Below are 57,671 nucleotides of genomic sequence, written 5' to 3'. Positions count from 1 at the left end.
GCGGAACGGGCATCCTTGCCTCGATCGGTTCGGTTGGCCCGTTCGTCGGCCTGTTCGGAACCGTCTGGGGGATCATGAACTCCTTCATCGGTATCAGTAAGGCGCAGACGACCAATCTTGCCATCGTCGCTCCTGGTATTGCCGAAGCGCTGCTGGCGACCGCAATCGGTCTCGTTGCCGCTATTCCGGCAGTTATCATCTATAACTATTTTGCCCGCTCGGTGGGCGGCTACAAGGTGATCCTCGCCGACGCGGCAGCTGCGGTCGAACGGCTTGTCAGCCGCGACCTCGATCACCGCCTGGTCCGCAAGGCGCAACCTCGTCGCCAGGATGGCTTTGCCCATCCGGCGGAAGCGTCCATCGCAAGGATCGGGTGAGGCATGGCCGGCAAGGTTGGCGACAGCGGCGGCGATCTCGACGAAAACAGCGAGATCAACGTCACCCCTTTCATCGATGTCATGCTCGTATTGCTGATCATCTTCATGGTCGCTGCTCCGCTTGCGACGGTGGACATGAAGGTCGACCTGCCGCAATCGGTGTCCAAGCCGACGCCACGGGACGACAAGCCGGTCTTCGTGACGCTCAACGCCGATCTCGGTCTTGCGATTGGTAACGAGGAAACGGCCCGCGAAGAATTCGCGGCCGAGCTGCAGCGCCTGACAGAGGGCAACACCGAGACGCGCGTTCTGCTGCGTGCGGACAAGGCCGTCGACTACGGCGAGCTTATGACGGTCATGAACCTCATCCAGAGCGCCGGTTACACCAAGATCGCCCTCGTCGGGTTGGAAGGGGCGCCTGGCCGCTGACGCCAGCCGTTCTTTGTTCTTGCGGCAGGCGCCAGCGTTTGCCGCCCCTGTCGGGGCGCACAATCGCCGGTTCCGCCGTTTCTCGTTTCCTTTTTCCGCTGCAAGATGTTGCTGTCGCTTGAAACCGGCGGAGCGGCGATTTATGAGCTTATGCAAAGGCTCCGCATTGGCAGCCATAAGACGACTGCGCGGATCGCCGGGATATCGGTACCGCGCCCATCCGGACACGAGGGCAGTATGATGAATTTCGAAGCGGCGCGCACCAAGATGGTGGACAACCAGATCCGGACGACGGATGTCACGTCCCACGCCATCCTGTCCGCTTTCCTCTCCGTGCCGCGCGAAGAGTTCGTGCCTTCGCGCATGAAGGAACTTGCCTATATCGATACGGATATCGAGCTCGACGGTGCCAAGGACGCGGGCCCGCGGTACCTGATGGAGCCGTCGCCGCTCGCCAAGCTGCTGCAGCTCGCCGAAATCTCGAAGTCGGACGTCGTGCTGGAGATCGGCTGCGGCACCGGCTACGCCTCGGCGCTGCTTTCGCTGATTGCCGGTTCGGTCGTCGCGCTCGAATGCGATGCGGCGCTTGCCGCAACGGCGACGGAAACCTTGGCGCGGCTGGGGTATGACAACGCCGCTGTGGTCACGGGCGATCTTGGCAAGGGATATGCCGCCGAAGCGCCCTATGACGTCATCTTCGTTCATGGTTCCGTGGAGGTGCTTCCTGCCGCCTTGTTCGAGCAGTTGCGCGATGGCGGCAGGCTGATTGCCGTCGAAGGTTTCGGTAATGCTTCGCGTGCTAAGCTATATGTCCATGAGCATGGGAAGACGTCCGAAAGGGCGGACTTCAACACTGCGGTCAAGCCGCTTCCCGGCTTCCGCCGCGAGCGGACTTTTGTTTTTTGAGGTGCCACTTATTGAGGTATCTCAACATTTAATTGTGCTGCTAAAATAACAATGTTGCCAATTGGCAACGAACCACCTGTTTCTTTTTGAAATGACCGTGCGCAGTATCGGTGTACAGTTGTGATCATGCCGAATCCGGGTTTCAAAGGGTACTGAGGTAGTGATTTGCTCACCGGTGGGCGGTGTGAGCGCTTCATCGCCGTGTTTAGGGCGGCCCGGTTTCGACTTCGGAATGGTGCCGCAGGAAATAGTGGGCTGGCTTTGCCGCCCTGATCGGAGAGGGAAGTATGGTGTCGATTGTCCGCAAAGCAGCCTTTTGGGCTGCCGTCTCGACGAGTGTACTGCTTGCACCGCAGGCTGTGCTGGCGGAGACGATCTTCGGCGCAATGGCCAAAGCCTATGAGAATAACCCGGATCTGAACGCGGCGCGGGCTGGCCTTCGGGCAACCGACGAAGGGGTGCCGATCGCAAAGTCCGGGTTTCGCCCACAGGTTTCGGCGTTTGCAAACGGAACGCTTTCTAACGTCGACAACGAGGTTACCGGCAGTCGGGATTTTCATCAGGGGCAGATCGGAATCACCGTAACCCAGATGATTTTTGACGGCTTTCAGACGTTGAACAACGTTCGTGCCGCCGAATCGAATGTCTTTGCCAACCGCGAAGGGCTACGGGCAAACGAGATCCAGATTCTGCTGGCGGCAGCGACATCCTACGCCAACATCGCACGCGACCAGCAGATCGTTGCCATCCGCCGACAGAACATCGCCTTCTTGCAGGAGCAGCTGAACGCGTCGCAGGCCCGTCTTGACGTGGGTGAAGGCACCCGCACGGACGTAAGCCTTGCCGAGGCATCGCTTGCCAACGCGCAGTCGCTGCTGATCAGCGCCATCGCGCAGCTGAAGCAGAGCGAAGCGGTATATGTTCAGATCGTCGGCGTGGCGCCGAAGGGCATCAAGCAGCCGGGGCCGGCCACCAAGGGGCTTCCGCGTTCGCTCGATCAGGCCGTTGCCTTGGGATTGCGTCAGCACCCGACCATTCTTGCCGCCCAGTACAACGTCGATACCGCCGGCTACCAGGTGAAGTCCGCTGAAGGCACGATGCTGCCCGGCGTGACTATTCAGGGGCAGGTCGGGCGCACGACCGGCAACTCCGGTGACGGTATCGATAGCAACGCGTCGAGCCTCACGGCCCGCCTGACGGTGCCGATCTACCAGGGTGGTGCCGAATACGGCCAGATTCGTCGGGCCAAGGAGACCCTGGGACAGCAGCGCATCCTCGTCGATTCGCAGCGCGCCGCCGTTCAGCAGAACGTCGTGACCGCACACGCCCAACTTGAGGCGGCAGTTGCCCGAATCGGCGCCAACAAGACGCAGATCTCGGCCGCCAACATGGCTCTCGCCGGCGTCATCGAAGAGCGAAAGGTCGGCCAGCGCACCACGCTCGACGTGCTCGATTCGCAGCAGACCGTCCTGAATGCGCAGGAACAGTTGGCGATTGCCCAGCGTGATGCCGTCGTCGCAAGCTACGGCCTGCTCGCTGCCACCGCGACGCTGAGCGTCAAGAGCCAGGGCCTGCAGGTCGCCGAATACCGGGCCGAAGAGCACTACGAGGCGGTCAAAGACAAGTGGTTCGGTCTTCGAACCGTAGACGGCCGCTGATCAAGCAAAACGCCTCGGGAAACCGGGGCGTTTCTGCTTCTGCCGATCAAAACAAATCTGTGCAACAATCCAAGTGTCTGATTCGCGGCGTATGTTTCGTCCGTGAACTCACTTAAGGTTTGTTTGCAATCGGCACATGCGTCGTTTCGGGACACATGTTCGGCCGCGTCAAACGGGGATAGAAATGGCACAGCTCAATGTCGCGCGTGAACCTTCGATGGATGAGATTCTCGCATCCATTCGCAAGATCATCGAGAGCAATGAGCCGGGGCAGACCGATTTCTCCTCACAGGATCACTACGAGGACGACGGATCGGATGAGATCGAACTGACGATCGACAGCGAAATCGAAGCAGCCGCCTTCGGCAGGCGGGAAGAGCAGGCCGAGGCGCGCAAGCCCGCCACGCCTTCGCCGGAGATCGCGGTGGCCGTCATCCCTTCGGAGCCGCATTCAAGTATCGCGCAGCCTCCGCTTTCGCTGGCGGACGTTGCTGCCCGAGTAAGGGCAGCCTCCGAGCGTCACACCATGAGCTATGCTGCCAAAGAGCCGGTCAACGATGTGCCTTTGCGCAGCGTTCAGGATAGCCCGGTGATCACGTCGCGCATGGCGGCCGTTTCCGCACCACAGGCGCCGGCTGACCGTCTATCGATGGGTGCAGTACAGGAGCGCGCCAATCAGAGTTTGGCAGTCAAAGCCGCCGCAGCAGCGCCTGAGGTAGCAGAGCCGGCGCCCACGATCGTTTCTGCCGGACCCGTGGCTGTCATTGCCGACGAGCCTGCAGCCGAAAGACCCGCACCTGCGATTGTTTCGCCGGAGGTCAGCCGGCAAGTTGCGCAGTCCTTTGACAATCTTGCCCAGGCTGTCGACCTGAGCACGCGGCGGTCGTTCGACGAAATTGCCGAAGAGATGCTGCGTCCGATGCTTCAGGAATGGCTGGACGACAACCTGCCGACCTTGGTTGAGCGGCTCGTTCGCGAAGAGATAGAGCGCGTCGCGCGCGGTCCCCGGCGCTAGATCTGAACCTTTCCGATACAGGGGCCGCGGAACAGTCGCGGCCTTTTTGCGTTCGTGTTGACTTGCATCGGCCGTTCCGGTTTACAAGACACAGATATCAATCTCCAAAATTGGCTTCAAAATGCTTGATAAGACCTACGATTCCGCATCCGTCGACCCACGTATCGCCAAGAAGTGGGACGAAGAAAACGCGTTTCGTGCAGGTGCGGGAGCAAAGCCCGGCGCCGACAGCTTCTGCATCGTGATCCCGCCGCCGAACGTGACGGGCTCGCTGCACATGGGCCATGCGCTGAACAACACGCTGCAGGACGTGCTGGTGCGGTTCGAGCGCATGCGCGGCAAGGACGTGCTGTGGCAGCCGGGCATGGACCATGCCGGCATCGCCACGCAGATGGTCGTCGAGCGCAAGCTGATGGAGCAACAGCAGCACCGCCGTCAGATGGGCCGTGAGGCCTTCATCGAGAAGGTCTGGGAGTGGAAGGCTGAATCCGGCGGGTTGATCTTCAATCAGCTGAAGCGGCTCGGCGCATCCTGCGACTGGTCGCGCGAGCGCTTCACCATGGACGACGGTCTGTCGGAGGCCGTCCTTGAAGTGTTCGTCTCGCTCTACAAGGAGGGGCTGATCTACAAGGACAAGCGTCTGGTCAACTGGGACCCGAAGCTGCTGACGGCGATTTCCGATCTGGAGGTCGAGCAGCACGAAATCAACGGAAACCTGTGGTACCTGCGCTATCCGCTTGAGCCAGGTGTCACCTATCAGCATCCGGTCGCCTTCGACGAAGACGGCAAGGCAACGGAATGGGTGACGCGCAACTATCTGGTCGTTGCCACCACGCGACCGGAGACGATGCTTGGCGACAGCGGCATTGCCGTCAATCCGGAAGACGAGCGCTACAAGCCACTCATCGGCAAACACGTCATTCTGCCGATCGTCGGCCGACGCATCCCCGTCGTCGGTGACGACTATGCCGATCCGACGGCAGGAACGGGTGCCGTGAAGATCACGCCGGCGCACGACTTCAACGATTTCGACGTCGGCAAACGTGCCGGTCTCGCAGCGATCAACATCCTGACCATAGAAGGTCGGATCAACATCAAGGACAATGAGGAGTTCCTCGAGGGCCTCAGCGAACCAGCGGCTTTGCATGGCGCGTGGGACGAGCTTGAGGGCAAGGACCGCTTCGAGGCGCGCAGGATCATCGTTCGGATCTTCGAGGAAGCCGGCCTGCTCGACAAGATCGAGCCGCACAAGCACATGGTCCCGCACGGCGACCGAGGCGGCGTGCCGATCGAGCCGCGCCTGACCGAGCAATGGTATGTCGATGCCAAGACACTGGCGAAGCCGGCGATCGCATCGGTTAAGGAAGGCCGCACCAACTTCGTCCCGAAGAATTGGGAAAAGACCTATTACGAATGGATGGAGAACATCCAGCCCTGGTGCGTCTCGCGTCAGCTCTGGTGGGGACACCAGATTCCGGCCTGGTATGGCCCGGACGGACAGGTCTTTGTCGAGAAGACCGAGGAAGAGGCGCTGCACGCCGCGATCCAGCACTATCTGGCGCATGAGGGCCCGATGAAGGCCTATGTCGAGGACCTGCTTGAAAATTTCAAGCCGGGTGAAATCCTGACCCGCGACGAGGACGTGCTCGACACCTGGTTCTCGTCGGCACTCTGGCCGTTCTCGACGCTCGGCTGGCCGAACGAGACACCGGAACTCGAAAAGTACTATCAGACCGATGTCCTGGTCACCGGTTTCGACATCATCTTCTTCTGGGTTGCCAGGATGATGATGATGGGCCTGCATTTCATGAAGGATGCCGACGGCACCCCGGTCGAACCGTTCCACACCGTTTATGTCCATGCGCTCGTTCGCGACAAGAACGGGCAGAAGATGTCGAAGTCGAAGGGCAACGTCATCGACCCGTTGGAACTGATGGACGAATACGGTGCCGACGCGCTGCGCTTCACGCTGGCGATCATGGCCGCGCAGGGGCGCGACGTGAAGCTCGACACGGCTCGCATCGCCGGCTACCGCAATTTTGGGACGAAGCTCTGGAACGCCACGCGCTTCGCACAGATGAACGGCGTTACCAACAGTGACGGCTTCATTCCTGAGGCGTCGTCGCTGACGATCAATCGCTGGATCCTGACCGAGCTTTCCCGGACCATCCGCGACGTTACCGAAGCGCTCGAGGGTTTTCGCTTCAACGAAGCTGCCGGCAGCCTCTACCGGTTCGTCTGGAACCAGTTCTGCGACTGGTACCTGGAACTGCTGAAGCCGGTGTTCAGCGGCGAGGACGAGGCGGCCAAGCGCGAGTCCCAGGCCTGCGTTGCCTATGTTCTCGACGAAATCTACAAGCTGCTGCATCCGTTCATGCCGTTCATGACCGAAGAACTCTGGGATCAGACGGCGGGTGAGGGACGTGAGCGCTCTGGCCTGCTCTGCCACGCGGAATGGCCGTCCGCTTCCTATGCCGATGATGCTGCCGCCGACGAGATCAACTGGCTGATCGATCTGGTTTCGGGCATCCGTTCGGTCCGTTCGGAGATGAACGTCCCGCCAGCAGCCACCGCACCGCTCATCGTCGTTGCCGCCAACGCGCTCACGCGCGAACGCCTCGAGCGGCATGCCTCGGCCATCGGCCGCCTGGCACGCGTCGAGCATATCGATCATGCGGCGGTGGCGCCGCGCGGCAGCGCCCAGATCGTTATTGGCGAAGCCACGGCTTGCCTGCCGCTTGGCAACCTGATTGATCTCTCGGCCGAAAAGTCGCGTTTGGAAAAGGCGATCTCCAAGGTCGAAGTCGAGCGGGAGCGTATCCTCGGCAAGCTGGCCAACGAGAAGTTCGTCGCCAACGCGAAGCCGGAACTGGTTGACGCCGAACGCGAACGTCTCGTCGAACTGGATCTGCAAAAGGATTCACTCGGCGTCGCGTTGGCCCGGGTTGCAGAAGCCGGCTGAGTGCACCAAAGGCGTGATCTTATGTCATCCGCGGCGGCAGCGCCGCGGATTTCGCATTTTCTGATGAGGCGGCTGCGTTTGTCGCCAAGCCGATTCGGCATGCCAAGGCGGTGGCTTTCTGTCGAACCGACTTGGGAGTTCGAGCCTCGCTTTCAAACCCGAACCCGCCCTTTTTTGTGCAAAAACCGATGTTGTTGTTGTTGAGTAACACTTTCGGATTATATTGGAAAACTATCCTAATATTGGCGTCAAAATAGACGCTTCGCGCGAAATTCGTTCGATTTGGGTGGATTGTGTCCAAATGATGAGAATCTTACGTAAATTTGATGGCGCAGAGGAGCGCCGCACCCCTAGAAAGCGGCATTTGCGATTTCACGCGATCGTGAGATTAGTTTTCGCACAGGCGACGTGAGGTGGATTGTCGCAGATTGAAATGCAGGGGGAGGAGCTTGATGGCTCACAAGAATTTGAAGCGGAGCGTCCTGACGGTGGCGGCCGGAGTTCTGGTTGCATCGGCGGCGCACGCTGGCGGTCTCGAACGCGGCGGTTATAACATCGATCTGCTGTTCGACCCGTCCGACTATGCAGCGGAAGCGACGGCGACTTATGTCAACCCGCAGCGCGAACTGGACAATGTGCGGGATCCAATCGCAGCCGACGGTAACTTAAACAGCCGCCCCAATTCCGGTATTCGGGATACGGAGGGGTATTGGGTGCCTCGCATTGGATTCAAGGCTGGGCTCGGCGATAGCGTTGACTGCATGGCTGACTATTCACAGCCGTGGGGCGCGCACACCAATCCAGGCGCCAACTGGGCAGGCGCCAATGATAACATCGAGACGAAGATTGATAGCGACAACTATGCAGCGACCTGCTCCTACAAATGGGATGTGGGTCAAGGGCAATTTCGCGTCATCGGGGGTGTTTTCTACCAAGAGGTGAGCGGCTTCAAGGAGCGCCTGGTTCAACAGCTGCCGGGGGCGTTGGGCCTTTCGGGGGTCGGTCGACTTGATCTTGCCGGAAACGGATATGGCTGGCGCGCCGGCGTTGGCTATGAAATCCCCGAATATGCTGTTCGTGCGAGCTTGGTATACAATAGCGCCGTGGACCTGGGCGACGTGACCGGCACACTCGATCTGCGGCAGCTTCCGCCAATTGGCAGTCCGTTGGCTGGCCGGGTCACCGACGTTTACGGCACAGCGGATATGCCCGACTCCTTGGAGCTTAAGATTCAGTCTGGTGTTGCTCCGGGATGGGTCGTGTTTGGTTCGGTCAAGTGGGTGGATTGGAGCCAGCTCCAAATTCTGCCGTTCTGCCCGACTTCAACGCGGGGTCTTGCAGCATGCACACCAACCAGTCCCGTTGTCGCAACAACGCTCGACCTTCTGTACCGCGATGGCTGGACTGTCTCAGGCGGCGTCGGCCACAAGTTCAACGACCAATGGAGCGGCGCCGTCAGTCTGACTTGGGATCGCGGAACAAGCACGGGCTTGGGCACGCTGACCGATACATGGACGCTCGGAGCTGGCGTGTCATATGCCGCGAATGAGAACATCGAACTTAGGCTTAGTGGGGCGCTCGGCATCTTGACGAGCGGCTCGTCCGGGGTCGTTCGAAAAGACGGAATCGACTATGGTACGCGCGCTCAGTACGATTTCGGTAACGACTTGGTCAGCGCCATCTCGACATCTATCAAAGTAAAGTTCTGATCTTCGATCGATTGGAATACTCAGGCCCGGTTCATCGCCGGGCCTTTCTTTTTGCCTTATGCGACATCTGTTGGTGACTGTTCCGCGCCGCGCCAATGTGACGATTCAGCAACACATTTAATGCTAGAGTTTGCTAGGGTCGGACTCAAGGTGAGTATGTCCATTTCCCGCCACAAACAGGGAGCAGCGATGTTGGGGACAAACGTGCAACTTGAAGATCGAGCCTGCAATGTTTGTAACGAAATGAAGTCATGTGTCGTCTTGCATGAGCTGCCGCACTTCTGCGGAAATCGTTCGGTAAAGCTGCACACAATGGAGTTTCCTCCTGGACTGGGTGCGTCGATGTTCTCGGCGGTTTCGGTGAACAAGTGAATGGCAAAGGGCTATTCAGGCGTTTGTGTTTGCAGCGGTGATGAGTTCGGCGTGGCCGGCTGGAACGGAAGAATTAGACTGTGATGCTTGCGGGTGAACTGAAGTCTTTGAAGGTTGCGATGCTCGGCGTGTCGCTGATGGTCGGCGGTGCGACGGCTGGTCCGGCACGTGCCTTTGATCCAGGCGCCGGCGTCAGCAAGGAATCCGGTCCGTTTGCCTTGTTCAAGTTCGGCTTTTCCGCCTACAAGAGCGGCCGCAAGGACGAAGCGGTCGAAGCCTACCGCTATGCCGCCGAGAAGGGGCATACCGGCTCCCGTTGGGCACTCGCCAACATGTATGCCTATGGCGACGGTGTCGCCGAAAATGACCTCGAAGCCTTCAAGATCTACAGCGAGATTGCCCAGCAGGGTGTCGAACCCGGTTCCGAGGATACGGGCTACTTCGTCAACGCGCTGATCTCGCTTGCCGGCTACTATCGCCGCGGCATTCCCGACAGCCCGATCAAGTCCGACATGTCTCAGGCGCGCCAGCTCTACTTCCAGGCAGCATCGACCTTCGGCGTATCCGAAGCGCAGTTCCAGTTGGCGCGCATGTTGCTTTCCGGCGAGGGCGGCAACGTCAACGTTCAGCAGGCCAAGAAATGGCTGAACCGTGCACGCAAGAATGGTCATGCCGGCGCCATGGGTGTCTTCGGCAACGTCATTTTCCAGGAGGGCCAGACCATCCGTGGCCTTGCCTATATGACCGCCGCGCTCGATCAATGTTTGCCGAAGGATCGGCCATGGCTGCAGTCGATGCAGGAACAGGCATTTTCTCTGGCGACCGAAGACGATCGCCGCAAGGCGATCACGTTGTCGCAGAATATGCACACTCAGGGCGACGAAGACTAAGCGTCGCCCCCGGCGGTCAACCTTCGCTTCAAAGCGGACGGTCGAACGCGAAGTAACCCGCGACCGGCACGTGGTCGGAAGGTTTCTCCCAAGCCCGCACATGTTTTTCGATCGACGTTGAAACCAGTCTGTCTGCCGCTTCCGGCGACAGCATCAGGTGATCGATCCGTATCCCGAAATTCTTCGGCCAACATCCAGCCTGATAATCCCAGAATGAGTAGAGCGGAACGTCATCCGTGGTCGAGCGAACGGCATCGGTGAGGCCGAGGTTGCGCAGATGGCGGAAAGCCTGACGCGTCTCGGGCAGGAACAGTGCATCGTTTTGCCAGACCTTGATGTCCCAGCAGTCGTGTTCCTCGGGGATGACGTTGTAGTCGCCAGCAAGAATAAACGGCTCTTCAAGCTGCAGGCGCTGCTCGGCATAGGCGGACAGGCGTGCCATCCAGCGCAGCTTGTAGGGATATTTTTCGCTATCGACCGGGTTGCCATTGGGCAGGTAGAGCGAGCAGACGCGGATGACGCCGCCGGAAACGGAAAATACGCCTTCGATAAAGCGGGCTTGCTCATCGGCATCGTCGCCCGGCAGCCCACGATTGACTTCGTCCGGTTTCAGCTTGGAAAGCAACGCAACGCCGTTGAAGCCCTTCTGGCCGTGCGTCTCGACGTGATAGCCGAGCGCTTCTATCTCAAGGCGCGGGAAGTTTTCGTCGACCGACTTGATCTCTTGCAGGCAGACGATGTCCGGATTCGACTCCTTCAGCCATGAAAGCAGGCTGTCGATTCGCGCCTTGACGCCATTGATGTTCCAGGTGGCAATCTTCATGGCTCGAAATGCCCTTCCATGTCAGTGAACCCTCTCGGACTGCTCCTTGTAACGGCTCCGGATTCTTTTGACAAATCCGATACCTGCGGTCTTTCCACCGGGAAAGGCGCCATACATCAATAGCGCGCGGCGCTTTTCATTCACTTGCCGTATGCGGGCATGTCCATGAATTGATTCCCACCCACTGAAAGCTATAGTCCCGCACATGATCGACCTCATCCAGAACTATTGGCCGCATTTTCTCGTCGTCCTGTCTTTCGTTTTGGGCGTGCCGGCGGCGATCCATGCCGCCATGACCAAGGACGATGTTCGGGCCGCGGCCGGCTGGGTCGGCGTCGTGCTGCTGTCACCGATTGTTGGCGCGCTCGTCTACGGTGTCGCCGGCATCAACCGCATCCGACGTTCGTCCATCGGCATGCAGCGTTCGCTGTTGAGCGGACGCGGGCCGGACCAATTCGGGCGCTTCGATGTGTCCGATGCAGAGATCGGCGCACGCTTCGGCCAGCGGTTCGCGGCGATGAAGATCCTCGGTGACCGGGTGTCGCAACATGCGATGTCGACAGGCAACCGCATAACCATACTTGAGGGCGGGGACGCGGCCTATGCCGCCATGCTGCACGAGATCGCCAATGCGCGCCGCAGCATCCTGCTTGAAAGTTATATCTTCGACCGAGACGCACTCGGCTTGCGCTTCGCCGATGCATTGATTGCGGCGCGAGGGCGAGGGGTCGAGGTGCGGGTGCTGATCGATGCGGTGGGCGCACGTTATTCCGTGCCGAGCATCGTCGGCTATCTCAAGGCCGCCAGCGTGCCCACGGCCGTCTTTAATGGCAACATCATCATCGGGCTCAGATTGCCCTATGCCAATTTGCGCACGCACAGAAAGATCCTGGTCGTCGATGGCAAGGTCGCCTTTGCCGGCGGCATGAACATCCGCGCCGGTTTCACCACCGAAATTGCTGGTCCCGAAGCCGCCTATGACACCCATTTCCGCATCACCGGACCCGTCGTTGCCGATATCTTCCAGGTTTCGGCCGAGGATTGGCAGTTTTCAACCGGCGAACTTCTGGCAAGTGACACCTGGACGATCGAGCCGACTTCGCCGCCGGCAAAGGCGCCGGGCATTTTGATGCGTGCGGTGCCATCGGGGCCTGATAAAACGAACGAAACCAATCACAAGATGCTGATGGGTGCGTTCTCCGTGGCACGGAAGAACATCCGGCTGATGTCGCCCTACTTCCTTCCCGACCGGGAGTTGATCAGCGCGCTCGTGACGGCCGCCCGCCGCGGCGTCGAGGTGGATATCGTCGTGCCTGCGGTCAACAATCTGCTGCTGGTCGACCGTGCCATGGCGGCGCAGTTTGATCAGGTGCTGAAGGGGCATTGTCGCGTCTGGCGTGCAAAGGGTGCCTTCAATCACTCCAAGCTGCTCGCCGTTGACGAGCGCTGGGCCTATGTCGGCTCGACGAACCTCGATCCGCGGTCGCTGCGTCTCAACTTCGAATTCGATCTCGAAGTGCTCGATGACGTCTTTGCGCGCAGCGTCAACGGCGGCATCGCTGCGATCATCGAGACGGCGGAAGAGGTGACCCTGAAGGATTTGAATGCCCAGCCTTTGGCTGCGCGCCTGGCGAACCGTCTGCTCTGGCTGGGATCACCATATCTCTAGCAATGAGCGGTTGGAAATGCGCGCGCGCAGTCAGATGGAAAAACTCGTTCCGCATCCGCAGCTTGCGACAGCATTCGGATTCCTTATCTGAAATGACTGGCCGAGCAGGTTGTCGATGAAGTCAATCTCCGAGCCACCCATATAGACGAGCGACAGGCTGTCGATCAGGACTTTGGCGTTGTCCTTTTCGAGCACGAAGTCATCGTCGTTCGTGTCGTCGACCAGATCGAACTTATAGGAGAAGCCCGAACAACCGCCGCCTTCTACGGAAACCCGCATGGCATTCTTATGCCCGTCCGAGCGCAGAATGGTGGCGATCCGCTTGGCCGCCGCGTCGGAAAGTGTCACTGTTTCCTGTGTCATATTTGCCTCCTGCCGGGGTCAAGAACCGGAGAGATTCGTCTTCATTGCGCGATTTACAATCGGCCGGTGCTGGCATGTCTTTCAATGCCGAGCGCCAAGCCATTGCTTTGGCTTAAGGAATCGGTCGATGTTTGGTCGCCGCTTTCCCGTAGCTTTCACTATAGGTATGAAGGCTTGAATGTCCCGTCAATGGGACGACACAGGCAGGTGTGAAATGACATTCGACAAAAAAGCGCTCGGCTTCGGTTACGGCGAACATGCGCCATTCGCGTCGAATCCCTGGGCGACGCGCGGCAGGCTATATCCGGAAGCGACAAGCCCGACGCGGTCCGACTTTCAGCGTGACCGCGACCGCATCGTCCACACGACCGCCTTCCGTCGGCTGAAGCACAAGACGCAGGTCTTCATCGCCGCCGACGGTGACCACTATCGCACCCGCCTGACCCACACGATCGAAGTGGCCCAGATTGCGCGCGCACTGGCGCGGGCGCTGAAGCTTGACGAGGATCTCGCCGAAGGCGTCGCGCTCGTCCATGATTTCGGGCACACGCCATTTGGTCATACGGGCGAGGACGCGCTACATGACATGCTCAAGCCCTATGGCGGCTTCGATCACAACGCGCAGTCGTTGCGTATCGTCACCAAGCTCGAGCGACGCTACGCAGAGTTCGACGGACTGAACCTCACCTGGGAAAGCCTGGAGGGACTGGTCAAGCACAACGGGCCGCTCTTGACAGTTGACGGGCAGGGCGCGCACGGTCCGGTGCCGCAGCCGATCCTGGATTATTGCGCCATTCATGACCTCGAGCTTGCGAGCTTCGCGAGCCTGGAGGCGCAGGTGGCGGCGATCGCCGATGACATCGCCTATAACACCCATGACATCGATGACGGCCTGAGATCCGGCTACCTGACGTTCGAGATGCTTGAAGACGTACCGTTCCTCGCCCGTCTGATGCGAGAGGTCGGCGATCGTTACCCCGGTCTGGAGGCCAGCCGGTTCACCCATGAAATCATGCGGCGCCAGATCACGGCGATGGTCGAGGACGTGATTTCGGTCGCACAAACGCGCCTCAAGAAGGCTCGGCCCGAAAGTGCCATGGATGTCAGGCAGGCGGGGAAGGTCATGGCGACATTCTCGCAAGAGATGGGTGAGACCGACAAGCAGATCAAAAGACTGCTGATGACACGGATCTATCGTCATCCCGAGGTGATGCGCGTGCGTGAGGGCGCTGCATCGATCGTCTGCGATCTCTATCGCGCCTTCATGGCCGACCCCTTGCTGATGCGCGAACACTACTGGATCGACCAGATCCCTGGTATGGCCGAGCCAGCGCGGGCGCGCCATGTCGGGGACTACCTGGCCGGGATGACGGATACCTTCGCCATCAGTGTCCACCGGCGTTTGTTTGACCATACGCCCGATTTGCGGTAGGGACGCCGCGCCCGGAGGCTTTTGGTTCACCCGAACCGAGCCTCCTTTTGAGTTTTGCACCGACCATATTCTGTCGGGAAAAGCGGACGGATCAGATGAATCTCTTCACGGACTTCGAATCAAGAATTAAGGATATTCTCGAAACGCTTGATGTCGTTCGAGAAAAGCGATCCGAGCTTGACTTCGGCCGTATCAATGTCGAGCCGCCGCGCGACGCCAGCCATGGCGATGTCGCAACCAATGCCGCGATGGTGCTTGCCAAACCGTTGGGGATGAATCCGCGCGCGCTTGCCGATCTGATCGTCGAAAAGCTCAGGCAGGACCCTGAGGTCACCGATGTTTCCGTTGCCGGTCCCGGCTTCATCAATGTGCGCCTTTCGGTTTCCTACTGGCAGAAGCTGTTGACCGCGGTGGTTCGCTCCGGAGCCGACTATGGCCGCAGCACGACCGGTGCCGGCCGCAAGGTCAACGTCGAATATGTGTCGGCCAACCCGACCGGGCCGATGCATGTCGGCCATTGCCGCGGTGCTGTCGTCGGTGACGCGCTTGCGAACCTGCTGGCCTTTGCCGGCTATGAGGTGACCAAGGAGTATTACATCAACGACGCCGGTTCGCAGATCGATGTGTTGGCGCGTTCGGCCTTTCTTCGTTATCGGCAGGCGCTCGGCGAAGAGATCGGCGAGATCCCGCCGGGCCTCTATCCCGGCGACTATCTCGTGCCCGTCGGCGAGGCGCTGGCCGACGAATTCGGCACGAGCCTGCGGTTGATGCCCGAGGACAAGTGGATGCCGCTCGTCAAGGAGCGCACCATCGACGCGATGATGGCCATGATCCGCGAGGATCTTGCCGCCCTGAACGTCACCCACGATGTTTTCTTCTCGGAGCGGACGCTGCATGCCAATGGCGCTGCCAAGATCCGCACCGCGATCAACGATCTGACCTTCAAGGGCCATGTCTACAAGGGCACGTTGCCGCCGCCGAAGGGGCAACTGCCGGAGGATTGGGAAGATCGGGAGCAGACGCTGTTCCGCTCGACCGAGGTCGGCGACGACATCGATCGGCCGCTGATCAAGTCGGATGGAAGTTATACCTACTTCGCTGCCGACGTTGCTTACTTCAAGGACAAGTTCGACCGCGGCTTCGACGAGATGATCTATGTGCTTGGCGCCGATCATGGCGGTTATGTCAAGCGGCTCGAGGCGCTGGCGCGCGCGGTGTCCGGCGGCGCGTCGAAGCTGACGGTGCTGCTTTGCCAGCTGGTCAAGCTCTACCGTGAGGGTGAGCCGGTCAAGATGTCCAAGCGTTCCGGTGATTTCGTGACTCTGCGCGACGTCGTCGACGAAGTCGGACGCGACCCGGTGCGGTTCATGATGATCTACCGGAAGAACTCCGAGCCGTTGGATTTCGATTTTGCCAAGGTGACAGAACAGTCCAAGGATAACCCTGTCTTCTACGTCCAGTACGCGCATGCGCGTTGCCGGTCTGTCTTCCGTCAGGCGGCGGACGCTTTCCCCGGCCTCGACCTGGCTTCCGTCGATCTTGCCGGTGCAATCAACGGCGCGATCGTCGATCCGGCGGAGCTGCAGCTGGTCGCCAAGCTCGCAGAATATCCGCGCGTCGTCGAGGCTGCGGCACTGGCGCAGGAGCCCCATCGCATCGCGTTTTACCTGTACGATCTTGCCGCTGCCTTCCATGGACACTGGAACAAAGGTAAAGAGAATCCGGAATTACGTTTTGTTAACGATAAAAATAGAGAATTAAGTACTGCCAGACTCGGGCTGGTGCATGCTGTCGCTTCCGTACTGAAGTCGGGCCTGTCCATTACAGGCACCTCCGCACCGGAAGAAATGCGATAAGTATTGTCACCATTTTCCCACAATGCACTGGCAAGTGAATGCAGGCAATTGTGAGTGGAGAGCATGGCAGACAAACAATTCGCACGAAGCGGGCCGGCTGAATTCGATGTATTGGCAGACGATGATCCGTTGGCCGAACTCGCCCGGATCGTCGGCTACGATGCCCGGCCGGCTGTCCAGCAGTTGCAGGAATTGCAACGCCACCAGGAGGCTGTCCGGCAAGATCCGGCATTCGATCTCGAGGAAGAGATTCTTCGAGAGTTCGATACCTATGACGCGCCGCGCGCAGCAAATGTTCAGCCGGACAACAGCCCGGTTGAGCATGCTGCCGTGCCCGCGGAAGAGGTTCAGCAGGTCGAGCCCGTGCTCGAATTTGCGCCAGCCGAGTTCGCTGTCGCCGAATCGGCGCCGGTCGAGGACGCACCGGTAGTCGAGCCGGCATACGAGCCTGCCGCGTTCGCGGAGCCGTGGGCAGACGCCGCTATTGCCGCAGAACAGGTCGAACGCGGCCCGGTCGAAGTTGTCGCGTTTCCTGAAACGGCTCCGGTTGCCGACCCCGCAGGATATGAGGTGGCTCCCGACGCAGGCGAGCCGGCCTTCGATCTTGAGCGCGAACTCGAGCTGTCGCTTGGCGAGGCCGAGCTTTCTCCGGTAGCCGAATTTGCTGTGGCCGAGCCGCAGGGCGCGGCACCTGAAGAGTGGCACGCACCGGTCGAGGAAATTTCATTCGACGTTTCCGATTTCGCCGATGAGCTGATGGCTGTGCCGGCTGCGCTGTCTGTCGAGCCGGCCTTCGAAGTGGCTCCGGCTGCCGAGGGCAGCAACGCCTACGCGTCGGACAACGCTTACTCGTATGAACCGGCCGTGATCGAACAGGCTGCTCCAGTTGCGGCAGACCCTGCAACCGATAATGCCGTCGATCAGCTTCTTGCCGATATCGAGCGGTTCCCGGTGCCGGCTGCGACGGGATTGGTTGCCGCCGCAGTTCACGCTCATCCCGCCGTCCATGCGCGAGCTGAGCCGATCGCGACTGGAGCCGCTCCGGTCAAGAAGAGCCCGTATCCCTTCACTCCGACGTTCAGCCGCGCCACACCGGTTGCTTCGCCTTCGGGTGTCGGCCAGCAGCGCGCCTTTGCCGGTCCGATCGTCTCGTCGATCCCTGCGGCTGCGGCACCTGCAGTTGCTGCACCAGTGGCCGCAGTGGTTGCTCCGCAGGCTGCCCGCCCGACCGTTGAACCTGAGAACGAGCCGAGCTTCGACATCGAGAACTTCGAAATGGAGCTCTCGGATGTGGCAATGGAGCTGGAGCTTCCGGAGTTCGACGCTTCTGAGGATGTCGTGGCTGCCGTGCAGCAGCCGACGTTGCCAGTTGTTGAACAGGCGCCGATCCAGCGCGAAGAATCCTTCGTAACGCCGTTGGTTGCAGCAGCGCCCATGGAAATCGAAGGGCCGCCGGTTGAAAGCGCTCTGCCCTTCGATCCGTCGATGATCGCCGAAGCCGATTCCGGCGTTGCACCGATCGCCGATATGGATGTGCCGCAACTGCCGGTCATCGAGACAGAAAAGCCGGTCGCTTATCCTGCCGACTACGATCTCGATATCGACGCGGAAATGGCCCAGCTCTTCGGCACGCCTGCACTCTCCGTGAGGGAGACACAGGCTCGGCCCGTCGAGACTCGCGAACCTGCGCGCTCCGCGCCGGCCGCCAAGCCGGCCGCATCGTTTGGCGCAGCCCCGATGGATGATTTCGACGAGTTCGAGAAGGCGATGGAAGAAGACTTCCGCCGCTCGATGGTTGAACGCCAGAACGCGCCGCGCGAATCGGAGCGCGTGCAGCCCATGTCCGGCCAGGCCGACGCGGGTGTTTATAACGAATACGGCTCCGGTCGCCGCTCGCAGCGCATGATGCTGCTGGCCGCAAGCGTCGCGGGCGTCATCATTCTTGGCGGTGCAGGCGTCTATGCATGGATGGGTGGCAGCGATGCCGTCTCGTCTGGAGAGGGTCCGAAGATCATTCTCGCCGACAAGTCCCCGGTCAAGGTCGTGCCAGAGGAAAAGGGCGGCAAGACCGTGCCGAACCAGGACAAGGCCGTCTATGACCGCGTCGCCGGCGCGCAGGGCACCGGCCCTCGCCAGGAGGCTCTGGTCTCCTCGACAGAGGAGCCGATGGACGTCGTGCAGCGGACGCTGACGCCGGAAAACCTGCCTGATGACGGCAGCGATGAAGCCGAAGCGCTGATGACGCCTTCCGCTGAAGCTGACGATCAGTCTGCGCGCCTGATGCCGAATGATGGCACGGCTGCGCCGGCTGATCAGGAAGAGGACAAGACTCCCGCGGTCGCACCGCGGAAGGTACGCACGATGATCGTCAAGCCGGATGGCACGCTCGTCGCTCGCGAAGAGCCGGTTGAGGTCCCGGCGACGGAAGTCGCTGGTAATGCTCAGCCGGTTCCGGCAACGGCTTCGGGTCAGGCGACCGCGTCGGGCATCGAGGGCCAGGCGACAGCCACGGGCGCCGGGTCCGAGCTTCGCGCGGCCGGCCAGGCATCAACCGGTGCCGATCAGGTCGCTCTTGCAGCCGCAAGCAGCGCTACCGTCGATGCCGCTGGCGATCAGGCGCCACTGCCGCAGACACGTCCGGCCGCAAAGCCCGTCAACGTGGCTGCGACCGACACGGCCGAGACCCAGCCTGCGGCTAACGCTGCAGCGGATACCCAGCAGGTTTCGACGGCTTCCGTGCCGGCTGGGACCTACTTCATCCAGGTGGCATCGCTGCCCTCAGAGGCCGAAGCGCAGAAGTCCTACAACAGCCTTTCCAACAAGTTCGGGAGTCTCATCGGCGGTCGCGGCGTGGATATCCGCAAGGCGGAGATCGCGGGTAAGGGCACGTACTATCGTGTCCGCATCCCGGCCGGATCGCGCGAAGAGGCCAATGCACTTTGCTCGCGCTACAAGGGTGCCGGCGGCAGCTGCCTCGTGACCAAGTAGTCACCACGACGAATATTATCCTCGGAAGGGCGCGGCAGAGATGCCGCGCCCTTCCATGTTTCAGTGTTACTGCATAATTCCTTAAATCGGAATCGATTTAAGGAGAAAATTATGCAGCAAATTTAAGGCGTTACAGCGTCCTTTGCGCGTCATATTTGACGCGCGGCGCTGTAGTAGTCTGTGCATGACGCGCACGGACAATTATTCTCGCTTCGCTGCGGGCAAGCCGCGCACTATGCTTTTAGGATGAGCGAATCAAAAGCATTTATCTCCGGCTGCAAGGGTCTTTCTCTTTCGAGCGAAGAGCGCAGCTTCTTTGATGGCGAGCGACCCTGGGGCTTCATCCTCTTTGGCCGCAACATTGGCGAGGAACAGCAGATTTGCGATCTGGTCGCGGCTCTGCGTGACAGCATCGGCAATCCGGCTGCACCTGTGCTGATCGACCAGGAGGGCGGGCGCGTTCAGCGCATCCGACCGCCGCTTGTTCAGCAATATCCGAATGGCGCGGCGATCGGCGAGATCTACCGCCGCGATGCCGAGGGCGGTCTGCGTGCGGCCTGGCTGATGGGGCGGCTGCACGCCTTCGATCTGATGCGCTTCGGCATCACGGTCGATTGCCTGCCGGTGCTCGACGTTCCGGTACCCGGCAGTCACGATGTCATCGGCAATCGCGCCTACGGGCACGACCCGCACAGCGTCACGGCGATCGGCCGCGCGATGGCGGAAGGCCTGAAGTCCGGTGGCATGCTGCCAGTGATGAAACATATGCCCGGTCATGGGCGCACCTTCGTCGATTCTCACCATAGCCTGCCTGTGGTCAGCGAAACGTTCGACGAGCTTGCCAAGAGCGACTTCCTGCCCTTCATCGCGATGAAGGACGAGGCCATGGCCATGTCGGCGCATATGGTCTTTACGGCAATCGATCCGGACAATCCGGCGACGACTTCCGCCAAGGTGGTGCGCGAGATCATCCGCGGCCATATCGGCTTCAACGGATTGCTGATGTCCGACGACGTCTCGATGAATGCGCTGGCCGGCGACATGACGACCCGCGCTCGCAACATCATCGACGCCGGACTTGATCTCGTCTTGCATTGTCATGGCATAATGGACGAGATGAAGGCTGTAGCGAATGTCGTGCCGGTTTTGGCCGGAGAGACATTGCGCAGGGCAAAGGCCGCCGAGGCCGCCTTCCGCAAGCCCGACAATGCGAACGAGCAGGAACTGCGGGCCGAGTTCAACGGCCTGTTCGCGACGGTTTGAGGACGGGTACGGCCGGCGGGAAAGGATCGGGCTGTCGTGAGCAATGCGGGTGAAAAGCAGGGCAGGTCCGGTCCTAAAGCGCCGATGGATCCCTTGTGGCAGGACGAGACCGCGGAGCGGGGGCTGCACGAAGAGGCGTTTGTCATCGACATCGCCGGCTTCGAAGGCCCGCTCGATCTGCTCCTCCATCTTGCTCGCAGCCAGCGGGTCGATCTTGCCCGCATCTCTGTGCTGGCACTGGCGGAGCAATACATCGCCTTCGTCGAGCGCGCGCGCAGCATCCGCATCGAACTGGCTGCCGACTACCTCGTCATGGCGGCTTGGCTTGCCTATCTCAAATCGCGGCTGCTGATCCCGCAACAGGCGAAGGATGACGGCCCCTCGGGTGAGGAGATGGCATCGGCGTTGGCGTTCCGGCTGAAGCGCCTCGAAGCCATGCGCGAGGCCGCGACCCGGCTGATCAATCGAAACCGCCTCGGCCGCGATGTTTTTGTGCGGGGCGCGCCGGAGCACATCGTCACAGAGCGGAAGTCGGACTACGACGCTTCGCTTTATGATCTGCTGACCGCCTATGCGAGCTTGCGCCAACGGACGGCGATTACACAGGTAACGATCGAAAAGCGTCATGTCTGGTCGCTTGCCGATGCGCGATTGATCCTAGCCCGCATGACCGGTCACCTCGACGATTGGACCGCGCTCGACCACTTCCTTCTGCGTTACATGACGACGCCGAAGGAGCGGGCGACGGCCATCGCCAGTTCCTTTGCCGCCTCGCTGGAGATGGTGCGCGAGGGACGCTTGGAAATCCGCCAGGAAGAAGCGTTCGCGCCGATCTATCTGCGGCGCGGGCCAAACCCGATCGATGCGGCGACGCTCGCCGATATGGAGGCAGCCCGTGGCTGAGCCGCAGAAATATTTGCCTGATGTGGCAGATGAAGACAGCGAGAATGACGGCCCGTTGCTCGATCCGCGCGTGGAACAGGAAGCCGAGCGGATTGCCGAAGCTTTGGTGTTTGCCTCTGCTCAGCCGGTCTCCGAGGCCTATATCGCCAGCCGCCTGCAACGTGATGCCGATGTCCCGCGCATCATGGCGCGGTTGAAGGCGCTTTATGCCAGCCGCGGCGTCAACCTGGTGCAGGTGGCGGATCACTGGGCGTTCCGCACCGCTGCCGACCTTTCCTTCGTCGTTCAGACGGACGAGCAGGAGGTGCGCAAGCTGTCGCGCGCCGCGCTCGAAGTCCTGGCGATCATCGCCTACCATCAGCCGGTAACCCGCGCCGAAATCGAAGACATTCGCGGCGTGCAGACATCGAAGGGCACGCTCGATGTTCTGATGGAAGCCGGCTGGGTCAGATTCCGCGGTCGCCGGCGTACGCCCGGGCGTCCGGTCACCTTCGGAACGACACGTGATTTTCTCGACCACTTCGGCCTGGAGGAACTGCGTGATCTGCCGGGGATCGAGGAGTTGAAGGGAGCGGGGCTTCTCTCCGGCCGCGTTCCGTCCAATCTGCATATTCCCGTGCCCGTCGGCGAGGACGACCTGGCGGAAAATGAGGATCCGATCACCCAGCTCGATCTCGAAGAACTGGGGCTCTTGACTCCAAAGGGCGAAGAGGCCGATTAAAAACCTGATTGGAGATATCGGCTTTCTCCATCGAGCCTGCACCCGGTATGGTCGCCGTGGTGCCACCGGTGTCAAGGAATACGCAGCATGGCTTCAGATACGCAGGACAGGCCCGTCATGGCAACGCGACGGACGGCGGGCGTATCTTTCGCGGCGAGCCTGACATTCGAGGATATTCACCACAACTACCATTCCAAGGAGACGATCAAAGGCGTCAGCCTGGCGGCCAAGGCGGGTGAAGTTCTTTGCCTGCTCGGTCCCTCCGGTTCAGGCAAGACGACACTGCTGCGGATCGCCGCTGGCATCGAGATGCAAAGCGCCGGCCGCCTGTTGCTCAACGGCCAAGAGATTTCCGGCCCGTCGACCTTCCTGCCGCCGGAAAAGCGCGGTGTCGGGCTGATGTTCCAGGACTTTGCGCTGTTTCCGCACATGACCATCCGCGACAACGTTCGTTTCGGTTTGACCGCGCTTCCCAAGAAGGAGGCGTTGATCCAGGCTGATGCGGCGCTGGAGCGGGTCGGTCTGTCGCACTATGCCGACCGTTATCCCCATGTGCTTTCAGGTGGGGAGCAGCAGCGCGTGGCGCTCGCCCGTGCGCTCGCCCCAAGGCCGGCGGTGCTGTTGATGGACGAACCTTTCTCCGGGCTCGACTCGCGGCTTAAGGATTCAATCCGCGCCGATACGCTCGCCATCCTGCGGGAGACACGTGCCACCGCGATCGTCGTGACCCATGATGCCGAAGAAGCGATGCGCATGGCTGACCGGATCGCTCTGCTCAAGGACGGACGCCTGGTCCAGGTCGGCACCGCGGACGAGCTTTATCGCAAGCCACGGGACCTATTTGCCGCCGGTTTCTTCTCGGAAATCAATGTGTTCGATGCCCAGGTGCGCAACGGCCGTGTCGACACGCCGCTCGGCGGCGTGGAGGCAGGCAAGTATCGCGATGGGCAGCGCCTGTCCGTGGCCGTCCGGCTTTCGGGCCTGCATGTCGGCAAGGACGAAGGCGATATACAGGCGCGGATCGTCTCGCGGCGTTTCATCGGCGTCGTCGAACTGCTCGAACTGGCTGTGCAGGGCTGCGACGGGACCGTGCGCGCGCGTATCCGGGCGGACCAATTGCCGCAAGGATTGCGCGATGTAATGCTTTCAGTTAACGAGCGGGATATATTGCTGTTTGAAAAAGACGCCGTGAGCCCTTAGGGTCTTTCGCGAAAGGGGCGTGCGGTCCGTACGCCCGAAAATTGACACGTGATAGGGCCTAAATCGGGGAAGGCTCAGAGGAGTAAGCACATGGGTTCCTTAAGTATCTGGCACTGGCTGATCGTTCTGGTCGTGGTGCTGTTGTTGTTCGGTCGCGGCAAAATTCCGGAACTGATGGGCGACGTTGCCAAGGGCATCAAGAGCTTCAAGAAGGGCATGAACGACGACGACGTCGCTTCGGCCGACAAGTCGCTCGACGGCAAGACTGTCGATCACAAGTCTGACGAAGTTCGCTAACGATCGAGCATCGATAGGGCCGGGCTGGGATTATTTCCCGGCCGGCCGCATCACGGGTTTGCAGGACATATCGAATGCTTGATATCGGCTGGACCGAGCTAGTCGTCATTGCCATCGTACTGATCGTTGTTGTCGGACCGAAGGATTTGCCGCCGATGTTGCGGGCCTTTGGCCGGATGACGTCGAAGCTGCGCGGCATGGCATCGGATTTCCGCCAGCAGTTCGACGAAGCGCTGCGCGAGGCCGATCTCGAAGATGTCCGCAAGACGATCAGCGACGCACAAAGCCTCAACCCGGCAAATGCGCTGCGCGATGCGATGAACCCGCTGCGCCAGATCGGCAATGAGATCAAATCCGATCTCCAGAAGGCGGCATCGCCGGACAAGGTCCCCGCAGCTGCGGCAGAACCACCGGCATCCTCCGTAGAGCCGGTTACCGCCGTGCCTGCGGTCGAGGCAAAGCCGGCCGACAGCGTTGCGGCCGCGGCGATCGGTTCCGCGAGCCGGCAGATGCAGCGTGCCGAAGCGGCTGAGCCTGCCGTAAAACCGAAGCGGGCGACGAAGGCCAAGACCGACGCCACGCCCACGGCCAAGAAAGCCACAGCGCCCAGGGCAGCAGCCGGGACCGCCGTGGCTAAGCCTGCAGTGGCCAAGCCCGCCATGAAGAAGGCGGCGGCCGAGCAGCCGAAAGAAAAGACCCAAAAGACACGCGCGGCGACGCGCAAGAAAGGTGACGCATGAGCGGCGATATCGAGGACCGGCCGCAGCCGCTGATCGAGCATCTGATCGAGCTCCGGAAACGGCTGATATGGGCCGTTGGCGCGTTCTTCATCGCCTTTCTCGTTTGCTTCTACTTTGCCAAGGGTCTCTTCAACCTGCTGGTGCTGCCGTTCAAATGGGCGGTTAGCTGGGCCGGGATGGAGCACCGCAATGTCGAACTGATCTATACCGCGCCGCAAGAATTCTTCTTCACCCAGATCAAGGTGGCGATGTTCGGCGCCTTGGTGATCGCCTTTCCGGTGATCGCATCGCAAATCTACAAGTTCGTCGCTCCCGGTCTCTACAAGAATGAGCGTGCGGCGTTCCTGCCGTTCCTGATTGCCTCGCCGCTTCTGTTCCTGCTTGGCGGCGCGCTGGTCTATTTCTTCTTCACGCCAATGGTCATGTGGTTCTTCCTGGCGATGGAGCAGGGCGGTGATGAGGGCCATGTGGCGATCCAGCTTCTGCCCAAGGTCTCGGAATATCTGAGCCTGATCATGTCGCTGGTCTTTGCCTTCGGCCTCGTCTTCCAGCTACCGGTGATCACCACGCTTCTGGCCCGCGTCGGCTTCGTGAGCGCACAGGGCCTTGCCGAGAAGCGCAAATACGCGATCGTGATCGCCTTTGTCGTCGCGGCCGTGCTGACGCCACCGGACCCGGTCTCCCAGATCGGCCTTGCACTGCCAGCCATCCTTCTCTACGAAATTTCGATCTATACGGCGCGACTCGTCGAAAGACAGCGGGCAGCGGATGCGCTCAAGCGTGAGGCCGCCCAGTCGCAGGAAGAATCCTCCGAAGAGGTTGGCCCCGCAAAGGGCTGAGCATTCGACGGTTCCGCGCCGTGACCTGAAAAACGCGTGGAACGACAATGCTTGATATCAAATGGATCCGTGAGAATGCCGATGTGCTGGACGCCGCCCTGGCGAAGCGGGGCGCGGAACCATCGTCCGCGTCGCTGATCGCCATCGACGAACGTCGCCGTGCAATCCTTCAATCGCTGCAGGACATGCAGTCGCGCCGCAATGCGGCGTCGAAGGATATCGGCGCGGCCATGGCCCAGAAGAACAACGAGCTTGCCGAAAAGCTGAAGGCCGAAGTTGCCGAGCTGAAGAACTCGATGCCGGCGCTCGAGGAAGAGAGCCGCCAGGTCGAGGTCGAACTGAACGACGCCCTGTCGCGCCTCCCGAACATCCCGCTCGAAGACGTCCCGGTCGGTTCGGACGAGGCAGGCAACGTCGTCACGCGGGTGATCGGTGCCAAGCCAACCTGGAACCACCAGCCGCGCGAGCATTTCGAAATCGGCGAGGCGCTGGGCCTGATGGACTTCGAAGGAGCGGCGCGCATTGCCGGATCCCGCTTTACGATCCTGAAGGGCCAGCTTGCCCGGCTCGAACGCGCGCTCGGCCAGTTCATGCTCGACCTCCACACCCAGGAGCACGGCTATACCGAAGTCCAGCCGCCGCTGCTGGTGCGTGACGATGCGATGTATGGCACCGGGCAGCTGCCGAAATTTGCCGAAGACCTGTTCCGCACCACCGATGATCGCTGGCTGATTCCGACGGCCGAAGTTCCCCTGACCAATATCGTGCGCGAGCAGATCCTCGATGGCGAAAAACTGCCGCTGCGCTTCACCGCGCTGACGCCGTCCTTCCGTTCGGAGGCCGGTTCGTCGGGGCGCGACACGCGTGGCATGCTGCGCCAGCACCAGTTCAACAAGGTCGAACTCGTTTCGATCACCGACGCCGAGACGTCAGTTGCCGAGCACGAGCGCATGACTGCCTGCGCCGAAGAGGTGCTGAAGCGTCTGGGCCTGCACTACCGCGTGATGACGCTCTGCACCGGCGACATGGGCTTTGGCGCCCGCAAGACCTACGATCTCGAGGTCTGGCTGCCCGGACAGGATACGTACCGCGAAATTTCGTCCTGCTCGGTCTGCGGCGATTTCCAGGCGCGGCGCATGAACGCGCGCTACCGCAACAAGGAAGACAAGGGGACAAGGTTCGTTCATTCGCTGAACGGTTCCGGCGTTGCCGTCGGCCGCGCCCTGATTGCCGTTATCGAAAACTATCTGAACGCCGACGGCTCGGTCTCGGTGCCGGACGTCCTGGTTCCCTATATGGGCGGCCAGAAGCGTATCGAAAAAGCTGCCTGACGGGAAAGAAGTCGCAATGCGGATCCTGCTGACAAACGACGATGGCATCCACGCAGAGGGCCTTGCGGTCCTCGAGCGGATCGCCAGGACGATTTCCGATGATGTCTGGGTGGTGGCGCCCGAGGCGGATCAGAGTGGTCTCGCCCATTCGCTGACGTTGTCAGAACCGCTGCGCCTGCGCCAGATCTCGGAGAAGCGTTTTGCCCTTAGGGGCACGCCGACGGATTGCGTCATCATGGCCGTCCGCAAAGTGCTGGACCGCAAGCCGGATCTCGTCCTGTCCGGCGTCAACATCGGCGCGAACATGGCCGACGACGTCACTTATTCCGGTACCGTCGCCGGTGCGATGGAGGGAACGCTGCAGGGCATTCGCTCCATGGCCCTGAGCCAAGCCTACAGCCATGTCGTCGGTGAGGCCGTTGCCTGGGACGTGGTAGAACGGCATGCGCCTGCGTTGATCCGCAGCCTGCTGGCGGTTGACCTGCCTGATGGTACGTTGCTCAACCTCAACTTTCCGAAATGTTCGGCCGACGCCGTCGCCGGCACCGAAGTGACCTCGCAAGGCAAGCTCGATTTTGGTCTGACGATCGACGAGCGTTCCGACGGTCGCGGGTTTCCCTACTTCTGGCTGCGCTTTGGCGAGCGGTTCGGTGATTTCCGCGCCGGTACCGATATCCACGCGCTGCGCGAAAACCGGATCTCTGTGACCCCGCTCAAGCTCGACCTGACCGACTACACCGTGCAGGACCGTCTGGCACGGGCCTTGAGCGAAGGGACCGTCGTTTGAGCGGACGTGTTTCGGAACAGGAAGGCTTCGCGGCGATGGTTCTTCGGCTTCGCGCCGAGGGCATCAGCAACCAGAGCCTGCTGAACGCTGTCGAGCAGACGCAACGCGGCCATTTCGCGCCGCCGCAGTTCCAGGCGGAAGCCTACTCGCAAAGGACGATCCCGCTCGAGTGCGGTTCGTTCATGGAAGGCTATGATTTTGCCGTGCGGCTGCTGCACTGCCTCAATCTCAAGTCCGGCCAGCGTATCCTCGAAGTCGGCACCGGCAGCGGCTTTACCGCCGCCGTCATGGGCCGCATCGCCGAGCGCGTGCTGACGATAGACCGCTACCAGACGCTCGTCGCTACCGCGCAGAAGAATCTGGAAAAATCAGGCGTGCGCAACGTCATTGTTCGGCATGCCGATGGCAGCGCCGGCGTGCCGGGTGAGGGCACGTTCGACCGCATCCTGATTACGGCTGCTTTCAACAGCCTGCCGCGCATGTTCTCCGACCATCTTGTTTCCGGCGGAACGCTGGTCGTTCCGATCATGATGAGCGAAACGCATTGTCGGGTGGTGCGTGTCAGCCGCACCGGTAGCCGCTTCGACCGCGAGGATCTGTTCGAAGCGCCTTACCTTCCGATCGTTCCGCAACTGGCGTCTTACCTCTAAGCTCGCCATTCCAGTCTCCCTGGGACGTCACGCTGCGAAAGCTGGCCTCATCCAGCCGCGCCACGCATCCAACCCTTCACCCCGAACGCGGGCGCGGTCGAGACGCGAGCTGCTATGCCCGCGTCTCGACCGCGCAAACCAGCCTGAGCGGTTTGCGGCCCCGGGTTCATCTTCGTGGCCGCGTGAAGCCGGTGGGCGATTGCGCGCCAAGGGCGGTCATTGGTTAACAAAACCCTAACCGCGCCAGTTTCGCGCAAGCTTTGCGCCATACGCCTTCGGCTGCACGAAAGGTCTGGCCTTGCGAGTCGCTGAATTTCTATGCGGCTCGGAAAGGTGACTTGGTCGTGCGGTTGACGGAGACGGCACATGCAGATCGCGAACAGGCTGACGACCGCGACATCAGGCGACGGGCTGGGCAACCTTGCCGGTCGTACGGCGGGGCAATCCGGGCCAAGCGGCAAGGATGAAAGTGCAGTGCAGGCGCTGCAGGCAACTTTCTTCGATCCGACGCCACGGATTTCGCTTTCCGCCGATGCGTTGCTTTACCTCAGCCAGAACAAAAGATCTTCTGACGGGCAGCCCGCTCTGACGCGCGACGAATGGAACAACCGCTTGTCGCCGCAATTGGCGTTGCGGGAACACCAGGCTTTTGGAAAGTTCCTCGAGACCGGCGATCACCGCGCGTACTACAAGGGTTTCATCGAGTACTACGATGGCCTGCGATCGGAAGACCAGGACAGCCTGCGCTATTTCGGAACGCGTGAGGCGGCTGTCGCCGGACTGCGCTCGCTCGAATACGATCAGGCAGGCGGCCTGGAGGGCGAGGCGACCTTCCAGACGCTGGTGAGCGTGCTCCTTGAGGAAGACAAGACCGCACAGTCGGAAGCACCAGCCTCACCGGCGGGACGCCAGATCTTTGCCTGGGACCTGACGAGCATCAGCTATGAGGACGAGCCGACCGAGCGGCGCGCCGTCTCGGAAATCGAACGCCTCTATTCCGAACTGATCTAGGCTCTGTGTGCGCTCATTGCCCGGGCCAGGCATCGCTCTATGGTTAGCATTCTGTCAAACTAGGGCTTTGGTGGTGCCGACCTTAACCGTGCGGTAACTCTAATACGCTTTAATCATCCCACATCGAGTTGCGTTCGGAGTGGGTAAGCGTCATGCGTCAGTTTGTATCTCCCAAGGTTGGAAAGTCCACGATCCGCCTGTGTGCAGCAGTTTTGCTGGCAGGTGTCGCCACAGGCTGCAGCTCCGACGCCAGCCGTTTCGACGGCTTGTTCTCGCGGTCGGACACGCTGACGACCAGCTCAATTCAAAGAAATACGACACCGGTGCCGCGCGGCGACGTCGCCAACGGCCAGATGGCTGTGGTTTCGCCGGCCGACACGCGCAACTCGGCGCTCGGTCAGCCTTATCCCGCGGCAAACGGTGCGTACGACCCGGTCAATACGGCGTCTACACCGATGTCCAGCGCACGTGCCGCCTCGACGCCGATGAACGTGCAGCGTTCAACGCTTGCAGATCCGACTGCCGTCTCCAGCCGCCGTGTCGATCCGCAGCCGTTCCCGGCGGCACGCCAGGTCGAGCAGGCCTCCACTGCCACGCGACAGGCATTGCCTGCGGCCGTCAATGAGGCGGCGAGCAAGAGTGGCTGGACGACGCAGAACGCGCCTTCGATCATGGTTCGCCAGGGCGACAGCGTTGCCGTTCTCTCCAAGCGCTTCGGTGTTCCGGAAAAGGAAATCCTGAAGGCTAACGGCTTGAAGACGGCCGGACAGGTCGAGCCCGGCCAGCGCCTCGTCATCCCGACCTTCGGTGTTGCGAGCAGCGCTGCGAAGGCTGCTGCCTCCAACACGATCACCGACCTGGATGGCAGCAAGCGTCAGCCATCACCCTTACCGACCGATCAGCGTGATGTCGCGATCCTGCCGGGCCAGTCGCAGTCTCGCGAAAAGAGCGAAAGCAAGACGGATGTGGCGGCAGGCAAACTCGCCACGACAGGCGAGGGCAGCGGTGACGGCTCATACACCGTCAAGCCGGGCGATTCCCTCAATCGCATCGCCAAGGCAACGGGTGTCTCGGTCGGCGCGCTCAAGCAGGCCAACGGCCTGACGGCAGAATCGATCCGTGTCGGCCAGAAGCTGACGCTGCCGGGTGCCGCAGGCGCCGCGACCGATCAGGTCAAGACGGCATCCGTTCCGAACAAGAAGGCTGAAGGTCAGGTGGCCGCGCTCGACAAGAACAAGCCCGCCGAGTACCAGCCTCCGGTCGCAAAGCAGAGTGTTACCGAGGTCGCCAGCAAGACGGCCGACGTTGACGAGGAATCGCCGAAGTCGACGGGCATCAGCAAGTATCGCTGGCCAGTTCGCGGTGCAGTCGTCGCCGGCTACGGCGCCAATGTCGATGGCAACCGCAACGACGGCATCAACATCTCCGTGCCCGAGGGGACGGCGATCAAGGCCGCCGAAAACGGTGTAGTCATCTATTCCGGCAGCAGCCTGAAGGAACTGGGCAACGCCGTCCTCATTCGTCATGACGACGGCACGGTCACGGTTTACGGCAATGCGTCCGAACTGAAGGTCCAGCGCGGTCAGAAGGTGCAGCGCGGCCAGACGCTCGCCGCATCCGGCATGACCGGCCGCGCAAGCCAGCCGCAGGTCCACTTCGAAGTGCGCAAGAACGCCAGCGCCGTGAACCCGGCAACCTTCCTGGAATAGGTTGGTATTAGCCGTCCAGCCGGTGGCGCAGGCGGCCGGCCAGATCCTGAATGAACTGCCAGGCGACGCGGCCGGACCTTGCTCCCCGCGTCGTCGACCATTCCAGCCCATCGGCGTGCAAGGCCTCCTTGTCAACAGCCAAGCCGTAATGGGCCGCGTAGCCGTCGATCATCGCGAGATAGTCTTCCTGGCTGCATTTGTGGAAGCCGAGCCACAATCCGAAGCGATCCGACAACGACACTTTCTCCTCGACTGCCTCCGACGGATTGATGGCTGTCGACTGTTCGTTTTCCATCATGTGCCGCGGCAGGAGATGGCGTCGGTTCGATGTTGCATAGAGCAGCACGTTCGTCGGCCGCCCCTCGACACCGCCGTCGAGCACGGCCTTGAGCGACTTGTAGGACGTGTCGTCATGGTCGAAGGAAAGGTCGTCACAGAAGACGATCACCGGCACCGGCGCCGATTTGAGTATTTCCATCAGTGCGGGCAGCGTCGCGATATCCTCCCGGTGAACCTCCACGAGCTTCATCGCGACACCCGCATCCCGTGCGATCTGCGCATGAACGGATTTGACCAGCGAGGATTTTCCCATGCCGCGCGCGCCCCACAGAAGCACGTTGTTTGCCGGATAACCTTCGGCAAAGCGCAGCGTGTTGTCGACCAGGATGTCGCGCACGTGGTCGACGCCGGTGATCAGCGACAGTTCGATGCGGTTCGGCCTTTTGACCGGCTGCAGATGATGGCTTGCCGGCGCCCAGACGAAGCACTCTGCAGCGTCCCAATCGTTGGCGGCGGGAGCGGGACCGGCGATGCGTTCGATCGCCGCGGAAAGCTTCTGCATTTCCTTGATGAGAACGTCGATCCTTGTGTCACCCATTTGTCCATCTCCGCTTGCTGAATCAGTCACTTGGCTTCGGTTTAACCGGGTAGCACGCAGGTTTGCGCTGGAAAAGGCCGCACCGGGCGGGACAGGGGGTTCTCCTCTTGCACAATTTATGTCAGAGGCACTGGAACGGATACGGGTGCCGTCGCTTTGCATTGCGGCTGCGCGCCCTTATATTCCGGCCGATTTGGCGCGGAGGAACCGCCGCATATTTTGAACTCAAGGAGTGATCGATGTTCATTACCGAAGCTTTTGCGCAGACAGCCGGCGCCCCGTCGACCGGCGGCGCGGACATCCTTATGTCCATTCTGCCCTTCCTGCTGATCTTTGTTGTCATGTATTTCCTGATCATTCGCCCGCAGCGTGCGCAGATGAAGCGCCGCGAAGAGCTGCTGAAGAACATCCGTCGTGGTGACCAGGTCGTGACCGGCGGCGGCATCGTCGGCAAGGTGACCAAAGTCGTCGACGACAGCGAGCTGGAAGTCGAGATTGCGGAAGGCGTCAAGATCCGCGTCGTTCGCAGCGGCGTGTCGGAAGTTCGCGTCAAGGGCGAACCCGTAAAGGAATAATAGAAGTCCAGCCACAACCGGGAGTATCCGGGTCACGGAGCGTTTGAGGCATGTCCAATCTGAAGCCGTTGAAAAGCGCTCTTGTTTGGCTGGCAGTGCTTTTGGGTGTCGCGTTTGCGATGCCGAACTTCCTGACGAAGGAATGGGCGGATGCGCTGCCTTCGTGGCTGCCGCACCGTCAGGTGGCGTTGGGGCTCGACCTCCAGGGTGGCTCGCACTTCATGTTGCAGGCCTCGCGCGAGGATATCCTCGCCGAGCGGCTTGAGGCAGTGACAAATGATGTCGGCAAAGCGCTGCGCGATGCCGACATTGCCTATATCGGCCTGTCGGGCGCGGCGCAGCTGATCTCGCTGCGGGTTCGTGACCGGGCCAAGTTGCCGGCCGCGCGCGCAGCGCTCGCGCCGCTCATGACGCCGGTTGAAACCGGTGGACTGGTCAACGACGAAGTGACCGAACTGGCCTTCGACGGCGCTGAGGAGGACGAACTTGTTCGTCTGCGCCTGAGCGACGACGGTATCGACTACCGGATGTCGCAGGCTCTGGGACTGGCGATGGACGTCGTTCGGCGCCGGATCGCCGAAGTCGGGGTAGCAGAGCCCCTCATCCAGCGCCGTGGCGGTGATCGACTTATCGTTCAGGTGCCGGGTCTGGCGGATCCACAGCGCCTGAAGGACCTGCTCAGCCAGCGTGCCCGCGTTTCCTTGCAGATGCTGAACACTGCCGTACCCGTGGAGCAGGCCATCGATGCGCAGCCGCCCGCCGGCAGTGAAGTGCTTTACTCCTTCGACGATCCGCCGGTCCCCTATCTCGTCGAGAAGACGCCGTTGCTGTCGGGGGAGGATTTCGCTGGCGCGCAGCCGGAGATCGACGCCGCAAGCGCCGAGGCATCGGTCGCCATCAAGCTGACACCGGCGGCAACCGGCCGCGTCGTCGCGCTTCAGGCCACGGGCGCCGACCAGAAGGTTGCGATCATTCTCGACGACCAGGTCGTCGCAACGCCGAAGCTTGGCGATGCCGTGAAGGGCGATACGGCAATCATCGCCGCCGATCTGCCGGAGGAGGGTGCCGGCGACCTCGCAGCTCTCGTCAGGACCGGACCGTTGCCGGCGACGTTGACAGTCGTCGAGGAGCGGACTGTTGGCCCAGGCGTTGGCGATGATGCGATCGGTGACGGTCTCAAGGCCGGCTTCATCGCTGCCATTGCTGTCGCCGCATCGATGGTCTTCTTCTACGGTGTCTTCGGTATCTTCGCCGTTGCCGCCCTGGCCGTGAATCTCATCTTGATCATTGCCGTGCTTTCGCTCACCGGCGCGACGCTGACATTGCCGGGCATTGCCGCAATCATTCTGACCATTGGCGTCGCCGTCGACTCCAACGTGTTGATCTACGAGCGCATCCGCGAGGAAGCACGGGGCGGTCAACCGTTGGTCCAGTCGGTCAACAAAGGCTTCGCGCGCGCCTTCAGCAGCCTTTTCGATGCCAATCTGACGATGCTGATTGCCGGTGCGATCCTCTTCTACCTTGGCTCGGGCCCCGTGCGCGGCTTCGCCGTCACGCTTGCGATTGGCAGTGTCACGACATTGTTCACCGCCTATACGGTCACCCGCAGGATCGCCAAGGCCTGGCTGCGCGGCTGGAAGGCCCAGCATCTGCCGAAGGGCATCCGCACGGGCCGCTTCAGCGATCTCGACATCCGCTTCATGGCGATCCGAAATCCGGTCTTCATCGTCATGGCGGCGCTGTCGGTCGCTTCCGTCGTGCTCCTGGCCAGCCTCGGTCTCAATTTGGGCGTCGACTTCAAGGGCGGGTCGATCATCGAACTCGAAGGTAAGGCCGGCAACGTCGATATCGCCGATCTGCGCGTGCGGCTTGATGAGTTGAACCTCGGCGAGGTTCAGGTGCAGCATCTGGGTTCCGGTAACGATGTTCTCGTGCGCGTCCCGTCGCAGGAGGCAGGTGACAATGCCGAGCAGACCGCGATCGGCGTCATCCGCGCGGAACTCAGTGATGAATATGCGTTCAAGCGCGTCGAGGTCGTCGGTCCGGTGGTATCGGGCGAATTGACCCGTGCCGGCACAATTGGTCTTGCCGTCTCCTTTGCCGCGATCCTGCTTTACGTGTGGCTGCGTTTCGAATGGCGCTTCGCACTCGGCGCGATTGTGGCGACCCTGCACGACGTGCTGCTGACGATCGGTTTCCTTGTTGTAACCGGCATCGAGTTCAATCTCGGCAGCATCGCTGCCGTCCTGACCATCGTCGGTTATTCCTTGAACGATACGGTCGTGATCTATGATCGTATCCGCGAGAACCTCAGCCGTTATAAGAGGATGCCCCTGTCGGTGTTGATCGACGCTTCGATCAACCAGACGCTTTCGCGCACGATCCTGACTGCGCTGACGACCGGACTGGCCCTGGCGGCGCTCTACCTCTTCGGTGGCGGTGTTATCCGTTCTTTCAGCGTTACCCTCTTGTTTGGCGTCATCGTCGGCACGATCTCTTCGATCTATATCGCTGGTCCGATCCTCATTCTTTTCCGCAAGCGGACGGACCATTTCCAGGGCGGGGAGAATGCCTCCGGCCCGGGCGCCGGAGCGGCGCAAACGACAAAGGGTTCAGTCTGAAATGCCTAGGGGTATCGAGATCCGCGAAGCGCATTTTCCGGGGCGCGCCCCGATCGACGCCTACGGCAATGGCGGCTTTCGGTTTGCCGACATGTCGCATCGAGGCTCCGTGCTGATGCTGCCCTCGGGCGTCTACGCATGGGACGTGGTCGAGGGTGATCCGTTGGCGGTCGAAAAGTTCCAGCGGGTGCTGGACGAGGCGCGTGACATTGAGGTGTTGCTGGTCGGCACCGGCCGGGATATCCGGCCCTTGCCGGCCGAGTTGAAAGCCGCCCTGCGCGCATCGAATATCTCGTCTGACCCGATGAGCACCGGAGCTGCGGTCAGAACCTACAACGTGATGCTGGCCGAATCGCGGGCGGTCGCCGTCGCGCTGATTGCCGTCTGATCGCGACCAGGGAAAGACTTGCGTGCAAGACCTCGACATCCAGATCCTGACCGACATCAGGGACACTGACCGTGACCGTTATCTCGCCTGCCTGCTGGCGCCTGTAGCCAGCCAGTCGTCGCTCGCTCCGCTCTATGCGTTCAACGCCGAACTCGCCCGCATTCGCGATCTCGTGCACGAACCGATCCCCGGCGAAATCCGCATGCAATGGTGGCGCGAATTGCTGGAAAATGAAGATGCGACCGGCGAGGGGCATCCGCTCGCGCGTGCGCTGCTCGATTGCATTCGTAAGCATCGACTACCCATCTCGGTGTTTCAGAACATGATCGATGCGCGGATCTTCGATCTCTACGATGATCCGATGGAAGACAGGGCGGCGTTCGAAGGTTACGCCGGAGAGACGGCATCAGCGCTGATCCAGCTGTCATCGCTCGTCCTCGATCCGCAGAACGCTGCAGAATCTGCCGAGGCTGCCGGTCACGCCGGCGTCGCCCAGACGGTCGCAGGTCTGCTCCTGCTCCTGCCGCAGCATTGCCGCCGCGGCCAGGTCTATCTTCCGGCCGATCTCCTGAGGGCAACCGGCCTCGACCGGGAAACGCTGCTCGCTGGAGAGGACCTGGAAGCGATCGGGCGGGCGATCCGGGCCTTTACCGGCTTCGGCCGCGACCATCTGGCCAAGGCACGCGCCCGGCTCGACACGATCTCGTCCGACAATTTCGCAGCCTTCGTTCCGCTGGCACTCGCCGAGCCGATCTTTGACCGGGCAGACGCCGTTGGAGCAGAGCTGCTGCGCAATCCGATCAGGCCGACGCAATGGCGGCGACAGTGGTGGATGTGGTGGGCGAGCAAGCGCAAGCGGTTCTAGTGCTTGGCGGTCGAATCTGCTTAGCATTTCGGACAATTGTCCCTATGAAAAGCTGAGGCGCTTCACTTGAACCCCTGCGCGGCGTCTTTTGGGGCCGCGGGTTTGGCGGCCGGCTGGTCAAATTGGCGCAAGGCTCGCATCGTATAGACACAGTCTAGCGACTCAATGCCCACTGAGGGGGTGCCCGTCTGATGCTCTGGCTGCTTTTCATCATCGTCGTCATTCTCGCCGGCGCCTTCTATATGTGGATGAACGCGCGGGCAGAGCGGGATTGGGACGATCCGGATGCCGGTTCGGCGATGGTCGAGTTCGGGCGTGCCTTTCCGGACGAAGCGATCCGTGCACTTCACTCGACGGCAGACCGGAAGGCGATTTTCCTGCGGCTGCATGACGGCAAGGCCGGTTTCATTCAATCGCACGGCACGCACTATGTCTGCCACGTCATTCAGCCGGGCAAGGTCCGGGTCAACAGTTCCGACAGCGGCCGTGGCCTGATCGTCCATTTCCCTGATTTCGCCTATCTCGACAACGCGTTCGAGTTTCAGAACGCCAGCGAAGCGGCCGAGGTGTCGCTGTGGCTGCTGGGCAGTTTCAGCCCGAGGTCAGAATTCACTGCAGAGGAGGCGGGCGCGCCGTCTTCGGCGCAGGCGAACGAATAGGTCGCCGTCAGTCGAGCCGATCACGGCCGACCGTCATCTGATCAACATAGGCTGCAAAGGCAGGGCCGCCGGCAATCCGGTGTGATTCCGGCTTGCCTTGCGGATGTTTGACTCTCAATCCGTGCCGTTCAGCCAGGCGGCGCAGTCGCCGAGCGCGCGGGCGGCAGTCGCCTGCTTCTTCGCTGCGGCCTTTTCCTTGCCGCGGAAGCGCTTTGCCCCTTCGGGCTTGGTGATGGCGCCCGGTTCCAGCGGCGGGAACAATCCGAAGTTGACGTTCATCGGCTGGAACGAACGTTTGCCCGGCTCGTCGTCGGAAACGATGTGACCGCCGGTGATGTGGTTGAGCAGCGCGCCGAAGGCTGTCGTTGCCGGCGGCGCGACCAAAGGTTCACCCTTGCGCTCCGCTGCGGCGAACCTCCCGGCCAGCAAACCGATGCTTGCGCTCTCGACATAGCCCTCGCAACCGGTGATCTGGCCGGCAAAACGCAGGCCCGGCCGCGACTTGAGCGTCAGCGTTCCGTCGAGCAGGGTGGGCGAGTTGATGTAGGTGTTGCGGTGCAGGCCCCCGAGGCGCGCGAACTCCGCATTCTCGAGGCCCGGGATCATCCGGAAGACCTCCGCCTGCGCGCCGTACTTCAACTTCGTCTGGAAACCGACCATGTTGTAGAGCGTGCCGAGCGCGTTGTCCTGGCGAAGCTGGACGACGGCATAGGCCTTGACCGTCGGATTGTGGGCGTTGGTAAGCCCCATCGGTTTCATCGGCCCGTAGCGAAGCGTCTCGCGTCCGCGCTCTGCCATCACCTCGATCGGCAGGCAGCCATCGAAATAGGGCGTGCCTTCCCACTCCTTGAAGCCGGTCTTGTCGCCGGCCACAAGCGCGTCGATGAAGGCGTTGTACTGCTCCTCGTTCATCGGGCAGTTGATGTAATCCTTGCCCGTGCCGCCGGGGCCGACCTTGTCGTAGCGCGACTGGTACCAGCAGATGTCCATGTCGATCGTCTCGGTATAGACGATCGGCGCGATGGCGTCGAAGAAGGCAAGTGCATCGGCGCCCGTTTCCTGGCGGATCGATTCGGCGAGGTCCGGCGCGGTCAGCGGGCCGGTTGCAATCACTGCAAGGTCCCACTCTTTCGGCGGCAGGCCGCGGATTTCTTCGCGAACCACGGTGATCAGGGGATGGCCGGCGATCGCCGCGGTGACGGCGTCGGAGAAGCCATCGCGGTCGACGGCGAGCGCGCCGCCGGCCGGAACCTGATTGGCATCCGCCGCCTTCATGATCAGCGAGCCCGCAAGACGCATTTCGGCGTGCAGCACGCCGACGGCGTTGCTGGTCGCGTCATCGGAGCGGAAGGAATTGGAACAGACGAGTTCGGCAAGGCCGTCCGTCTTGTGTGCATCGGTGCCGCGGACGCCGCGCATCTCATGCAGCACGACCGGAACGCCGGCCTCGGCGATCTGCCAGGCCGCTTCGGAGCCGGCAAGGCCGCCGCCGATGACATGAATGGGAGAGTGGGAAGAGGTGTCTTTGCTCATGGTCGGCTTCCTACCATGCCCGCCCCGTTGTTCCAACCATCGTTGCTATGGGAACAAACGAAAACGGCGCCCGAAGGCGCCGTCTTGGAAGTCTGGTCGTTCGTTCCGATTAACGGAAGGAACGCGATGCAATGTTGCGGATATCGTAGCGGGTGATGCCGATATCATTCAGAGCGTGGTTCGACAGGTTGCCGAGCTCGCTGACGGTGCGGCGGTAGTTGATCCAGCTTTTTGCGATACGAATCGGGTTCATGACTTTTTCCTCAAGAGCGGTTTGTCGCGACAGCCATCTGTCTGCGTCGTTGAGGTTCTTATACGCTTGTCTAATTAGAAGGTGGAGTGCAAAGAAAATGCAGCTGCTATGCATTTGTGCAGTGCATCGCCAAATTGCTGGGCAAGATTTGCGCCCGCTCGAAAATACGCCATCACTTAAAGATTGATTAAAGTGCGGATGTGTCGCGTTAAGGATTTGTAATTGTGTCATTTTCCGCGTGGATGACCGAAGGTGTTGCCGGTGGTGCCCGCTTGAATCCGAACAAGATTGCTTGGCCGTGCGCGGTTCCGGATCGGCGGCGCGCTTTCGCAGTTGCGAAAGCGAATTGGCCCGGTACTTCGACAACGAAAAACGCCCCCCGGAATGAACCGGAGGGCGTTGGTAATGTCCGGCGCGCTGCGCGAAGCAGCGCTCCTGGAATTACTTGATGGCCTGACGTGCAACGTAGGCGATGTCGCCGCGGCCGATGCCGAGGTCGCTCAGTTCACGGTCGCTCATGCGGCCGAGTTCGTTGCAGGTCTGACGATACTTGCGCCAATTGTTGAAAGAGCGTGCGAGGTTCATGATCCTATCCTTTCTAGGGTCGTTTGCCAGCGCTTATCTCTCTGCTGGCCATCATCTGATGTCCCGGAATATAATCGTTTTGAGCAGAAGTTACAGAGATAATGCTGCATCGCACCCATGCAGCTCTTGCAAGCCTCTCTATGGCCGCTGTGCCCGGGCCGTGCGCCCAATGCCGCCACCGAGCCGGTGGCGTGGCGCAGAGATTGTAGAGAGAAGGGGCTGGCTGAATCAAACAACGCCCGCTGGGGGAGGAGGTCCAGCGAGCGTCGTTTTGTTCTGATCGGCAACTGGGAGGAGGAGTGCTGCCGATCCAAATCGAGGGGCGCTGGGAGGAGGAGTGCGCCGCCCCGATCGATGAGTTGAAGATAGTTCAGTCTGCCGAATTTGGGTAGATCGGATGCTTCATGGCACCTATGCGCCTAGAACATATCTCAGTGTCAGATTGAGCGAAATCTGCGCAAAGATTGTGCAAACGCCTCGATCAACTGCGATAAACAAAAGGGAGCCTGAAAAGAATAACGCCCGCTGGGGGAGGAGGTCCAGCGAGCGTCATTGAAGGTGATTGGCAACTGGGAGGAGGAGTGTTGCCAATCGTATCGGAGGGGCGCTGGGAGGAGGAGTGCGCCGCTCCGAATTCCATCGAACTTTCGTCCGGGTCTTTCCCGGCGCTCCGGGGCGGCTGACCATCGCCGCGGGCGTCCGGTTGGCTGTTTGCCTTCGTTCGCCTCTGATGATCTGAACATAGGATGTTTAAATCGATTTGTGCAGTGCAATATCCGCATGGAAGATATGCGCATCGCGCAAGCCGTCAAATCCTGGCAGCGGCAATCGTGGTGCTAGCGATCGAATGGTTGTGTTTTTCCGCGATTGCGTGATTAGGTGAGCATGTCGGGTTCTGCCTTCAAGGGAAGCTCGTCGCAGGAGGTGAGGCAGCATGTATCGCGGGCGTCTTGAAAGGGATTTCAAGCATTGGGTCGGCATGGGGCTTCTGCCAGAGGCGTCCGCGCGTCAGATGCTTGCGGAGTATGATGGCCGCGAATCCACCTTTCGGGCGGGGCGTGTTCTGCTGGTGCTCGCCGCCCTGCTGCTGTCGGCCTCTATCCTGCTGCTGGTGGCGGCCAACTGGGAAGCACTGCCACGTCTTGCACGCCTGATCGGCATTGTCGGCTTGATCTGGGGCTTTCATTTTGCCGGTGCGTTACTTCTGCTGCGGGGCAATGGTGGCTTGGCCGCAGCGGCGCTGGTGCTGGCGGCGATGTCGTTCGGTGCAGGCATCGCGCTTGTCGGGCAGATGTATCATCTCTCAGGGGAGGCCGCCGATGCGATCCTGCTCTGGATTGCCGGAGCCTGCGTGACGGCGCTTGCCTTTCGATCAGCCGCCGTCACGACGGTGTGCGGCGGGTTGGCCTGGGCCTATTTCCTGACGTTGCTGTCCGAGAGCGACCTTGGCGATATTGTCCAGTGGCAGACCTGGCTTGTCCCGGCGCTCGCCGTCCTCGTCGTCGTCTTAGTGCGCGTGACCGATGCAGGGCGCGCACGCCACCTGGCCTATCTTCTGGTCATGGCGTGGCTGGTGTGGCTCTATATCGAGAACCCGTCCTTGGCTTTTGCAGGCGCGCTGGCAGGCGGTGGCATTGTCGCATTTCTCGCGGCAGCGATGCCCGGCTCGCCGCTTCGCCCCATGGCGCTTGAGGCGGGCTCGGCACCTGCATTCTATTCCTTCGCTTTGGCGCTCATCGGTTTCGCGGCGTTGCAGTTCGAGGCAGACGGTTTGATCAATGAAGTGGCCGCCGGTGCGGCTGTGCTCATCGTCGCCCTGCTCGGGATCGCGCTTGCCGGCGCGCAGAATGGGGCAGTGCGCTACCTTGGTTATGCGGCCTTTGCCGGCGAGCTTCTTTATCTCGCGTTCGAGACGCTTGGCTCCATGCTCGGTACGTCGGGCTTCTTCCTGATTTCCGGGTTGCTGGTTGCGGCGATCGCCTGGTTGGTCATCCGGATAGAAGGGCGCTTGATGCGGACGCGACGCGAGGAGGTGTCGCCATGACAGGTATCGCATCAAAGGGCCGCTGGTTACCCCCGCTCATCGCCGCGCTGATTGCCGCCGTCCTCCAGACGGCAGCCCTCGGCTATATGGTCGAAAGCCGGGCATCGATCCTGCGGAACGGCCGGGAAGTCCTGCTGAAGACCGTGCCCGTCGATCCGAGAGATCTGCTGCGCGGCGACTATGTCATCCTGAGCTATGATATTTCCAGGCTGCCGCCGGCGCTTTTCAAGGGCGGATTGCCGACGGAGCCGCAGGAAGCGACGGTCTTCCTGCGTCTTGCCAAACAACCCGACGGCTTCTGGGGCTCGTCCGAGGCCTCTTTCAAGCCGCTTGCGCCAACGGACGACAGCGTCGTTCTTCAATCGCAGCCGTTCACCTATTACCCTTCGTCGAGTGAAAACCCGTCATCGATCAATGTCGACTACGGCATCGAGCGATTCTATGTTCCGGAGGGCGAAGGCCGAGTGCTGGAGCAGGCGCGCAATGCCGAGGCGCTTTCGGTCAGCGTTCGCATCAATGATGCGGGTCGTGCGCAGATAAGGCAGATCGCCGTCGAGGGCACGCCGGTCTACGAGGAGCCGCTCTATTGACCGCCGCTGCGGGATCAAATCGTTCTGTCGTGGGTATCCCGCATTTTCCCTTTGATCCCGCGAAAACGAGTGATATAGAGACGCCGCGCTCGGGAAAGCCCTGAACCTCAGCATGCCCATCTTATCCGCGGTATTTCCGTTGGTTGGTCTTGCGGGAATACGCTCAGTCGGTGCGATTGTCTGAACGCGGGTATGGTGAAATTGGTAGACACGCCAGATTTAGGTTCTGGTGCCGCAAGGCGTGGGAGTTCAAGTCTCTCTACCCGCACCAGGACAATGATCGCGCCAAAAGTCCGGATTCTGCTATGATGAAGGGGGCTGGAGTGCCATTTTGCTTGCAAAACGGTTACGGAACTGCGTAAAGCCACTCCCGGCAAATGGATCGGCTCACGTGCTCGCCAGACCTTTTCAAGGGGAAGAGCACAGTCAACGTGAAATGAAGGTTTGAACATGCAGGTTATCGAAACGCTCGCTCAAGGGCTGAAGCGCGAACTCAAGGTCGTTATCCCGGCCAAGGACATGGAAGCTCGTATGAACGAGCGTCTGGCTGAAGTGAAAGACCGTGTGCGCATCAACGGCTTCCGGCCGGGCAAGGTGCCGTTCGCGCATCTGAAGAAGGTCTATGGCAAGTCGATCATGGCAGATCTCGTCAATGAGATCGTCCGCGAAAAGCCGACCGAGATCCTGTCGGGCCGTGGCGAGAAGTCGGCGACCCAGCCGGAAATCGCGATGACCGAGGACGAGTCCGAAGCCGACAAGATCCTCAACGCTCAGGCTGACCTCGAATTCACCGTCGCTTACGAAATCATCCCGGCGATCGAACTCAAGGACGTCAGCGGCATCAAGGTGACGCGCGAAGTCGTCGAGATCGCTGAAGACGAAGTCAACGAGCAGATCCTGCGTATCGCTGAAAGCGCACGCACCTACGAATCGAAGAAGGGCAAGGCCGCCAACGGCGACCGCGTCACCATCGACTATCTCGGCAAGGTTGACGGCGAAGCCTTCGACGGCGGCAAGGACGAAGACGCAGAACTCGTTCTCGGCTCCAACCGCTTCATCCCGGGCTTCGAAGAGCAGCTCGTCGGCGTCAAGGCTGGCGACGAGAAGACCATTACCGTGACGTTCCCGGCCGATTACCCGGCAGCGAACCTCGCCGGCAAGGAAGCCACCTTCGACATCACCGTCAAGGACGTCGCCTCGGCCCAGGACATTGAAATCAACGACGAACTGGCCACCAAGCTCGGTCTCGAATCGGCTGACAAGCTGAAGGAAATCGTTCGCGGCCAGATCGAGAGCCAGTATGGTTCGCTGACCCGCCAGAAGGTGAAGCGCCAGATCCTCGACCAGCTCGACGAACTCTACCAGTTCGAAACGCCGGAGCGCCTCGTCGAAGCCGAATTCGAAAACATCTGGCGCCAGATCAACACCGACCTGCAGCAGGCCGGCAAGACCTTCGCTGACGAAGAAACCACCGAAGAAGAAGCACGCGCCGAATACCGCAAGCTCGCCGAGCGCCGCGTTCGTCTCGGCCTCGTTCTCTCGGAAATCGGCGAAAAGGCCGGCGTTCAGGTCAGCGACGACGAACTGCAGCGTTCGCTGTTCGAACAGCTCCGCCAGTTCCCGGGCCAGGAAAAGCAGATCCTCGACTACTTCAAGAACACCCCCGGTGCCGCCGCTTCGCTGCGCGCTCCGCTGTTCGAAGAAAAGGTCGTCGATCACCTGCTCTCCGAGATCTCGGTGACCGACAAGACGGTTTCCAAGGAAGAGCTGACGGCTGACGACGAAGAAGCCGAAGGCAAGGCTGCCAAGAAGGCTCCGGCCAAGAAGAAAGCCGCTGCCAAGGCTGACGCCGCTGAAGGCGAAGAAGCTGCTGCTCCGAAGAAGAAGGCTCCGGCCAAGAAGAAGGCTGCTGACGACAGCGCCGAGTAATCACTTCTTCGATTGCTTTGAGATTGAGGCCCTGCCGTTTACGGCAGGGCCTTTTCCGTTGCGGAAATGTTTGTTGGGCGCAGCAGGTGCGGAGTGGGATTTGCTCTACCGAAGATCCAGCAACAACGCGCGATGGTCCGAGACTTCAGGTTGTTCGACTACGTCGAAGCGAACGACGTCGACATCCGGTGTGGCCAGCATGTAGTCGGCGAAACGTCCCGGCTTGCCGTAGTGCGACGTGCGTGTATCGGTGTGGCCGCGGCCGGTGACGAGATCGGACAGGCCTAAAGTGCCGAGTGCCGCAAAGGTTGCGCTATCCGGCAGGACATTGAAATCGCCGCAGACGACCAGCCGTTCGTTTCCGGGCCAAACGCGGCCGACAAGTTGCATCAGAGCATCCGCCTGCGCCTGTCGTTCCGGCGTGTCGCCCTTGCCATTGGTATCCCGTAAGCCGTGTAGCTGAGCGATGGTTATGGAAAAGCCGTCCTCATAGCTGAAGAGGCGGAGGCAATGGGCATTGCGGGCACGCGGATGCGCGCCCCAACCGTCAGGCGAAAACCTTCCATGGACGAAATCGAGCGCCTGGCCGATGACGGGAAGGGATTTGCGCACGAATGTTGCCAATCCGAATTCGGAGTGGATCATGCGATCACCATCGGAGAGCTCGCCTCTCGCCGTCGGGCAGAAATAGCCGTCGTGTTCCGGCAGGGCTGCGCGGATTTCGTCGAAAAGATTGGCGCGTTGCGGCAGCTCGACATCGCGATCGCGGTAGACCAGCCAGTCGGACGTCGTCTCCGGAGAACGCACGACCTCCTGCAGACACAACACATCTGCGTCGACTTCGACGAGGTATGGCAGCAGCGGCGCATGCAGCTTGCCGCCCCAGGCATTCAGGGAAAGGATGCGTAGTGCCATGTTCAAACGCCCGCCGAAACATGCCGCCCGAAAATGCGCAGCGCATTCGGGGCGATATGCGTGAAAACGAAGCCCCAAGCCGATCACTTGATTCCGTTCGCAAGCGAGGAACGTTGGGGATGTCAGGGCAGCAAGGCTATCTGATTCGTGGCGCTTTGTTTGAGGCCGGCCCGGCCGGCCTCGCGGCGTTTTACGCCTTCGGCTTGATCTCGCCCATGCGGTTCCAGGCGTCGAGACCGGCGATCTTGTAGGCTTCGGCAAGCGTCGGATAATTGAAGGTATTTTCGACGAAGTACTCGACGGTGCCCTTGAGGTTCAGCACTGCCTGCCCGATATGCACCAGTTCCGTGGCGCCTTCGCCGATGATGTGCACGCCGAGAAGCCGGCGCGTCTTCAGCGAGAAGATCATCTTCAGCAGCCCGGCTTCAAGGCCCATGATGTGGCCGCGTGACGTCTCGCGAAAACGCGCAATGCCGCATTCGTAGGGGATGCCGCGCTCCTTGACCTCTTCCTCCGACAGGCCGCAGGTCGAAATCTCCGGTACGGCGTAGATGCCGTAGGGGAAGTATTTCTGCGGTTCCTTGGCAATCGCGCCGACGGCGACACGGGCGGCGACGCGCCCCTGTTCCATCGAGGTCGAGGCAAGGCTCGGAAAGCCGACGACGTCGCCGGCCGCGTAAATGTTCGGCACGGACGTCTGGAAGGTTTCCGGATTGACCTTGAGCCGGCCGCGGCTGTCGGCTTCAAGTCCGGCGGCGGGCAGGTTGAGCGTATCGGTCGCACCCATGCGGCCGGCGGCGAACAGCACCATCTCGGTCGTGATCTTGCGGCCGTTGTCGAGCGTCAGCAGCACCTTGCCATCTTCCAGTCGCTCGACCTTTTCGGCCTTCTGGCCGAGGTTGAGCTTCATGTTGCGATCACGAAGCTGGTAGGTGAAATCTTCGACGATCTCCTTGTCGATGAAGTCGAGCATCGTCGTCTTCGGATCGATGACGGTGACCTGGGTATCGAGCGCACTGAAGATGGTGGCATATTCGATGCCGACGACGCCGGCGCCGATCACCGCCAGAGAGCGCGGCAGCTCGCTGATCTCCAGCAGTTCGTCGCTGTCGAGCACGGTCTTGCCATCGAAGGGAATGTAATCCGGGCGCAACGGCTTGGTACCGACGGCCAGCAGAATGCTGACCCCGGTCACCAGCATGCTCTCGCCATCGTCCTTGATCACTTCCAGCGTGTTCGGATCGACGAAGCTCGCTTTGCCGCGCATATGCTGGACGCGGTTTCGTGCGAACTGATGTTCGAGAACTTCGACCTCGTGGTCCAATGTGATGATCAGGCGCTGGCGCAGGTCGTCGGCGCTGATCTCCTGCTTGACGCGATAGGCCCGGCCGTAAAAGCCGCGCTCGCGCCAGCCGGAAAGATTGAGTGCCGTTTCCCTCAGCGTTTTTGAAGGAATGGTGCCGGTGTGCACGGAAACGCCGCCGACGCGTTTGCCCTGTTCGATGACGAGAACCTTCTTGCCGAGCTTGGCGGCCTGGATGGCGCCCCGGCGGCCGGCGGGTCCGCTGCCGACGACGATGAGATCGAACTGGTGCATGGGCATTTCCGTAAAAAGGGAAGAATCGTTGTGCGCTGCGAAAAGTCTCGCTCGCATGCGTCTATATCGTCAATCGCACAGTTTGATGAAGTGGTTTTCGTGTTTGAAACCTGTTGGATGCGAATATGAGGAAATACGCGTATGCTCGATAGGCCAATGGCATGCCGGTCCATCGAATTCATGCGGGCATGGGAGGTCGTCTATGGCGCTGGACCTGACGAATGAAGCATCCCCAGGCAACTCGCACGCGACGGAAGCGCCGCATGCGGAAGAGAGGCAGGGCGTGATCGCCGCTGCGGTCTACGAAAACGGCGTGCGCATCCAGGACATTCACGTGGAAGACGCCGGCAAATGGCGCAGTCGCCCGAACGCCGTCATCTGGATCGGTCTGCACGAACCGGACGCGGACCTGCTTCGCCAAGTGCAGCGCGAGTTCGATCTGCATGACCTGGCGATCGAGGACGCCTGCAAGGCACATCAACGCCCGAAACTGGAGATCTACGGCGATTCGATCTTCGTTGTCGCCCGCACTGCCCATATGGTCGGTGACGAAATCGCCTTTGGTGAGACGCATCTCTTCGTCGGCCGCGGCTATGTCGTCTCCGTCCGCCACGGTGCCTCGACGTCCTATATGGCCGTGCGGCAGCGATGCGAGGCGTCGCCGGCGGCCCTTGCCCATGGCGAGAACTACATCCTCTATTCGATCCTCGATTTCATCGTCGACAACTACATGCCGGTGATCGAGGCCATCCACGAAGAGGTCGAACGGCTCGAGGATCGCCTGCTTCGCCAGCGCCTGGAGAAGGCCGATATCGAACGGCTCTATCTGCTCCGGCGCAACCTGCTCCGGCTTCGCAATGCCGCGGTGCCGCTGGTCGACGTGTGTCGGCGGCACGAACATATCGATCTGCCCGGCATGGAAGCGGCATTGCAGCCGCTGTTTCGAGATGTGACCGACCATGTCCGCCGCGTGCAGGAAGATATTGACGCTTTGCGCGAGGTTCTGGCCTTCACCTTCGAAGCGAGCTTGATGATCGGTCAGTCGGAGCAAACGGAGATCTCGCGCAAGCTTGCGTCCTGGGCGGCGATCTTGGCGGTGCCGACGGCAATTGCGGGTATCTATGGGATGAACTTCGACGAGATGCCTGAGCTCAGATTCAAGTACGGTTATTTTGTCGTGCTCGCCATCATCATCGGGTTCTGCCTGACGCTTTACCGCTTCTTCCGCCGCGCGAGATGGCTTTGATCATCACACGTAGCCGTTAGAACAGACGCAGCCCCTTCAGGCTCACATGGCCGTCCTTGCCGATGATGATGTGATCGTGCACGGCGATGCCGAGTGGCTTTGCCGTCTCGACGATCAGCTTGGTCATATCGATATCCGCCCGTGAGGGCGTTGGGTCGCCGGAGGGATGGTTATGCGCAAGGATGATCGCGGTTGCCGACAGTTCGAGCGCGCGCTTGACGACCTCGCGCGGATAGACCGGCGTATGATCGATCGTGCCTGTCTGCTGAACTTCGTCGGCAATCAGTGCATTGCGCTTGTCGAGAAACAGGATACGGAATTGTTCCTTGGTCTCGTACGCCATCGCCGCGTGGCAATATTCGATCACCGCCGACCAGGACGAGAGGATGTGTTTCTTGCGCAGATCGCTCTTCAGCGTCCGGTGCCCGATGGTGGCGACGAGCTTCAGATCGAGCGCGACCGATTCGCCGACACCCTTGATCTCCTGCAGCAGTGCGAGCGGTGCGCCGAACACGCCGGCAAGCGTCCCGAAGCGCGTTAGCAGCGCCTTTGCTATCGGCTTGGTATCCTTGCGCGGAATGAGCCGAAACAGCAGCATTTCGAGGATTTCATAATCGGCAAGCGCGGCATCGCCATGCTCGCGGTATCGGGTGCGAAGCCGATCGCGGTGACCGAGGTAGTGCGCCTCGGTGGCAGCGGGAGCAGTGTCTGGAGCATGCGCGTCCTGCGGCTGCAGATCCGCGAAAAATGACCGTTCGCCCGCCGGCTGCGTCGCATCGCCTGCGGATGAACCGGAGTTCTTCTTCATGCGGCGCCCATGGCGGTCATGTCGGGCTTGAAGAGGCCGGCCGGCGAGAGTGTGAAGATCTCGCAGCCGTCAGCCGTGACGCCGACCGTATGTTCGTATTGCGCCGACAAAGAGCGGTCGCGGGTGACGGCCGTCCAGCCATCCGCCAGCACCTTCACGTGCGGGCGGCCGAGATTGATCATCGGCTCGATCGTGAAGATCATGCCCTCGCGCAACTCAGGCCCCTCGTTGGCGCGACCATAATGCAGGACGTTGGGAGCGTCGTGGAAAAGCCGGCCGACGCCGTGTCCGCAGAAGTCGCGCACGACAGAGCACCGCTCCGCTTCGGCATAGGCCTGGATCGCCTCGCCGATCGCGCCTGTGCGGGCGCCGGGGCGGACGGCGGCAATGCCGCGCATCAGGCATTCATGCGTCACATCGAGAAGCCGCTCGGCGGCGCGCTTGATCTCGCCGACCGGATACATGCGGCTGGAATCGCCGTGCCAGCCATCGATGACGTAGGTGACATCGATGTTGACGACATCGCCGTCGCGAAGCGGTTTGTCGTTCGGAATGCCGTGACAGACCACATGGTTGATCGAGGTGCAGGACGACTTGGTATAGCCGCGGTAATTCAGCGTCGCCGGCAAGGCGCCGTTGTCCATGCCGAATTCGAAGACGAAGCGATCGATCTCCTCGGTCGTCACCCCCGGTCGGACCCGCGACACCAGCTCGTCGAGGCAGCGCGCCGTCACCTGACAGGCCTTGCGCATGCCTTCGAACCCTTCCTGTCCGTAGAGGCGGATGACGCCGGTGTTCTTGTAGGGCGCAGACCCTGCCTCGATGTAAGTCACCATTCCAGAACTTTCAGTTGTTTCCTGTCGAATTTCATAATGCAGCAGGGGCGGCCTCGTCCACTGCCGTGCGCCATGAGGCACTGATTTGGGATGCAGCGCACGGTATTTCGCCACCTCGCTGTTCCGCCCGGCCAGTCGTCAAGCCTAACGCGGATCGATGCTGCGGTATATCCGCAGAATGTTGCAGGTTGCTCAGATTGGCGATCCAGCGCCGGCCCGATACGATCGTTCAGGCCGAGTTGCGAAGAGCGCCGACATCTGCCTCATCGATAGAGATCAAGCCGATGGGTGCGATCTCGGTCGGCGATACCAGGCATTTCACTGCATAGGCTTCCACGCCGCGGGCCTTGGCGCGCTCGAAGGCGCGGGCATAGACTGGGTCGTACTCGCCGCATATGCTCAAGCTGTCGCAGTCGCTACGCTGCACCAGATAGATCATGACACCCCGGTGGCCGGCGTCGACCATGTCGCCCAGTTCTTCGAGGTGCTTGGCGCCACGGGCGGTTGGACTGTCGGGAAACTCGGTGACGCCGCGGGTCCGGCTGAAATGCACGTTCTTGACCTCGACATAGGCAAGCCCGCGGATTGGATCGCTGAGCAGGATATCGATGCGCGAATTACGTCCGTACTTCTGCTCGCGCGAAAGCGACTCGTAACTGTGAAGGTCCGAAACAAGTCCAAGACGGATGGCTTCTTCCGCGAGGCGGTTGGGCAGGCCGGTGTTGATGCCGACGAGTGTGTTGTCCGCCTCGACGATCTCGAGCATCTGCCGGTACTTGCGTGTCGGGCTGTCGTGTTCCGACATCCATATACGCGAACCCGGCGTCGTCAGCCCGCGCATCGAGCCGGTGTTGGGGCATGAGCCGGTCAATGCGGTACCGTCGGCGAGGAGGGCGTCGAACAGAAAGCGCTTGTAGCGCTGCACGAGCGTGGCGGGCACGAGTGGCCGATCGAAGATCACGATAATTCTAGGCTTTCGTCAGGCGCGGGCGCGCACGTAGGAGCCGGGCGCCTCTTCCAGTGTATTGAGCTTGCCACCGGGCTTGCGCGCGGGTACGCGCTTCTTGTCCAGTTTTTCGATCCACTGATGCCAGTGCGGCCACCAGGATCCGGGCGTTTCCTTAGCTGCCTTGACCCAGTCATCGAATTCGCCCTTGGGCGCTCCGCCGGTCCAGAACTGGTATTTGCCCTTGTCCGGCGGATTGACGACACCGGCGATGTGGCCGGAGCCGGAAAGCACGTAGGTGACCTTACCGCCGAAAGACGAGCTGCCGAGGAAGACGGAGCGCGGCGGGGCGATATGGTCCTCCTTGGTGGCCAGGTTGTAGATCGGGATTTTGACGTCACCCAGCGACACCTGCTTGCCGGCCAGTACCATCTCGCCCTTTGACAGGCGGTTCTCCAGATAGCAGTTGCGCAGGTAGAACGAGTGGTTGGCCGCCGGCATCCGGGTCGAATCGGAATTCCAATAGAGCAGGTCGAAGGGCAGGGGCTCCTGACCCTTGAGGTAGTTGTTGACGAAATAGGGCCATATCAGCTCGGAGGCGCGCAGCATATTGAACGCCGTCGCCATTTTCGAACCGTCGAGATAGCCGGCCACCCGCATGTTCTCTTCCATCTGGCTGATCTGGTCTTCGTCGACGAAGACCTTGAGATCGCCGGCGTGGGTGAAGTCGACCTGGGTGGTAAATAGTGTTGCCGAGTGGATGCGTTCGTCGCCCTCTGCGGCATGAAGCGCAAGCGTTGCGGCCAACAGCGTTCCGCCGACGCAATAGCCGATGGCATTGACGTCCCGTTCACCCGTCGCCTGCTCGACGGTGTCGAGCGCAAAACCGATGCCTTCGCGTGCGTACGCTTCCCAATCCTTGGTCGCATGCCGCTCGTCCGGGTTGACCCAAGAGATGACGAAGACCGTGTGTCCCTGATCGACGGCCCACTTGATGAAGGATTTTTGCGGGTTGAGATCGAGCACGTAGAATTTGTTGATCCACGGCGGGCAGATCAACAGCGGACGCTTGAGCACTGTTTCCGTCGAGGCTTCGTACTGGATCACCTGGCAGACGTCGCTCTGCGCGATGACCTTGCCGGGGGTGATCGCGATGTTCTCGCCGATTGCGAATTTGCTGGTATCGGTCTGCCTCAACCGCAAATCGCCGCGACCTGCGGCGACGTCCTCGGCAAACATCTGCATACCCTTGACGAGGTTGGCGCCGCTGGTCGCTACCGTTTCCCGGTAGAGTTGCGGATTGGTGGTGACGAAATTGGTCGGCGAGAGCGCGCTCGAGATCTGCCGGACATAGAAGGCAGCCTTGTGTTTGGTGTGATCGTCGAGGCCCTCGGCATCGCGCACCATTTTGTCGGCCCAGTCGGACGTGATGAAATAGGCCTGCCGGACGAAATCGAAGAAGGGGTTCTTCACCCAGTCCTCGTCCGCGAAGCGTTTGTCCATCCGCTGTAGGCTGGCGGGATCGGCGGTGGCAACATCACCGGACATGCGATGCAGGGTTCGAGACCACATCTCGAAGAAGCTGCCCATGAGATGGGTCTGTGCTTCGAGGGTCCGGCGCGGATCGGAAAGCCAATATTCGGAAACCCTGGAGAGGGTTTTGACCATATCGGTGACGGGTTCGGAGAAGACGTCGGATTTTTCGCCGGTCTCGCGCGGCGCAAGCCAGGCGGAAGCCGCCTTGCCGAGCTGTTCCATCGCGCGGGCAAGGTTGACCGCGAGGCTTTCGGGATCCTTGACGATGTAGGGTTCAACGGACTTCGGGTCGAAGCCAGCAAAGCCGTCCTTGCCGGCGTGGCCTTCGGCATTCCTGTCTGCTGTCACCCGGTTTCCTCCACAGCATCTTGTTTGTTTTGTATTTTTACATTCTGCCCGAAAATGATTACAAGGGCTAGCGCATCGTCGCGCCACGAAACAGAGGTCTTTGCCAGTATGCTCGCCGTCGGAAAACAGCGCTCCATCACCTGGGTTGCCGGGATCATTCTCCTGGGCACGCTTGCGGGCTGCAACAGCCAGAAGACCCCCTTCGAAAACTATCCCTCCGTCTACGGTCAGAAGCCGGCGGCAACGCAGCAGATGACCAATGAGGAAGCCGCCGATATGCAGGCACGGCTAGCGGCTCTCGGCACTGCGCGCAAATCCGGTTCCATCTCCGAAGCGGAATATCAGCGTCGCATGAAGGAAATGCGTACGCTCGCCGAAGACCATGGCTCCGACACGCTGAAACAGATCGCGAATTAGCACTTGCGTTTCAGGTGATTTGGACGCAAAGCGTTCAATGGCCGCAGTGACGGCCGTTCACCAAAGCGCATGTTTTCGCGACGGCCAGCCGCTGGCGGAGACGTGCGCCAAACGAGGTTTGGAGATGGAAGAGTTTCACAAAGTCCGGCGTTTGCCGCCTTATGTTTTCGAACAGGTCAACCGTTTGAAAGCAAGCGCGCGAGCGGCCGGTGCTGACATCATCGACCTCGGCATGGGCAATCCGGATCTTCCCACTCCACAGTCGATTGTCGACAAGCTTTGCGAGGCCGTCCAGGACCCGCGCACGCATCGTTATTCGTCGTCGAAGGGCATTCCCGGGCTGCGTCGTGCCCAGGCCGCCTATTACGCCCGCCGCTTCGGCGTCAAACTCAACCCGGACACGCAGGTCGTCGCCACCCTTGGCTCCAAGGAAGGCTTCGCCAACATGGCCCAGGCGATCACCGCGCCGGGCGACGTGATCCTGTGCCCCAATCCGACCTATCCGATCCATGCCTTCGGCTTCCTGATGGCAGGCGGCGTCATCCGCTCGATTTCGGTCGAGCCCGACGACACGTTCTTCGGACCGCTGGAGCGCGCCGTTCGCCATTCGATCCCGAAGCCGCTGGCGCTGATCCTCAACTACCCGTCGAACCCAACGGCGCAGGTCGCCACGCTCGATTTCTACAAGGAAGTCGTGGCGTTTGCGAAGAAGCACGACATCATCGTGCTGTCGGATCTGGCCTATTCGGAGATCTACTTCAACGACGCACCGCCGCCATCCGTGCTCGAAGTGCCGGGCGCGATCGATGTCACGGTCGAGTTCACCTCGATGTCGAAGACATTCTCCATGCCCGGCTGGCGCATGGGCTTTGCCGTCGGCAACGAACGGCTGATCGCGGCGCTGACGCGCGTGAAGTCCTACCTCGACTATGGTGCGTTCACGCCGATCCAGGTTGCCGCCACCCAGGCGCTCAACGGCGACGGCAGCGACATCGCCGAAGTCCGCAACATCTACAAGCGCCGTCGTGACGTGATGGTCGAAAGCTTCGGCAAGGCCGGTTTCGACGTGCCGCCGCCGGCAGCCACGATGTTTGCCTGGGCCAAGATCCCGGAGAAGTTCCGTCACCTCGGATCCCTCGAATTCTCGAAGCTGCTCGTCGAAAAGGCTGACGTGGCCGTCGCGCCGGGCATCGGCTTCGGTGAGCAGGGTGACGACTACGTGCGTCTCGCCCTCGTCGAGAACGAGCACCGGATCCGTCAGGCGGCCCGCAATATCAAGAAGTTCCTGTCCACGGCTGACGAGACGATGCACAACGTCATCTCGCTCAACGCGCATCGGTAAAAGACGGGGGCGTGCCAGGCGCGCGCCCCTACTGCAACGGCCCCGCCGTTCTGGCGGGGCGCCCTCACATGTTAGGAAATGGCTATGGCAGATGCCCTCAAAATCGGCATTGCGGGCTTGGGTACCGTCGGTGCCTCGCTCGTGCGAATCCTCCAGGATCGTCACGAGATGCTGGCAACGACATGTGGCAGGGCAATCGAAATTACAGCCGTAACGGCGCGTGACCGCTCTAGGGATCGCGGCGTCGACCTGTCGAAGACGACCTGGTTTGACGATGCCGTTTCGCTTGCGGCCAAGGCCGATATCGATGTTTTCATTGAGCTGATGGGCGGCTCCGGCGATCCGGCGTACACTGCGGTCAAGACGGCGCTTAACCGTGGTATCCATGTCGTCACCGCCAACAAGGCGTTGCTGGCTGCGCACGGCATCGAGCTTGCAGCCATTGCCGAGAACAACGGCGCGCTGCTCAACTATGAAGCGGCCGTTGCCGGTGGCATTCCCGTCATCAAGGCGCTGCGCGAATCCATGACCGGCAACACGATCTCGCGCGTCTACGGGATCATGAACGGTACCTGCAACTACATCCTGACGAAGATGGAAAAGGAAGAGCTCTCATTCGAGGCCTGCCTGAAGGAAGCGCAGAGGCTCGGTTATGCCGAGGCAGACCCGGCTTTCGACATCGAAGGCAACGATACCGCGCACAAGCTGTCGATCCTGACGAGCCTGGCCTTCGGTACGGCGATCGCGGCCGACGACATCTATCTCGAGGGCATCACCAATATTTCCATCGATGATATTCATGCTGCCGCCGATCTCGGATATCGGATCAAGCTTCTCGGTGTCGCCCAGCGCACCGAAAGCGGCATCGAGCAACGGGTGCACCCGACGATGGTTCCCTATGATTCGGTGATCGCCCAGGTCGATGGCGTCACCAATGCGGTCGCGATCGAATCCGATATTCTCGGCGAGCTGCTGATGGTCGGCCCCGGTGCCGGCGGCAACGCGACGGCGTCCGCCGTTCTTGGCGACGTCGCCGATATCGCCAAGAGCCGCCCTGGCGCGCAGCACGTGCCGGCCTTCGGCCGCCCGACCAATGCGTTGCTGCCCTACAAGCGCGCGCAGATCCAGAGCCACGAGGGCGGCTACTTCATCCGCCTGAAGGTCGTCGATCGTACCGGCGTCTTTGCAAGCATTGCTTCGCGCATGGCCGAGAACGGTATCTCGCTGGAATCGATCATGCAGCATTCCAAGCACCCGCAGGAATCATTCGAGCCGCAGACGATCATCCTGGTGACGCACGCGACCGCCGAGCATTCGGTGCGCGATGCGATCGTGGCGATCAAGAGCGAGGGCTATCTGGTCGGAGAGCCGCAGGTGATCCGCATCGAGCGGCCGAAGGCAGCTTAAGTCAAAGCGCAAAACTGTTGAGAAAGGGCCCCATCGACCATTGGTGTCGGTGGGGCCTTTTTCATGCCGGGTTTTGCATGCGCGCATTGTTCGCTAAGAACAAAAGATTGAGGCAGGTGGACAGCATGGAAGAACCGGTAGATCCGATACAGCGAGCTTTCCTTGGCGTGGAACGATCGATCAGCGGTCAACGCTGGGTGTCGCGTCTCGACCAGGCCGGACAGAACCGGGCGCTGGCGATCAGCCAGGTCCATGGCTATTCCGATCTGATCGGCCGCGTGCTTGCCGGGCGCGGAGTAACGCTCGACGATGCGGCGGTCTTCCTCGACCCGACGCTTCGCTCGCTGATGCCGGATCCCGATACCATGACCGACTGCCGTAAGGCGGCCGAGCGCCTGGCGATGGCGATTTCCAGGCGCGAGAAGGTGGTGATCTTCGGCGACTACGACGTAGACGGCGCCGCCTCGTCGGCGCTGATGGCGCGTTTCCTCAAACATTTCGGGCTCGAGGCCGAGATCTATATCCCCGATCGTATCTTCGAGGGGTATGGCCCCAACCCACAGGCGATCGAACAGTTGATCGACAATGGCGCCAGGCTCATCGTCACTGTCGATTGCGGCTCGACCAGCCACGAGGCGCTTGCCGTGGCAGCGCAGCGCAGCGTCGATGTGGTCGTCATCGACCATCACCAGGTCGGCTCGTCGCTGCCGCCATGCCATGCGCTCGTCAACCCCAACCGCGAGGACGATCTCTCCGGTCAGGGACACCTTTGCGCGGCCGGCGTCGTCTATCTCGTTCTCGTCAATACGGTGCGTGTGCTGCGTGCCGCCGGTGACGCGCGCGTCGGGTCTTTCGATCTGTTGGCACAGCTCGACCTCGTGGCGCTGGCAACCGTTTGTGACGTGGTGCCGCTCAAGGGGCTCAATCGCGCCTACGTCGTCAAGGGGCTGATTGCAGCCCGGCACATGGGCAATGTCGGGCTGGCGGCCCTGTTGCGCAAGGCGGCGATCGGCGGTCCGGTGACGCCGTATCATCTCGGGTTTCTGGTCGGGCCACGCATCAATGCCGGCGGCCGAATTGGCGACGCGGCGCTTGGCAGCCGCCTGTTGACGATGGGCGATAGTGCCGCCGCTGAAACGATCGCGGCACGGCTCGACGAACTCAACCGCGAGCGGCAGGCAATGGAGGCTGCGATGCTGGCTGAAGCCGAAGCCGAGGTTCTGGCCGAATACGGCACGGGTGAGGGCGCCTCGGTGATCGTGACGGCACGGGAGAACTGGCATCCGGGGATAGTCGGGCTGATTGCAGCGAGAATAAAAGAGAAGTTCCGCCGTCCGACCTTCGCCATCGCCTTCGATCCGATTGGCCGGGGGACGGGATCCGGCCGATCGATCGCTGGTTTCGACATGGGAAAGATGGTTCGTGCTGCCGTCGACGGCGGATTTTTGGTGAAGGGCGGCGGTCACGCGATGGCGGCGGGCCTGACGGTCGAGCGGACGAAGCTCGGCCGGTTGCGGCAGTTCTTCGAGGAGAAGGCCGAAGTCGCCGTGCGCGACCTCGTTGCGGTACAGACGCTGAAGGTAGATGGTGCGCTCGGCGCGTCGGGGGCAACACTGGAACTGATCGATCTGCTGGAGCAGGCCGGGCCTTACGGCTCCGCCCATCCGCAGCCGGTCTTCGCCTTCCCGCAGCACCGACTGCGCGACAGCCGGCAAGTGGGAGCCAACCACGTCAAGGTGACGCTCGAGGGGCAGGACGGCAGTCGTCTCGATGGCATCGCCTTTCGCGCAACCGAGACCCCGCTTGGCGATTTTCTTCTTTCGAGCCGCGGCGCCTCCATGCACGTCGCGGGTTCGGTTTCAGCGGATCTGTGGCAGGGGCAACGGCGGGTCCAGATTCGCGTCACCGATGCCGCGAAAGCGGTTTGACGGCGCGCTCGAAACGCGGCTGGCTCATCCGAACCAACGATTTGGTTTGACCAGCCAAACTGCTCTGTGAGGACTGGCACGCCCAACGGGAATCGAACCCGTGTTGCCGCCGTGAGAGGGCGGCGTCCTGACCGCTAGACGATGGGCGCCCACGCTGGTCGCTGAGGGCTCGCGATCACGGCCTACTGCATAATTCCTTAAATCGGAATCGATTTAAGGATAAAATTATGCAGCAACTCAAAGTGTTACAGCGACCTTTGCGCGTCTAAATAGACGCGCGGCGCTGTAGTGGCCGCAATCAATTCCTCTTCGGATACTATGCCTTTTCCGCGAAGACGACGACAGAAATCCATCGGTGTTGCCTGAGCGGATACGGCAGCGGTCCCGCCAAAAGAATGACGTTCAGCCGCAGCGTGAGCGCGGTCGACGTTTGCGGCGTGGGGGAGGTCAACACAGTGGCACGCCCTAGGGGAGTCGAACCCCTCTTCCCAGAATGAAAATCTGGTGTCCTAACCGATAGACGAAG

Annotated in this window: 49 protein-coding genes and 3 tRNA genes (2 of these 52 running past the window's edge); 38 read left to right on the top strand and 14 right to left on the bottom strand. The window is 61.1% G+C overall.

Annotated features, from left to right (window positions below; genetic code table 11):
- From exbB to exoR, 8 genes are all read left to right on the top strand, one after another.
- Window positions 1–377, top strand: partial view of a tonB-system energizer ExbB gene (gene exbB, locus BC360_RS25585; RefSeq protein ID WP_244512898.1) — the 3' portion only. Its footprint begins 727 nt before the window's first position; 377 of the gene's 1,104 nt are visible here — the last part of the coding sequence; the start codon falls outside the window, past its left edge; its stop codon occupies window positions 375–377.
- Window positions 378–380: 3 nt separating this feature from the next.
- Window positions 381–806 carry a TonB system transport protein ExbD gene (gene exbD, locus BC360_RS25580; RefSeq protein WP_065781192.1) on the top strand — a complete coding sequence of 142 codons (426 nt, stop codon included), beginning with the start codon at window positions 381–383 and terminating at the stop codon, window positions 804–806.
- Between the two features lie 240 nt (window positions 807–1,046).
- Window positions 1,047–1,712: a protein-L-isoaspartate O-methyltransferase family protein gene (locus BC360_RS25575; RefSeq protein WP_065781305.1), complete on the top strand. Its 666-nt coding sequence runs from the start codon at window positions 1,047–1,049 to the stop codon at window positions 1,710–1,712.
- Between the two features lie 287 nt (window positions 1,713–1,999).
- The gene (gene tolC / locus BC360_RS25570) at window positions 2,000–3,370 is read left to right on the top strand and encodes an outer membrane channel protein TolC (RefSeq protein WP_065781191.1); all 1,371 of its coding nucleotides are present in this window, start codon (window positions 2,000–2,002) and stop codon (window positions 3,368–3,370) included.
- 184 nt (window positions 3,371–3,554) lie between these two features.
- Window positions 3,555–4,385 carry a PopZ family protein gene (locus tag BC360_RS25565; RefSeq protein WP_065797316.1) on the top strand — a complete coding sequence of 277 codons (831 nt, stop codon included), beginning with the start codon at window positions 3,555–3,557 and terminating at the stop codon, window positions 4,383–4,385.
- Between the two features lie 121 nt (window positions 4,386–4,506).
- On the top strand, window positions 4,507–7,347 hold the full coding sequence (locus BC360_RS25560; protein WP_065797314.1) for a valine--tRNA ligase: 2,841 nt from the start codon (window positions 4,507–4,509) through the stop codon (window positions 7,345–7,347).
- Between the two features lie 452 nt (window positions 7,348–7,799).
- Window positions 7,800–9,056, top strand: coding sequence for an OmpP1/FadL family transporter (locus tag BC360_RS25555; protein WP_065797312.1), 1,257 nt, complete (start codon window positions 7,800–7,802; stop codon window positions 9,054–9,056).
- A gap of 455 nt (window positions 9,057–9,511) precedes the next feature.
- The gene (gene exoR, locus BC360_RS25550; RefSeq protein ID WP_053247312.1) at window positions 9,512–10,318 is read left to right on the top strand and encodes an exopolysaccharide production regulator ExoR; all 807 of its coding nucleotides are present in this window, start codon (window positions 9,512–9,514) and stop codon (window positions 10,316–10,318) included.
- Window positions 10,319–10,346: 28 nt separating this feature from the next.
- Here exoR and xth read toward each other — a convergent pair whose 3' ends face one another.
- Window positions 10,347–11,141: an exodeoxyribonuclease III gene (gene xth / locus BC360_RS25545; RefSeq protein WP_065781187.1), complete on the bottom strand. Its 795-nt coding sequence runs from the start codon at window positions 11,139–11,141 to the stop codon at window positions 10,347–10,349.
- 205 nt (window positions 11,142–11,346) lie between these two features.
- Here xth and BC360_RS25540 point away from each other — a divergent pair, with 205 nt between their 5' ends.
- Window positions 11,347–12,810: a phospholipase D-like domain-containing protein gene (locus BC360_RS25540; protein WP_065781186.1), complete on the top strand. Its 1,464-nt coding sequence runs from the start codon at window positions 11,347–11,349 to the stop codon at window positions 12,808–12,810.
- 30 nt (window positions 12,811–12,840) lie between these two features.
- Here the strand turns inward: BC360_RS25540 and erpA are convergent, their stop codons facing one another.
- Window positions 12,841–13,173 (bottom strand): iron-sulfur cluster insertion protein ErpA, encoded by a 333-nt coding sequence (gene erpA / locus BC360_RS25535; protein ID WP_065781185.1) that lies wholly within the window; start codon window positions 13,171–13,173, stop codon window positions 12,841–12,843.
- A 214-nt stretch (window positions 13,174–13,387) separates the two neighbouring features.
- Between erpA and BC360_RS25530 the strand changes: the two genes are divergently transcribed.
- The 15 genes from BC360_RS25530 to BC360_RS25460 all read left to right on the top strand — a co-directional run bounded on the left by BC360_RS25530 (window position 13,388) and on the right by BC360_RS25460 (window position 30,900).
- A complete protein-coding gene (locus BC360_RS25530; protein WP_065781184.1) occupies window positions 13,388–14,605 on the top strand; it encodes a deoxyguanosinetriphosphate triphosphohydrolase in 1,218 nt (405 codons plus the stop codon).
- A 95-nt stretch (window positions 14,606–14,700) separates the two neighbouring features.
- Complete coding sequence (argS, locus tag BC360_RS25525) at window positions 14,701–16,461, top strand: arginine--tRNA ligase (RefSeq protein WP_065781183.1); 1,761 nt, start codon at window positions 14,701–14,703, stop codon at window positions 16,459–16,461.
- A 63-nt stretch (window positions 16,462–16,524) separates the two neighbouring features.
- The gene (locus BC360_RS25520) at window positions 16,525–19,449 is read left to right on the top strand and encodes an SPOR domain-containing protein (RefSeq protein WP_065797310.1); all 2,925 of its coding nucleotides are present in this window, start codon (window positions 16,525–16,527) and stop codon (window positions 19,447–19,449) included.
- A 246-nt stretch (window positions 19,450–19,695) separates the two neighbouring features.
- Window positions 19,696–20,712, top strand: coding sequence for a beta-N-acetylhexosaminidase (gene nagZ / locus BC360_RS25515; RefSeq protein ID WP_065797308.1), 1,017 nt, complete (start codon window positions 19,696–19,698; stop codon window positions 20,710–20,712).
- An 84-nt stretch (window positions 20,713–20,796) separates the two neighbouring features.
- Window positions 20,797–21,615: a segregation and condensation protein A gene (locus tag BC360_RS25510; protein WP_065797306.1), complete on the top strand. Its 819-nt coding sequence runs from the start codon at window positions 20,797–20,799 to the stop codon at window positions 21,613–21,615.
- Complete coding sequence (scpB, locus tag BC360_RS25505) at window positions 21,608–22,336, top strand: SMC-Scp complex subunit ScpB (RefSeq protein WP_065781179.1); 729 nt, start codon at window positions 21,608–21,610, stop codon at window positions 22,334–22,336. Before BC360_RS25510 ends, scpB begins: the two co-directional genes overlap by 8 nt.
- Before the next feature lie 87 nt (window positions 22,337–22,423).
- Window positions 22,424–23,536 (top strand): ABC transporter ATP-binding protein, encoded by a 1,113-nt coding sequence (locus BC360_RS25500; RefSeq protein ID WP_065781178.1) that lies wholly within the window; start codon window positions 22,424–22,426, stop codon window positions 23,534–23,536.
- 90 nt (window positions 23,537–23,626) lie between these two features.
- On the top strand, window positions 23,627–23,833 hold the full coding sequence (locus tag BC360_RS25495; RefSeq protein WP_065781177.1) for a twin-arginine translocase TatA/TatE family subunit: 207 nt from the start codon (window positions 23,627–23,629) through the stop codon (window positions 23,831–23,833).
- A gap of 74 nt (window positions 23,834–23,907) precedes the next feature.
- Complete coding sequence (tatB, locus tag BC360_RS25490; protein WP_065781176.1) at window positions 23,908–24,573, top strand: Sec-independent protein translocase protein TatB; 666 nt, start codon at window positions 23,908–23,910, stop codon at window positions 24,571–24,573.
- Window positions 24,570–25,412 (top strand): twin-arginine translocase subunit TatC, encoded by an 843-nt coding sequence (tatC, locus tag BC360_RS25485; protein ID WP_065781175.1) that lies wholly within the window; start codon window positions 24,570–24,572, stop codon window positions 25,410–25,412. Before tatB ends, tatC begins: the two co-directional genes overlap by 4 nt.
- A gap of 47 nt (window positions 25,413–25,459) precedes the next feature.
- Window positions 25,460–26,743 (top strand): serine--tRNA ligase, encoded by a 1,284-nt coding sequence (serS, locus tag BC360_RS25480; protein WP_065781174.1) that lies wholly within the window; start codon window positions 25,460–25,462, stop codon window positions 26,741–26,743.
- A 16-nt stretch (window positions 26,744–26,759) separates the two neighbouring features.
- Entirely contained in the window at window positions 26,760–27,530 is a 771-nt protein-coding gene (surE, locus tag BC360_RS25475; RefSeq protein ID WP_065797304.1) for a 5'/3'-nucleotidase SurE, read from the top strand.
- Window positions 27,527–28,180 (top strand): protein-L-isoaspartate(D-aspartate) O-methyltransferase, encoded by a 654-nt coding sequence (locus tag BC360_RS25470; RefSeq protein ID WP_065781172.1) that lies wholly within the window; start codon window positions 27,527–27,529, stop codon window positions 28,178–28,180. The genes surE and BC360_RS25470 overlap by 4 nt, the downstream gene beginning before the upstream one ends.
- Before the next feature lie 366 nt (window positions 28,181–28,546).
- Entirely contained in the window at window positions 28,547–29,191 is a 645-nt protein-coding gene (locus BC360_RS25465) for a biotin biosynthesis protein BioC (protein WP_065781171.1), read from the top strand.
- Window positions 29,192–29,343: 152 nt separating this feature from the next.
- Window positions 29,344–30,900: a LysM peptidoglycan-binding domain-containing M23 family metallopeptidase gene (locus tag BC360_RS25460; RefSeq protein ID WP_065781170.1), complete on the top strand. Its 1,557-nt coding sequence runs from the start codon at window positions 29,344–29,346 to the stop codon at window positions 30,898–30,900.
- A gap of 7 nt (window positions 30,901–30,907) precedes the next feature.
- Here BC360_RS25460 and BC360_RS25455 read toward each other — a convergent pair whose 3' ends face one another.
- Window positions 30,908–31,777: an ATP-binding protein gene (locus BC360_RS25455; RefSeq protein ID WP_065781169.1), complete on the bottom strand. Its 870-nt coding sequence runs from the start codon at window positions 31,775–31,777 to the stop codon at window positions 30,908–30,910.
- 239 nt (window positions 31,778–32,016) lie between these two features.
- On the opposite strand from BC360_RS25455, the gene yajC reads away from it, so the two are divergent.
- From yajC to BC360_RS25430, 5 genes are all read left to right on the top strand, one after another.
- Window positions 32,017–32,352, top strand: coding sequence for a preprotein translocase subunit YajC (gene yajC / locus BC360_RS25450; RefSeq protein WP_065781168.1), 336 nt, complete (start codon window positions 32,017–32,019; stop codon window positions 32,350–32,352).
- 50 nt (window positions 32,353–32,402) lie between these two features.
- Window positions 32,403–34,973 (top strand): protein translocase subunit SecDF, encoded by a 2,571-nt coding sequence (gene secDF, locus BC360_RS25445; protein WP_065797302.1) that lies wholly within the window; start codon window positions 32,403–32,405, stop codon window positions 34,971–34,973.
- A 1-nt stretch (window position 34,974) separates the two neighbouring features.
- Window positions 34,975–35,361, top strand: coding sequence for an Mth938-like domain-containing protein (locus BC360_RS25440; RefSeq protein WP_065781166.1), 387 nt, complete (start codon window positions 34,975–34,977; stop codon window positions 35,359–35,361).
- A 22-nt stretch (window positions 35,362–35,383) separates the two neighbouring features.
- A complete protein-coding gene (locus BC360_RS25435) occupies window positions 35,384–36,226 on the top strand; it encodes a phytoene/squalene synthase family protein (RefSeq protein ID WP_065797301.1) in 843 nt (280 codons plus the stop codon).
- 191 nt (window positions 36,227–36,417) lie between these two features.
- The gene (locus BC360_RS25430) at window positions 36,418–36,885 is read left to right on the top strand and encodes a hypothetical protein (protein ID WP_065781164.1); all 468 of its coding nucleotides are present in this window, start codon (window positions 36,418–36,420) and stop codon (window positions 36,883–36,885) included.
- A gap of 114 nt (window positions 36,886–36,999) precedes the next feature.
- On the opposite strand, the gene trmFO is transcribed toward BC360_RS25430, so the two are convergent.
- The 3 genes from trmFO to BC360_RS25415 all read right to left on the bottom strand — a co-directional run bounded on the left by trmFO (window position 37,000) and on the right by BC360_RS25415 (window position 39,256).
- A complete protein-coding gene (gene trmFO / locus BC360_RS25425) occupies window positions 37,000–38,418 on the bottom strand; it encodes a methylenetetrahydrofolate--tRNA-(uracil(54)-C(5))-methyltransferase (FADH(2)-oxidizing) TrmFO (protein WP_065781163.1) in 1,419 nt (472 codons plus the stop codon).
- A 109-nt stretch (window positions 38,419–38,527) separates the two neighbouring features.
- Window positions 38,528–38,671 (bottom strand): DUF1127 domain-containing protein, encoded by a 144-nt coding sequence (locus tag BC360_RS25420; RefSeq protein ID WP_065781539.1) that lies wholly within the window; start codon window positions 38,669–38,671, stop codon window positions 38,528–38,530.
- Between the two features lie 441 nt (window positions 38,672–39,112).
- Entirely contained in the window at window positions 39,113–39,256 is a 144-nt protein-coding gene (locus BC360_RS25415) for a DUF1127 domain-containing protein (protein ID WP_065781538.1), read from the bottom strand.
- A 934-nt stretch (window positions 39,257–40,190) separates the two neighbouring features.
- Here BC360_RS25415 and BC360_RS25410 point away from each other — a divergent pair.
- The 4 genes from BC360_RS25410 to tig all read left to right on the top strand — a co-directional run bounded on the left by BC360_RS25410 (window position 40,191) and on the right by tig (window position 43,819).
- On the top strand, window positions 40,191–41,300 hold the full coding sequence (locus BC360_RS25410; RefSeq protein ID WP_065797299.1) for a DUF2157 domain-containing protein: 1,110 nt from the start codon (window positions 40,191–40,193) through the stop codon (window positions 41,298–41,300).
- A complete protein-coding gene (locus tag BC360_RS25405; protein ID WP_065781536.1) occupies window positions 41,297–41,890 on the top strand; it encodes a GDYXXLXY domain-containing protein in 594 nt (197 codons plus the stop codon). Before BC360_RS25410 ends, BC360_RS25405 begins: the two co-directional genes overlap by 4 nt.
- A 186-nt stretch (window positions 41,891–42,076) precedes the next feature.
- A tRNA-Leu gene (locus BC360_RS25400) sits at window positions 42,077–42,161 on the top strand.
- Between the two features lie 179 nt (window positions 42,162–42,340).
- Window positions 42,341–43,819, top strand: a complete 1,479-nt coding sequence (tig, locus tag BC360_RS25395; protein WP_065797298.1) for a trigger factor — start codon at window positions 42,341–42,343, stop codon at window positions 43,817–43,819.
- Between the two features lie 105 nt (window positions 43,820–43,924).
- Here the strand turns inward: tig and BC360_RS25390 are convergent, their stop codons facing one another.
- Window positions 43,925–44,734 carry an endonuclease/exonuclease/phosphatase family protein gene (locus BC360_RS25390; protein WP_065797296.1) on the bottom strand — a complete coding sequence of 270 codons (810 nt, stop codon included), beginning with the start codon at window positions 44,732–44,734 and terminating at the stop codon, window positions 43,925–43,927.
- Window positions 44,735–44,924: 190 nt separating this feature from the next.
- Window positions 44,925–46,331: a Si-specific NAD(P)(+) transhydrogenase gene (gene sthA, locus BC360_RS25385; RefSeq protein WP_065781534.1), complete on the bottom strand. Its 1,407-nt coding sequence runs from the start codon at window positions 46,329–46,331 to the stop codon at window positions 44,925–44,927.
- 202 nt (window positions 46,332–46,533) lie between these two features.
- Between sthA and BC360_RS25380 the strand changes: the two genes are divergently transcribed.
- Window positions 46,534–47,577, top strand: coding sequence for a magnesium and cobalt transport protein CorA (locus tag BC360_RS25380; protein WP_065781533.1), 1,044 nt, complete (start codon window positions 46,534–46,536; stop codon window positions 47,575–47,577).
- 16 nt (window positions 47,578–47,593) lie between these two features.
- On the opposite strand, the gene radC is transcribed toward BC360_RS25380, so the two are convergent.
- The 4 genes from radC to phaC all read right to left on the bottom strand — a co-directional run bounded on the left by radC (window position 47,594) and on the right by phaC (window position 52,051).
- On the bottom strand, window positions 47,594–48,385 hold the full coding sequence (radC, locus tag BC360_RS25375) for a RadC family protein (RefSeq protein WP_065781532.1): 792 nt from the start codon (window positions 48,383–48,385) through the stop codon (window positions 47,594–47,596).
- Window positions 48,382–49,221 carry a type I methionyl aminopeptidase gene (gene map, locus BC360_RS25370; protein ID WP_065797294.1) on the bottom strand — a complete coding sequence of 280 codons (840 nt, stop codon included), beginning with the start codon at window positions 49,219–49,221 and terminating at the stop codon, window positions 48,382–48,384. The genes radC and map overlap by 4 nt, the downstream gene beginning before the upstream one ends.
- A 229-nt stretch (window positions 49,222–49,450) precedes the next feature.
- Entirely contained in the window at window positions 49,451–50,182 is a 732-nt protein-coding gene (gene sfsA, locus BC360_RS25365; RefSeq protein ID WP_065797292.1) for a DNA/RNA nuclease SfsA, read from the bottom strand.
- 18 nt (window positions 50,183–50,200) lie between these two features.
- Window positions 50,201–52,051 carry a poly(3-hydroxyalkanoate) polymerase subunit PhaC gene (gene phaC, locus BC360_RS25360; protein ID WP_065797290.1) on the bottom strand — a complete coding sequence of 617 codons (1,851 nt, stop codon included), beginning with the start codon at window positions 52,049–52,051 and terminating at the stop codon, window positions 50,201–50,203.
- A gap of 108 nt (window positions 52,052–52,159) precedes the next feature.
- Between phaC and BC360_RS25355 the strand changes: the two genes are divergently transcribed.
- From BC360_RS25355 to recJ, 4 genes are all read left to right on the top strand, one after another.
- Window positions 52,160–52,468 (top strand): hypothetical protein, encoded by a 309-nt coding sequence (locus BC360_RS25355; RefSeq protein ID WP_065797289.1) that lies wholly within the window; start codon window positions 52,160–52,162, stop codon window positions 52,466–52,468.
- Window positions 52,469–52,592: 124 nt separating this feature from the next.
- Entirely contained in the window at window positions 52,593–53,810 is a 1,218-nt protein-coding gene (locus tag BC360_RS25350) for an LL-diaminopimelate aminotransferase (RefSeq protein WP_065797287.1), read from the top strand.
- A gap of 84 nt (window positions 53,811–53,894) precedes the next feature.
- Window positions 53,895–55,217: a homoserine dehydrogenase gene (locus BC360_RS25345; RefSeq protein WP_065797285.1), complete on the top strand. Its 1,323-nt coding sequence runs from the start codon at window positions 53,895–53,897 to the stop codon at window positions 55,215–55,217.
- A gap of 125 nt (window positions 55,218–55,342) precedes the next feature.
- The gene (gene recJ, locus BC360_RS25340; protein WP_065797284.1) at window positions 55,343–57,145 is read left to right on the top strand and encodes a single-stranded-DNA-specific exonuclease RecJ; all 1,803 of its coding nucleotides are present in this window, start codon (window positions 55,343–55,345) and stop codon (window positions 57,143–57,145) included.
- A gap of 74 nt (window positions 57,146–57,219) precedes the next feature.
- On the opposite strand, the gene BC360_RS25335 is transcribed toward recJ, so the two are convergent.
- Window positions 57,220–57,294, bottom strand: a tRNA-Glu gene (locus BC360_RS25335).
- A gap of 307 nt (window positions 57,295–57,601) precedes the next feature.
- Window positions 57,602–57,671 (bottom strand) — tRNA-Glu (locus BC360_RS25330) (it continues 5 nt past the right edge of the window).

The organism is Ensifer sp. LC163, assembly GCF_001695855.1.
In the GTDB taxonomy this organism is placed as follows: domain Bacteria; phylum Pseudomonadota; class Alphaproteobacteria; order Rhizobiales; family Rhizobiaceae; genus Ensifer.
Note: the sequence above shows the minus strand (reverse complement) of the source record. Positions and strands in the feature narration are given on the sequence as shown.

Bases quoted from the DNA above. Each gene is read 5' to 3' on its own strand.
- BC360_RS25390 (WP_065797296.1), bottom strand. From the start codon at position 44,734: ATGGCACTACGCATCCTTTCCCTGAATGCCTGGGGCGGCAAGCTGCAT.
- tatC (WP_065781175.1), top strand. From the start codon at position 24,570: ATGAGCGGCGATATCGAGGACCGGCCGCAGCCGCTGATCGAGCATCTG.
- BC360_RS25350 (WP_065797287.1), top strand. From the start codon at position 52,593: ATGGAAGAGTTTCACAAAGTCCGGCGTTTGCCGCCTTATGTTTTCGAA.
- argS (WP_065781183.1), top strand. From the start codon at position 14,701: ATGAATCTCTTCACGGACTTCGAATCAAGAATTAAGGATATTCTCGAA.
- BC360_RS25465 (WP_065781171.1), top strand. From the start codon at position 28,547: ATGCAGATCGCGAACAGGCTGACGACCGCGACATCAGGCGACGGGCTG.
- BC360_RS25520 (WP_065797310.1), top strand. From the start codon at position 16,525: ATGGCAGACAAACAATTCGCACGAAGCGGGCCGGCTGAATTCGATGTA.
- BC360_RS25415 (WP_065781538.1), bottom strand. From the start codon at position 39,256: ATGAACCTCGCACGCTCTTTCAACAATTGGCGCAAGTATCGTCAGACC.
- BC360_RS25510 (WP_065797306.1), top strand. From the start codon at position 20,797: ATGGATCCCTTGTGGCAGGACGAGACCGCGGAGCGGGGGCTGCACGAA.
- trmFO (WP_065781163.1), bottom strand. From the start codon at position 38,418: ATGAGCAAAGACACCTCTTCCCACTCTCCCATTCATGTCATCGGCGGC.
- BC360_RS25440 (WP_065781166.1), top strand. From the start codon at position 34,975: ATGCCTAGGGGTATCGAGATCCGCGAAGCGCATTTTCCGGGGCGCGCC.
- BC360_RS25380 (WP_065781533.1), top strand. From the start codon at position 46,534: ATGGCGCTGGACCTGACGAATGAAGCATCCCCAGGCAACTCGCACGCG.
- BC360_RS25530 (WP_065781184.1), top strand. From the start codon at position 13,388: ATGACATTCGACAAAAAAGCGCTCGGCTTCGGTTACGGCGAACATGCG.
- BC360_RS25565 (WP_065797316.1), top strand. From the start codon at position 3,555: ATGGCACAGCTCAATGTCGCGCGTGAACCTTCGATGGATGAGATTCTC.
- xth (WP_065781187.1), bottom strand. From the start codon at position 11,141: ATGAAGATTGCCACCTGGAACATCAATGGCGTCAAGGCGCGAATCGAC.
- BC360_RS25460 (WP_065781170.1), top strand. From the start codon at position 29,344: ATGCGTCAGTTTGTATCTCCCAAGGTTGGAAAGTCCACGATCCGCCTG.
- BC360_RS25405 (WP_065781536.1), top strand. From the start codon at position 41,297: ATGACAGGTATCGCATCAAAGGGCCGCTGGTTACCCCCGCTCATCGCC.
- BC360_RS25495 (WP_065781177.1), top strand. From the start codon at position 23,627: ATGGGTTCCTTAAGTATCTGGCACTGGCTGATCGTTCTGGTCGTGGTG.
- tig (WP_065797298.1), top strand. From the start codon at position 42,341: ATGCAGGTTATCGAAACGCTCGCTCAAGGGCTGAAGCGCGAACTCAAG.
- yajC (WP_065781168.1), top strand. From the start codon at position 32,017: ATGTTCATTACCGAAGCTTTTGCGCAGACAGCCGGCGCCCCGTCGACC.
- secDF (WP_065797302.1), top strand. From the start codon at position 32,403: ATGTCCAATCTGAAGCCGTTGAAAAGCGCTCTTGTTTGGCTGGCAGTG.
- BC360_RS25455 (WP_065781169.1), bottom strand. From the start codon at position 31,777: ATGGGTGACACAAGGATCGACGTTCTCATCAAGGAAATGCAGAAGCTT.
- BC360_RS25560 (WP_065797314.1), top strand. From the start codon at position 4,507: ATGCTTGATAAGACCTACGATTCCGCATCCGTCGACCCACGTATCGCC.
- serS (WP_065781174.1), top strand. From the start codon at position 25,460: ATGCTTGATATCAAATGGATCCGTGAGAATGCCGATGTGCTGGACGCC.
- BC360_RS25345 (WP_065797285.1), top strand. From the start codon at position 53,895: ATGGCAGATGCCCTCAAAATCGGCATTGCGGGCTTGGGTACCGTCGGT.
- radC (WP_065781532.1), bottom strand. From the start codon at position 48,385: ATGAAGAAGAACTCCGGTTCATCCGCAGGCGATGCGACGCAGCCGGCG.
- BC360_RS25540 (WP_065781186.1), top strand. From the start codon at position 11,347: ATGATCGACCTCATCCAGAACTATTGGCCGCATTTTCTCGTCGTCCTG.
- BC360_RS25555 (WP_065797312.1), top strand. From the start codon at position 7,800: ATGGCTCACAAGAATTTGAAGCGGAGCGTCCTGACGGTGGCGGCCGGA.
- exbD (WP_065781192.1), top strand. From the start codon at position 381: ATGGCCGGCAAGGTTGGCGACAGCGGCGGCGATCTCGACGAAAACAGC.
- BC360_RS25575 (WP_065781305.1), top strand. From the start codon at position 1,047: ATGAATTTCGAAGCGGCGCGCACCAAGATGGTGGACAACCAGATCCGG.
- sthA (WP_065781534.1), bottom strand. From the start codon at position 46,331: ATGCACCAGTTCGATCTCATCGTCGTCGGCAGCGGACCCGCCGGCCGC.
- recJ (WP_065797284.1), top strand. From the start codon at position 55,343: ATGGAAGAACCGGTAGATCCGATACAGCGAGCTTTCCTTGGCGTGGAA.
- map (WP_065797294.1), bottom strand. From the start codon at position 49,221: ATGGTGACTTACATCGAGGCAGGGTCTGCGCCCTACAAGAACACCGGC.
- surE (WP_065797304.1), top strand. From the start codon at position 26,760: ATGCGGATCCTGCTGACAAACGACGATGGCATCCACGCAGAGGGCCTT.
- BC360_RS25420 (WP_065781539.1), bottom strand. From the start codon at position 38,671: ATGAACCCGATTCGTATCGCAAAAAGCTGGATCAACTACCGCCGCACC.
- tolC (WP_065781191.1), top strand. From the start codon at position 2,000: ATGGTGTCGATTGTCCGCAAAGCAGCCTTTTGGGCTGCCGTCTCGACG.
- BC360_RS25410 (WP_065797299.1), top strand. From the start codon at position 40,191: ATGTATCGCGGGCGTCTTGAAAGGGATTTCAAGCATTGGGTCGGCATG.
- tatB (WP_065781176.1), top strand. From the start codon at position 23,908: ATGCTTGATATCGGCTGGACCGAGCTAGTCGTCATTGCCATCGTACTG.
- exoR (WP_053247312.1), top strand. From the start codon at position 9,512: ATGCTTGCGGGTGAACTGAAGTCTTTGAAGGTTGCGATGCTCGGCGTG.
- BC360_RS25355 (WP_065797289.1), top strand. From the start codon at position 52,160: ATGCTCGCCGTCGGAAAACAGCGCTCCATCACCTGGGTTGCCGGGATC.
- BC360_RS25430 (WP_065781164.1), top strand. From the start codon at position 36,418: ATGCTCTGGCTGCTTTTCATCATCGTCGTCATTCTCGCCGGCGCCTTC.
- BC360_RS25500 (WP_065781178.1), top strand. From the start codon at position 22,424: ATGGCTTCAGATACGCAGGACAGGCCCGTCATGGCAACGCGACGGACG.
- nagZ (WP_065797308.1), top strand. From the start codon at position 19,696: ATGAGCGAATCAAAAGCATTTATCTCCGGCTGCAAGGGTCTTTCTCTT.
- erpA (WP_065781185.1), bottom strand. From the start codon at position 13,173: ATGACACAGGAAACAGTGACACTTTCCGACGCGGCGGCCAAGCGGATC.